The organism is Micropruina sp. (genome assembly GCF_047606665.1).
GTDB lineage: Bacteria > Actinomycetota > Actinomycetes > Propionibacteriales > Propionibacteriaceae > Micropruina.
This window is the reverse complement of record NZ_JASGEF010000049.1, coordinates 1-57,671: the sequence shown is the minus strand read 5'-3', so window position 1 is coordinate 57,671 and position 57,671 is coordinate 1. Positions and strand designations below refer to the sequence as shown.

Sequence of the window (57,671 nt, the reverse complement as noted above, 5' to 3'; positions counted from 1 at the left end):
CTCCGGCGGCGAACAGCAGATGCTGGCGATCGGCCGGGCGATGATGAGCCGCCCGCGGCTGCTGATGCTGGACGAGCCGTCGATGGGCCTCTCCCCGCTGATGATGCAGCGGATCATGTCGACGATCCGGGCATTGCAGTCCGAGGGCGTGACGATCCTGTTGGTGGAGCAGAACGCCGCCGCGGCGTTGAAGCTCTCCGACCGCGCCTACGTCCTGGAGGTCGGCCAGATCACCCTGGAGGGCACCGGCGAACAGCTGCTCGGCGACGACCGGGTGAAGCGCGCATACCTCGGCGAAGACTGACCTCGAGCGACCGAGAGAACCCGTCACCCGAGGGTGTGGCCGCCGTTGACGGTGATCCGTTGCGCGGTGACGAAGCCGGCGGCGTCCGAGGCCAGATAGGCGACCAGGCCGGCGATGTCGTCCGGGGTGCCCATCCGGCCGATCGGCACGTCGCGCAGGTAGCCGGAGGTGTCCGCGCCGACATGCCGTTCGACCGGCGTCCAGCCGGGAGCGACGAGGTTGACGGTGATCCGGTGCGGTCCCAGTTCCCGCGCCCAGATCTTCACCAGTTCGCCCTCGGCGGCCTTGGCCGCGGCGTAGGCGGACGAGCCGGGCTTGGCCCGGTCGACCATGTCGGAGCCGATCAGGATCACCCGGCCGAACCGGTGCTGCTTCATCGCGGGCAGCGCCGCCTGGGCCAGCAGAGTGGGGCTCTTGACGAAGAACCGGAGCTGGTCGAGGCAGGCGTCCCAGGTCAGCTCCTCCAGGGACGCGTTCGGCTGCGGCCCAGTCGCGTTGGCGACCACGGCGAGCACCGGGCCCAGATCGGACGTCACCCGCGCCACCAACGCGGTGACCGCGTCCTCGTCGGTGGCATCGGCCGGGTAGGCCGCCGCGACCCCGCCGGCGTCCCGGATCGCGGCGACCACCCGCTGGGCGTTCTCGGCTCCTGAGCGGTAGTTGACCGCCACCGCCCAGCCGTCGGCGGCCAGCCGGCGCGCGATGACCGCGCCGATGCCGCGGGAGGCTCCGGTGACCAGGGCGACATGAGAGGTGGACACGGCAGCACGGTACCGGGCATGGCTTTGGTGACGACGGCGTCCGCCCGGAAGAATGGGCGCCATGGTGGTATGGACTTGGCCGCAGACCCCGGTGGCGATCCTGGTCGCGTTGACCCTGGGCATGCTGGTCCGCTGGCTGTTGGTACGAGCGATCCAGCGTGCCGCCGACCTGGCGGTCCATCGCGCGAAGCAGCGCTCCGGACGGAACGCCGAGGATTTCGCAGCCAGGCATGCCGCCCGCGCCGCCACCATGGGCTCGCTGCTGCGCAGCGTGACCAACATCGTGCTGACCGTGCTGACCGTGCTCACCACGCTGGCGATCCTGGGCATTCCGCTGACGCCGGTGCTGGCCTCCGCCGGCGTGGGCGGTGTGGCCCTGGGCATCGGCGCGCAGAGCCTGGTGCGCGACTACCTCGCCGGCATCTTCATGATCATCGAGGACCAGTACGGCGTCGGCGACCTGGTCGACCTCGGCGAGGCCGTCGGCACCGTGGAGGACGTCGGGCTGCGGGTGACCCGGCTGCGGGACGCCGACGGACAGGCCTGGTACATCCGCAACGGTGAGATCGTCCGGGTCGGGAATCAGACCCAGGGCTGGTCGACCGCCACCGTCGATCTCCCGGTCGACACCACCGAGAGCTCGACCCGGGTCATCGACCTGCTCAACACGGTGGTAGCCGAGATCTACGCCGATCCCGAGTGGGCCGAGGTGCTGCTCGAAGAGCCGCAGGTCGCCGGCGTCCAGGCGGTGGAGGCCGGCCGGATGACCATCCGGATCACCGCGAAGACGCAGCCGAACAAGCAGGGCGGCGTCCAGCGGGCCATCCTCGATCGCGGCCTGCAGGCGTTCAAGGACGCCGGGGTCAAGGGGCCGCGGGTGCTGCCCGCACCGCCGACGACGGTGTAGCCCGCCTACCACCCCGGTTCGTGTACTGCGCCGGCATCACCGCTTGTCCGGGACGGCCACTCAGACCACTACAACCGGACGCGCACCAGGTACTATTCCCGGCTCGCAGCCGCCTCGGCACAGGGCGATGTGCATGGTTTCGTCCGGTATGCCGTCGACGGATTCGTCGACATGCTCCGCGAGCAGATCGCGACGGTGCAGAATATGCAGAGGCGTGCCGCCTGGATCAATTTCGTGCATGAAATCTTCACTGGCGAAACGCATGGTGAAGCGTCCCGGCGACGTCGTGAACTCCTTCTTTCCATGCCTGAGGGAACCTTCACTCCGCGCAGCGCTCTGCGCCATGTCAGCCCGATCTTGGCCGAACTCTATGCTGGCCGCGGCGACAAGACGCTCTCCCACGATCTCAACCGTCTCCGCAGCCTCGGCTTGGTACACGGCGAGCAAGAAAAGGCTATCGACCGGCGATCGAGCAGATGGACGCCTTCCTTCCGGCACACAATCACTCCTGATCACGGTCCCGTGGTCCCGTGGCACTCGACCGACAATCACACCGTCAGTCGCGCACCGTCGGCTCGGACGGCGCACGGGACCGGGTGGCGCCCACGCTGGCGGCGATCACGCACGCCATCGCGACGCACTCGACGACGTTCAGGCGTTCACCCAGCAGCACCAGGGCGAACAGCGCCGCGGCCGCCGGTTCGAGACTCATCAGAATGCCGAACAGTCCGGGTCTCATCCGGCGCAACGCGACCATCTCCAGTCCGTACGGGATCACCGACGACAACAGCCCGACCGCGAGCGCGACGCCGAGCACGTGCGGGGTGAAGACCGGACTGCCGAACGCCAGCGCCGGACCAGCCAGCAGCACCGCACCGACCAGGCTGGCGACGGTCACTCCGGAGACGCCCTCGAAATGGCGTCCGGTGGGTCCGGCGAGCAGGATGTAGCCGGCCCACAGCGCGCCGGCCAGCAGCGCCAGCCCGAGCCCGACCCAGTCGGCCTCGACGGGTTGCAGGCCGAGCAGGGCGACGCCGAGACCGGCCAGACCCACCCAGAGCAGGTCCCGCGGACGCCGCGAGCCCGCCACGGCCACCGCTAACGGTCCGAGGAACTCCACGGTGACCGCGACCCCGATCGGAATCCGTGCGAAGGAGGCATAGATCGCCCAGTTCATCCCGGCCAGCGCCAGGCCGTAGCCGAGCACGATCGTCCATTCCCGCGGACGGCGTCCGCGCAGCCGAGGCCGGGCGAAGATGAGGAAGATCAGGCTGGCGAAACAGAGCCGCAACCAGGCGGTCGCGGTCGGCGTGCTGAGTGCGAACAGATCCTTGGCGAACGACGCACCCAGCTGCACCGACGCGATGCCGACCAGCACCAGCCAGACCGGGTCGATTCGGGCCAGGGCGGTGCGCACACCCCGGACTATCGCATACCGGTCAGTCGGCCGTGCTGCCGACGCCCGCCAGCCACACCCGGCCCGGTCCGACGACGCTCACGTCGCGCTCGGACGCTGGAATGAACACCGCGTCGCCGCGCATCAGGGTGACCGAGCCGTCCGCCCCGGCCAGCGTGACCGGACCCCGTTCGACCAGCAGGATCGCCGGTCCGCCGCCGAGGTGTTCGGTCGGTGCGGCCAGGTCGATCACGGTCAGCGTGAACCCGGCTGGCGGCGCGTACACGGCCACGTTGTCGGCCGGACGCCGCGGCTCCAGCACCGCCGGCGGACCCTGGTCGAAGGACAGCACCCGGAGCAGTTCGTCGGTGTCGATGTGCTTGGGGGTCAGGCCGCCGCGCAGCACGTTGTCGCTGGCGGTCATCAGCTCGATGCCGACCCCGTGCAGGTAGGCGTGCAGGACGCCGGCGTCCGCGAACAGGCACTCTCCCGGCTGCAAGGTGACCCGGTTGGCCAGCGCCGCGATCACCACGCCGGGATCGCCCGGATAGTGGCCGGCGAGTTCGCGGACGGTGCCGAAGGTCGCGGCGCTCGGCGTCCGACCGGCGGCGTCCGACCCGGCCAGTTCGATCACCTCGGCGACGCAGGCGACGGCGTCCGGTTCGCCCGAGAGCAGCCAGTCGACGATCGGCTCGACATCCGTCGGGGTGGCCAGCAGATCGAGCAGCCGGGCCAGCGCCGGGCTGGGCGGCTGCGGGGCGAGCGCGGCGAGATCGGCGGCGAAGGCCGCCACCTCAGCGACCGGACGGAACCCGCCCAGAGCCTCGAACTCGGTGACCGCCACGATGATCTCGGGCTTCGGGAAGGGATCCTTGTAGGAGCGGCTGAACGCGTCGACCGCGATGCCGCGGGCCACCTCGTCGGCGTAGCCCTGCTCGGCCTGCTCGGGGCTCGGGTGCACCTGCAGTGACAGCGGCGTGCGGGCGGCCAGCACCTTCAGCAGGATCGGCAGCTCGGTGGCGTCCGGCGAACCGAGCAACGCCTCCGGCTCGGCAGCGACCCAGTCGCGCAGGGTCTCATGGCCAGGGTTGGTCGACGGAAAGGTGCGCGGGGTCAGGCTGGGCGAGCCGGGATGGGTGCCGAACCACAACTCGGCCTCGGGCTCGCCGCTCGCCGGGTGTCCGGTGAACGCCGCGATCCCGTCGTAGGAGCCCCAGGCGTAGTGACGGGGGGTGTTGGTGAGCTCGATGAACAACGGAAACTTCCTACTCTCCTCAATCGATTTAGGATAGCGTGTCGCCATGACGACGGCATTGGCTATCGATCTGGGCGGCACCAAGGTCGAAGCGGCACTCATCGGTACCGACGGCACCATTATCGACGGCACCCGCGGTCGCGCCGCGATGGGCGCCACCGGCGCCTCGACCCCGGACGCCGCCGCGGCCAGCATCGCCGCCGCCTTGCGGCCGGCACTCGACTCACCGCACTGGGCGGACGTCACGGCGGCCGGCATCGGCTCGGCCGGCCCGCTGAACCTTCCGCTGGGCGCCATCTCCCCGATCAACCTCACCGGCCTGCGCGACTTCCCGGTGGTGGACGTCGTGCGCCAGGCGACCGGGCTGTCCGACGTCCGGCTGCGACTGGACGGCACCTGCATCGCGCTGGCCGAGCTCTGGCTGGGGGCCGCGCGCGGCGTCCGCAACGCCATGGTCTTCGTGGTCTCCACCGGGGTGGGGGGCGGCATCATCTCCGACGGCCGGGTGATCGCCGGGGCCACCGGGAACGCCGGGCATCTCGGGCAGGTCATCGTCGACCGGGTCGAGGGCGCGGCCGCCGCGGCCACGGTGGAAGAACTGTCGTCCGGGCCGCACACCGTGACCTGGGCCCGCTCCCAGGGCTGGACGGGTTCGGACGGCGAAGAGCTGGCCGCCGCCTACGCCGCCGGCGACCCGATCGCGGTGGCCGCCGTGGTGCGGTCGGCCACCTTCGTCGGCACCGGCGTGGTGAACGCCGCGACCCTGCTCGACCTGGAGTTGGCCGTGGTCGGCGGCGGGTTCTCGCTGGTCGCCGACGACTACGTCGACCACATCCGAGCGGCGGTCGAGGCGCGCGCGGTGAACGCGTTCGCCCGCGCCGTCCGGGTCGAGCGGGCCGCTCTGGCCGGGGACGCCCCGCTGATCGGCGCCGCCGCCCTGGTGCACCGTTCCGATCTGTTGGTCTAGACGCCACCCGATCCGACGTCGCCTGCGCAAACGCACATCGCCTGCGTAGCAACACAGGCAATGTGTCGTTGGGCAGGCGATCTGCCTACTCGGTGACCAGGACGACGCCGATCCGATCACCGCCGACACCGCCCGTTGCGCGGTGAGCGAAGCCGCTTCCACGAGTTGCCGAGCAAGCTCCGGCGCCTCCGAGTCGATCTGCTGTTACACATCGCTCCATTCGAAGAGCTCGAGCTGACCCAGTCGCACCGGGGCGAGAGCCCGGACGCGCCAGAACCGGGCGGTCACAGGGGCGACCAGCTGGAACGGGGTGGTCCGGTTCGCCGGCAGGGGTTCCCGATGAGTGGTGGGGGCTTCCTCCCAGACCACGCCGTCGTCGCTGCGTTCGACCAGGAACCACGTCCCTATGGCGGCGTCCGATACCGTCAGGGTGAGGTCGCTGACCCGCTGCAGGCCGCCGAAGTCCTGACCGACCCAGTCACCGGACGCCAACTCGCAGCAGCTGTCGGCGTCCGCGCCGTCGTCGAAGGCCACCCGGCCGTCGATTCCCGCGCTTGCGATCGCGAACTCCGGACGGCACCGGTCCGGACGCCATGCGACAACTGCGGCACTCGTCGCCTGCCAGATCGGGGCGTCCACCGGCGGATCGTCGGCCAGGGTGAGTTCCAGGACACCGGCCTCGGCCAGCTCGGACGCGGTCAGCACCGGGGCCGACAGCACCCGGCCGTTCCAGGACGCCGCCGCCAGGTAGGACGCCTCGGCTGATTCCCTATTCACCCGGACCTGCAGCGCACCGACGTCCCGGTGCAGCATCACGTCGTCGACCAGCGGCGTCCCGATCACGAACTCGGCCGAGCCGGGGTCGAGCGGGTAGAGGCCGAGCAGCGCCCACAGCCACCAGCCGCCCATCTCGCCGTTGTCCTCGTCGCCGGGGAAGCCCTGACCCAGATGGCCTCCGGTGAACAGCCGTTTGGCTAGCGCTTTCACTACCGGTCCGGCCCGCCAGGGCTGATCTGTGTGCAGGTACATGAACGGAATCTGGTGCGCCGGCTGGTTCGACAACGCGCACATTCCGGCGCGCAGCGCCCGCGCCTCGACCTGCTCATGGACGACCAGCCCCGGATGGTACGGCGCGACGATCGTCTCCGGCTCGGCGAACAGCCGGTCCAGATGCTCCCGCAGCGCGCCGGGTCCGCCGAACAGCGCGGCCAGGCCGGCGCCGTCGTGCACCGCCGAGACCGACATGCCCCAGGCGTTGGTCTCGACGTAGTCGCCGCCCCAGACACGCGGATCGAAGTCCTCGGCGACATCGGGATCTCGACACGCTCGCCCACCGAAAGAGCGGCCGCGGAAGAAGCCGGTGCCGGCGTCGAACAGCTGCCGGTAGTTCAACGACCGGTTGGCGAAGTAGCGGGCGTGCGCGCGGTACCGGGCCGAATCGGACGCCGTCGCCGCCGGATCTGCGGCCAACAGGTCGGCGAACCGGCCCAGGGCCGCGTCGCTGATCGCGGCCTCGATCGTCCAGGACAGCCCGGCGTGGATTTCACGTGGAACGTACCCGCTGAACCGGGCGGTCGCCGTCCCCGCCCGGCCGGTGCGGGCGTCCGGACTCGGTTCGCAGGCGTTGCGCCAACCCGATTCGTAGGCCAGTCCCCGCTCGAAACCAGGCACGCCGAGCCGGGACGCCTGCGCATAGATCTGGTCGCTGGAGGTGCCGACCATGCAATCCAGGTAGCCAGGGCCGCTCCAGCGCGCCGTCCAGCCGCCGCGGCGGACCTGCTCCAACTGCCCATCGAGCAGTTCGCCGGTGCCGGCGGCGTCCAGCACAGCCAGCAGCGGCCAGGTGGTGCGGTAGGTGTCCCAGTAGCCGTTGTTCACCACCAGCCGGCCGGATGCGATCGGGGCGCCGGTCACCTCGTCGCCATGCGGCGCCGCAGCGGCGAAGACGTCGGCGAAGCGCCAGTCCGGCGCGTCGGCCGTCCCGGCGTTCTCGGACGCGGCGTTCGGGTAGAGCCGCAGCCGGTACAGCGCGTGCGCGACCTTGGCCCGCAGTTCCCGATCGGCCAGGGCGTACCGGTCGTCGGCGGACGCCGGCAGCTCGATCGCGCCGCACACCGCGTCCCAGCGGGCCCGGCTCGCCGCCACCAGCTCGTCGAAACCGGACGCCCATGGCGCCTCCAGTTCGAAGGTGCGGCGGGCCTGCTCGATGGACAGGAAGGACGTCGCGACCCGCAGTTCCACCTCGCCGGGTGCCGTGATCCCCAGTCCGTACCGCTCGCCGGACGCCTCCGCCGCCACCGGTTCCGCGGTCTCGCCGTAGACGTACATCCGAGGCGCGTTGCCCCAGGCGGCGTCCGGACGTTCGCCGATCCAGCCCCGGACCATGGCCCGGCCGTCCGGGAGCGACTCCACCGCCAGCGACCCGAGATCGCCTTCCGACTGACCGATCAGCAACCCCGCCCAGGCGGCACGCACCCGCACCGCCACCACAGCCGAGGTCGTGGTGCCCTCGATCTCGATGCCCTCGACCAACGTCGCGGCATACCGATGCGGCCGGGCGATCTCGCTGCCCGGCACGATGTGACCACCGTGACCGGACGGCCCGCCCGGCGTCGGCAGGTAGGGCAAGAACTGCAGCACACCGTGGTCACCGATCCACGGACTGGGCTGATGCGAGGTCTGCAGGGCCGCGAATCGGCGTCCGGCCGGCTCGTCGTGGGCGCCCCAGCGGTACGGCCAGCGGGTGTCGGCGGCGTCCGTGGCCGGGGTCAGGAAGACGAAGCCGTGCGGCACCGCGACCGCGGGAAGGGTGTTGCCGCGGGAGAACCGGAATCCGGAGTGGCTGCCGCGCCGGGTGTCCACCCGCTCGGCCGGCGACGTCGGCAGTGCCTCGGCGCGCCGCAGCACGATCTCCACCCACCCGCCGGCCAGTCCATCGCCGGCGTCCGCAACAACCGAGTCGTCGCCGAGCACCACCTCGATGGCCGCGATCCGGCGTCCCGCCCACGGCGCCAGCGACACGGTGTCGGCGTTCCACTGCTGCGGCAGGCTCCAGGCGGCGCCGAACTGGGCGGACGGAGTGACCGCGAACCCGTACCGATCGATCGCCGTTCCACGGCCGACGATGCCCTCGGACAGTCTCGAACCGTCGTCGAAGACCACGTCCGGGCAGACCGCCAGGGACGCCCACGGCGCCTGCAGCGCCGCCTCGTCGTCGGCGTAGAACGCCCAGTGCAGTTCGGTGTCGACGGTGACGAGGGGCTGTTCGTCCGCGGGATGGGTCTCGACAAGCTCGACCAACGACCGGGTCTCGACAAGCTCGACCGGCGAGATACCGGCGACCGGCGAGATACCGGCGTCCGCCGGGATGACGAAAACTGCCGGGATGGCGGTGACGCCGTCCCCGGGCCGGAAGGAGAAGGAGAACACCTCGCCCCCGAGCACTCCTGCTCGGGGGCGAGACGATGGTGGATCCAGCGGGCCCGGATCGGGCGCGATGGTCGCGTTCATCGGATGATTGTCACCCCTTGACCGCGCCTTCCTCGACACCGGCGAAGAAGTGCTTCTGCATCACCGAGAACAGGATCACGATCGGAACCAGTGCGATCATCGTGCCGGCCGCTACCAGCCGCGGATCGGCAAAGTTCCCGCTCAGGTAGGCCATGCCGACCGTCAGGGTGTACTTGGCGGGATCGGTGAGCACGATCAGCGGCCAGAGGAAGTCGTCCCAGGCGCCAATGAACGAGAAGATCGCCACCACGCTGACCATGCCCTTGATGTTCGGCCAGACCATGTGCTGAATCCGCTGCCACGTGGTCGCCCCGTCGATGGTGGCCGCGGCCAGCATGTCCCTGGGAATCGCCCGGCAGGCCGTGGTGATCAGCAGTACGTTCATCGCCCCGACCGCGCCCGGCAGGAAGACACCCCACAGGGAGTCGGCCAGACCGAATGCCTTGACAGTGAGGAACTGGCTGGTGATCGTGACCTCACCGGGCAGCAGCATGGTCGAGAGCAGAATGCCCATCACGATCTTCTTGCCCTTGAACTCCATGCAGCCCAGCGCGTAGCCGCCGAACGTGGAGAAGGCCGCGTTGGTGATCACCGTCCCAATGGCGACCAGCAGCGAATGCCAGGCGTACAGGTAGACCGGAATGAAGTCCTGCACCCGCACGTAGTTCTGGAGAGTCGGATCGGTCGGAATCAGGCTGGGCGGGAAGTTGTAAATGTCGTCGAGCGGGCCCTTGAACGAGGTGGCCAGCTGGAACACCAAGGGACCGATCACGATCACCGTCATGATCGCAAGCAGCACGTAGCGGACGATCAGGCCACCGAGCGTGGGCTTGAGGAAATCGCTCGATCCTTTGCGGCGATACGGCAGTTCCTTGGCCTTCTTGGGCTTGACGGCGCGCATCGCGACCTCGGTCGACTCCGGGCTCTCTTCAACCCTCGTGCTCATCTCAGGCCTTCGCTTCCTTCTCGCGGTTCATCCAGGCGATCGCCAGCAGCGGCAGCGCGGTGATCAGGAACAACACGACGCTCAGCGCCGAGGCGTAGCCGACATTGCCGGTGAGCCCCGAGCCGATCGTCTTGATCAGCATCACGATCGACATCGACTGGCCGCCCGGTCCGCCGGTGCCGTTGGAGAGCACCTGCAACTCGGTGAAGACGCGCAGTGCGGAGACCGCCACCAGCGCCATGATCAGCACCATGGCGCCGCGGACGGCCGGCACGGTCACGGTCAGGAAGCGCTGGAACGTGCCGGCGCCGTCCAGCGCGGCCGCCTCGTGCAACTCCTTGTTGGAGTTACCGAGGGCGGCAAGGTAGACCACCATGTAGTAGCCGAGGCCCTTCCACACCGTCAGCAGAATGGCACACATCAGCAACCACCAGCGATCGACCAGGAAGGGAATGGGATTGTCTGCAACACCCATCGCCTCCAGCGCGCCGTTGATCAGGCCCTTGGTGTCGAACATCCAGGTCCAGATCAGAGCGACGACGACCACCGACGCGATGACCGGGAAGTAGAAGGTGGTACGGAAGAAGGTAATCCACGGGATAGTCTTCTCCACCAGCAACGCGAGCAGCAGCGGCAGGATCGTCAACAGCGGAATGCAGACGATCATGTAGATCAAGCTCGTGGTCAACGCGTATCCGAACTGTTCGTCGGAGCCGATTCGAGCGTAGTTCGCCAAACCCACGAACTTTCCGGCTCGCAGCGGACGCGCATCGGTGAAGCTCAGCACAATGGTGTTGAAGAACGGCCACAAACCGAACACCAGCACCCAGATCACCCCTGGGGCCACCAGCAGCCACGGAGTGAACCACTTGTGTGACTTCATTCCTCCTCCTTCTTCTCGTGATCGCAAAGGGAAGCGCCGATCAATGCCCGCCCCGTCGGCCGAGCCGACGAAACCCTCATCAGCGAGATGTGGACGGGTCTCGACAAGCTCGACCAGCGAACCGGCGCTTCCCCAGCTAGGCCTCCAAGGTCAGCTGACCTTGTTCTGGTTGGCGTACTGGACGATCTTGTCGAGTGCCTCCTGGGAACCGATGTTTCCCTTGATGGCGAGCGCGAGCTGCTGGTCCATGTAGGTCTTCATAGCACCGGTCCACTGCACCGGGGTGAGCATCTTCGCGGTCTTCATCGACTCGACCACGATGCCGATGGCCTTCAGCTGCAACTCGTCTTTGATACCGTCGCTGAGCGACTTGGTGTCGGCCGCGCCCTCGACGGTGCCGGGCATGAAGCCCACCGCGATCTTGCAGAACGCCACCTGGTTGGCGGTGTTGGTGAGGTACTTCGCGAAGGCGATCGCGGCGTCCTTGTTCTTCGTGTTGGCTGCCACCGAGACGCCCTGGACGAACAGCGGCGCGAGGCCGATGCGCGGCGTGGCGATGACGCCCTTGCGAAGGGTGGGCGCGTTCTTCTCCAGGTCGCCGGCGAAAGTCGAGGTGGCGGTGGTGTAGGCGACCTTGCCCGCCTTGAAGCCATCGGCGTTTCCGCCGAAGTCGCCGGTCAGCGCCTCTTCGGGCACCCCGCCGGCCTGGTAGGCGTCGCGGAACTGGTCGACGACCGCCGCGGCCTGCGGCGTGTTGAAGACGAAGTCACCCGCGTCGTTCATGATCGGCACACCGCTGGACGAGAACAGGTCGATGGTCGGCATCGACGACAGCACCGGCAACTTTCCCTTGGATGCCGCGCCGACCGTCTTGGCAAGTTCGATCAGCTGCTCGTTGGTGGTCGGCAGGTTGGCGGTATCGACGCCGTACTTCTTCAGTTCGGTGCCGTTCCACCAACTGAGGTCGGTTCCCAGATACCACGGCACGCCGAAGGTGCCGGTGATGCCCGGGTAGGAGTAGGCCGCCCAGGCGCCAGGCACGTAGGTGCTGGCCAGCGACGGATCGGCAGCGTTGAGATCGAGCAGTTTGTTGGCCTGCACCAGCGGGAAGGCGATGTCGGGGGGCAGGTTGACCACGTCGGGCAGGGTGTCGGAGCCCGCCTGGCTGAGCACCTTCTCCTGGTAACCGTCGCCGGGCTGGTCGAGCCACTCGACCTTGACGCCGGTCTCCTTCTCGAAATCGGCGATGAGCTTCTCGAAATACGGGCTGAAGGTCTCGTTCTTCAGCGACCAGCTCTGGAATTTCACGGTGCCGGAAAGCGCGCCGCCGCTGTTGCTCGCGCTGGGCGCCGGGGCCGCGGCCCCACCACCCGTGCACGCAGTCAGGGCGAGTGCGGCCGATGCCACCAGGGTGACGAGTCCGGTGAAGCGTCTCATCATGCCTCCTCAATTTGTGCAGGCCGCCCAAGCGACGGCGCATGGTTGCGAGGAAGCTACTACATCGATTGAGTGACTGCAAGGGATCGGAGCTGACATTCGCGGGGAACCGAGCGAGGGTCAGGACGCCGGCGGTGCCGTCGACTCGCGCGGCACCACGGTCGCGACCACGGCGGGCTCGGCGACCGGTTCCCGGTCGAGCAGCCGAAGCATGCCTGCGGCAGCCTCACGGCCCAGCGCGCCGGCGTCCCGGTTGAGCGCGGTGAGAGTGGGATGCAGCACCTGGCAGGTCGCCGAATCCTCCCAGGAAATCACCGACACGTCGCCGGGCACCGCCACTCCCATTTCGGTCAGCGTCGCCATTCCGGCGATCGCCATCACCTCGCTGTCGAAGATCAGCGCGGTCGGGCCGCTGGGCGAGGTCATCAGCTTGCGAGTGGCGGTCTTGGCCTGTTGCGGAACGAAATCGCCGGCCAAGGTGATACCCCAGATTCCCGATTCCAACGCGTAGTCGGTGAATGCGTCGATCCGGCGCCGGATATGGGCGAAGCTCTGGTCGCCGGTGACGTAGCCGATGCGTCGATGACCCAGTTCGGTCAGATGGTCGAAGATCACCCGCATCAGCCGTCCGTCGTCGGTGCGGACGCTGGCCAGCGCCGCGCCGTCCACATCGCCACCGACGATCACGGCCGGCAATCCCAGTTCCAGCAGGGCTGTCACCCGTGGGTCGTCCAGCCGCGGGTCGAGCACCAGAATGCCGTCGACCCGGCCGTCGGCGATCCAGTCGGCGTGGATCGCAGTCTCGGACGCCAGGTCGGTCGCCATCTGCAGTTGCAGCGAAAAGCCGCGCTGGCTGAGCACCGACTGGACGCCGGCCAGGAACTTGGTGAAGAACACTTCTTCGCCGACCACCTCTTCGGGTCGGGTCAGCACCAATCCGATCGAATGCGGGCTCTGGCCGCGCAACGTCTTCGCCGCGTGATTCGGACGCCAGCGCATCTCGTCGGCGATCCGCAGAATGCGCGCACGGGTGATATCGGAGACCCCAGGCTTTCCGTTGATCGCCAGTGAAACGGCGCCGCTGGTCACCCCGGCCCGGCGGGCAATGTCCGAAATGGTGACGCGCCCAGGCCGCGGTATTCCCGCTTCTCCGGCCATCGTTCCGCCTCCTGGTCGCACAGGTGTCCGGGGCAACCATAACGCAGCCTCGAAAGCCTTCGCCCGGGTGCTCTGCGCGCCCCGTGACGGGCCCGCCCCGGACGGGCTCGCGGCGGCTCCGTGACGGGCGTCCGCGGCCCTCGACGAGCACCCGTTGACAGTCCATACTCAATCGGTAAAGTAGCGCCGATGACGGCCCCCGCATGCACTCGCACGGTCAGGTTCGGGGTGAATTACACCCCTCGCGTCGGCTGGTTCCACCACTGGCTCGACTTCTCCGCAGACGATGTCGCCCGCGACCTCGACACGATCGCCGAACTGGGCGTCGACCACCTCAGGGTGTTCCCGCTGTGGCCGCTGTTGCAGCCCAACCGGACGCTGATCCGCCCCCGCGGCCTGGCCGACGTCGAGCGAGTGCTCGAACTCGCCGCCGACCGGGGGCTTGACGTCTGCGTCGACGGCCTGCAGGGGCATCTGTCGAGCTTCGACTTCGTGCCCGCCTGGCTGACCAGCTGGCATCGCCGCGGCATGTTCACCGACACCGAGGCGGTCGCCTCCACCGCGACCTACCTGACCGCCCTGGCCAAGGCCTGCGCCGGTCACCCGAACCTGCTCGGCCTGACCGTGGGCAACGAGGTGAGTCAGTTCACCGGCACCGCGCACCCGGAGGCCTATCCGGCGTCCGAGACCGACGTCACCGACTGGCTGCAGACGATGATCGGCGCCCTGCGCGCCGGCGCCCCCGGCACACCGGTGCTGCATGCCTGCTACGACACGACCTGGTACGACGACACCCAGCCGTTCACCCTCGGGCACGTCGCCACCCTCGGCGACGCCACCGTCGTGCATTCCTGGGTGTTCAACGGCACCGCACAGACCTTCGGCCCGGACGCCTTCGAGACCCGCGCCCACGCCCGCTATCTGATCGAGGTGGCGCGGGCGTTCCAGACCGACCCCGACCGTCCGGTGTGGCTGCAAGAGGTGGGGGCGCCGCGCAACGTGCTGCCGGCGTCCTCGGTGCTGCCGTTCATCGAGGCGACCCTCGATCAACTCGTCGACACCCCCGAGCTGTTCGGCATCACCTGGTGGTGCTCGCACGACGTCAGCCGTTCGCTGGCGGATTTCCCCGAGCTCGAATACGACCTCGGCCTGATCGACGAGCACGGCACGATCAAGAAGGAGGGTCTGGTCGTCGCCGCGGCGATGAACGAACTGCGGCGGCGCCGTGCCGCCGGTGCCACGGACGCCGAACGGTCCACCCTGCTGCTCGATCCCACCGAGCTCACCCGTCGCGACCTCGCGCCGGGCGGTGCGTTCTGGGAGCACTACATGACCATTGCCCGTGACGGCCGGCACCCGCGGGTGACCTTGGCCGCGACCGTGGAGGCTTGATGCACGACAACCAGGACCTGACGTTGGCCCGGGTGGCCCGCGTCCTCGACGAGCGGCTGCGTCCGGCCACTCATTCGCACCCGCGGCCGCTGACGCTGGCGGCGCACCGGGTGGGCGGCGAGCCGATCCCGGTCGCCGACGGGCTGGCCGCCGAATACCTGCCGGCGCACACCGGCGACGTCTGGGGCCGCGCCTGGGACACCACCTGGTTCCGGGTGACCGGCACGGTGCCGCCGGCGTTCGCCGGACGCCGGGTCGAGGTGCTGCTCGATCTGGGTTTCGACACCAATATGACCGGCTTCCAGATCGAAGGCCTGGTCTATCGCCCGGACGGTTCGCCGGTGCGCTCGCTGCATCCGCGGGCGCAATGGATCCCGGTTGTGAAGGAGGCGGCCGGCGGCGAGCCGATCGAGTTCTACGTCGAGGCGGCGTCCAACCCGGTGCTGCTCGACTACGTCCCGTTCCAGCCGACCGAGTCCGGCGAGTGGGCCACCGCCGGCGAAGAGTTCCTGTATCGGCTGCGCCGCGCCGACGTGACGATCTTCGAGACCGAGGTGTTCGAGCTCGTCCATGACGTCGAGGTGCTGCTGCAGCTCGCCCAGCAGCTGGACGCCGGTTCGGCCCGACGGGCGAAGATCCTGTTCGCCCTCGATCGGGCCTTGGACGCCGTCGACCTGCAGGACGTCGCCGGCACCGCCGCCGCGGGCCGTGCCCAGCTGACCGAGGTGCTGGCCAGTCCGGCCGCGCCGTCGTCCCATCTGATCACCGCCGTCGGTCACGCCCACATCGACTCGGCCTGGCTGTGGCCGCTGCGCGAGACCGTCCGCAAGGTCGCGCGCACCACCAGCTCGATGGTCACCCTGCTCGACGAGTACGACGACTTCATCTACGCGATGTCGAGCGCCCAGCAGTACGCCTGGATCAAGGAGCATCGCCCCGAGGTGTACGCGCGGGTGAAGCAGGCCGTCGCCGACGGACGTTTCGTGCCGGTCGGCGGCATGTGGGTCGAGGCGGACGCCGTGCTGCCCGGCGGCGAGGCGATGATCCGGCAGTTCCTGTACGGGCAGCGGTTCTTCCGCGACGAGTTCGGCATCGAATGCCGTGGGGCCTGGCTGCCGGACAGCTTCGGCTACTCGGGCGCGCTGCCCCAGTTGCTGGTCGGAGCCGGTTTCGAGTGGTTCCTGACCCAGAAGATCTCCTGGAACGAGCGCAACGTTTTCCCGCACAGCTCGTTCGAATGGGAAGGCATCGACGGCTCCCGGATCTTCACCCATTTCCCGTCGATGGACACCTACAACTCGCAGCTGTCCGGCGACGAGGTGGCCCGCGCCGACCGCAATTTCAAGGAGAAGTCGGTCGGCTCGTCGTCGCTGGCGCCGACCGGCTGGGGCGACGGCGGCGGTGGAACCACTCGCGAGATGATCGCCCGGGCCAAGCGGCTGGCCGATCTGGAAGGCAGCGCGAAGGTGGTCTGGGAGCATCCGGACGCCTTCTTCGAGCGCGCCAAGGCCGAGCTTCCCGAGCCGGCGGTGTGGCGCGGCGAGCTGTACCTGGAGCGGCATCGGGCCACCTACACCACCCAGCACAAGATGAAGCAGGGCAACCGGCGCAACGAGCAGCTGCTCGGCGAGGCCGAGCTGTGGGCGAGCGTGGCGGCCGTCCGGGCCGGGCGCGAATATCCGTACGAGGTGCTGGACGCGGCCTGGCGCGAGGTGCTGCTGCTGCAGTTCCACGACATCCTGCCCGGCACGTCGATCGCCTGGGTGCACCGGGAGGCCGCCGAGCGGCACGCTCGGGTGAGCGCGATCCTGGAAGGCGTGATCGCCGACTCGCTGAGCGCGTTGGGCGTCGAGCTGGTTGCGCCGGCATCGCCGGTTGAGCCTGTCGAAACCGCCAAGCTCGACCGGCCCATCGTGCTGGTCAATGCCGCACCGGTCGCCCAGTCCGAGGTCGGTGCGGCGGCGATTGGCCGTCCGGCTTCGGCAGATAAGGGGTCGGCCGCGGCCTCCGGTGCCGGCTTCGTGCTGGGCAGCGACACTCTTCGGGTCGAAGTGGACGCCGCCGGCCATGTGGTCAGCGCCGTCGACCTGGCGTCCGGACGGGACGCGATCGTGGCCGGCGAGCGCGGCAACCTGTTGCAGCTGCACCAGGACTTCCCGAACCTGTGGGACGCCTGGGACGTCGACAACAGCTACCGGAAGATGCGGCGCGACCTGGACGCCGCCGACGAGGTGCGGTTGGACGGCGACGCTGTCGTGGTCCGCCGTTCGTTCGGAAAGTCGTCCATCGAGCAGCGGCTGTCGCTGTCGGCAGACGGCCGGGCGCTGCTGATCGACAACACGGTCGACTGGCAGGAGACCGAGAAGTTCCTCAAGCTCGCCTTCCCGATCGACGTGTTCGCCGACACCGCGGTCGCCGAGACCCAGTTCGGCTTCCACTCCCGCACCACGCACGACAACACCTCGTGGGAGAACGCACGCTTCGAGACCCACGTCCAGCGCTGGTTCCTGGTGCGCGAGCCGGGCTTCGGGGTGGCGTTCGCCAACGACTCCAGCTACGGCTTCGACGTGGTCCGGTCGCGGCGCGGCGGCACGGTGGTCTCCGACGTCCGGTTTTCGATGCTGCGGGCGCCCCGGTTCCCCGACCCGCGGGCCGACCTCGGCGTCCAGCGGATGCGGTTCGCGCTCGCCTTCGGCGCCGACGAGGCCCGCGCCACGGAACTGGGCTGGGCGATCAACACCCCGGCCCGTCCGGCCCGCGGGAGCGAGGTCGCCCCGTTGGCGACCTCCAGCGACCCGCGGGTGCTGATCAGCGCGGTCAAGCTGGCCGACGACCGCTCGGGCGATCTGATCGTCCGGCTCTACGAGTCCTCCGGCGGACGCGCGACGACCCAGGTGAGTGTCGATCTGCCGGTTTCCGCGGTGCGCGCGGCGGATCTGTTGGAGCGTCCCGGTGAACTGGTCGAGTACGTGAGCACGACGGAAGGTCTGGTCTGTGTCGACCTGTCCCTACGCCCCTTCCAGGTGCAAACCCTCCGGATCACGCGGTAACGGAGGCGGGTCGGATCACGGTTGCCAGGTTCCGAGTCGAGCGGAGAACTTACGAATGTTCTGCACTATCTGCTTGGCCTTCGGCAGGTCCTCGTCCAGGTCGTCCTCCACGACACGACTGGAGCTGTCGTACTGGACCTCGTGACGCTTTCGCCGCATGCGGTTGAAGGGATCGATGAGTCGCGCGGCACTCGGCCCAACCTGGGCGCGAACGGCCTGGTAGACGACGTAGTGGCTGCCGTCCCCTCCTTCGGATCGGACGACTTCAAGACTTCCGCGCTGGCCAAATGGAGTTCCGCATCGTTGAACATCGCCTCAATGTCCGCCGCGGAAACAACCACCCCCATGTCCAGCCTCCCATCGGCTACCAGGCTCGCGATCACTTCAGCCCCCACGGGCCACGAGCCCGGCACGGCCGACTCAGGTTCCATCAACTCCACCCACTTGGACCATCGGGCGTGACTTCACGGTCTGAATGAAACCAGAATCGTGATCGGCGGCCCAATCTTCGGGCCACGCAGCTGGATGCTGACCTCCCGTCCGATCCGGCGTGTAGCACGCTCCGCGGCCGCCCACAGTTCGTCTTCGTTGGCTGTGCCCACCACCAAGACATCGACGTCGCCGGGGCTGCGTCCGGGCACCCCGCTGTAGCGCTCGGCCCATGAGCCGTAGATCCAGGCAGACTCAATGCCGGCGATCCCGTCGAGTTCTTCACGAACCACGGGAATCGGGCCGTAGGTTACGGCCAGCAATTCGCCGAGCGGGCGAGTCGCCGGATTGGCGGAATTTGGACGGATCAGGCGCGCCCGACCTCGGCGAACCTCACCGATCAGGTCTGCTGCAGCGAGCCGATCGACCTCGCGCAGGACAGTTGGCTCACTCGTCCCGACCGCGCGGGCGATCTCAGCGATGCTGTATGACTCGTCCGGGTGCAGGAAGATCCACGCCAGGACGTCGCCCTGTGTGCGCGTGCGTAGCAACGGCAACAAAACTGGCACCGATTGCTTCATGAAACGAATGACGTCATCGATTTAACGAAGTATCTGCGACCACGGTGGCTCCTTCGCAGGGTCGGTGGGTGCCCCGTCCGTCCTCCTGAAGAACGACGGGCAAATCGTTCCTGGTGACGACGCGGCGAACCAGCCAAGCCGGGCACTCTCATAGCACTCGACGCCGGACATCCCGTCCGACCACGAACCAAGGGAGAATCCGATGACTCGTCTGACCAAGCGCGGCGCCGCACTCCTCGCCGCGGGTGCAGTGCTCGGCGGTGCCGTTTCCTACGCCGTCGTCGCTCCGTCCGCCGAAGCGATCCCGGCCGCGCAGGAGACCTGCAAATTCGACATCAAGAGCATCAGTGCCAGCGATGGCTGGCAGCCGCTCGGCCTGAGCGTGACCGTCAACAACGGGTCGGTGAGCCGCAAGGTGGTCACCCAGCTGTCGGCCGACATGGGCGTGGACTCGCAGGCCGAGATCCGGGTCGGCTACAAGGTGGACGACGGGCCGATCCGCGAGAAGTACTACGGGCCCGGCAACCTCGCCAACCACACCGACTTCTGGCAGACCCGCAACGCCATGGCGGTGATGTCGCTGAAGTCCGGCAAGCACACCATCACCCCGTACTGGCGGATCAGCGGCAGCGCGACCAGCAAGGGCTGGCTCGAGAACGGGTGCTTCATCGCCGAGGGCCGCACGAGCTAGTCGCTCAGCGAATCCCCGCCCGTGGTGGCAGCGGATCGTCGGCGGCCAGCAGCTGCCGGCGATACGCCGCCACCACGGCCTGTGCCCGGTCGCGCAGTCCGAGCTTTCCCAGGATCCGGCCGACATGGGTCTTCACCGTGGTCTCGGCGACCATCAGGTGCGCGGCGATCTCACCGTTGGACAGGCCGTGCGCGATCAGCCGCAGCACCTCCCGCTCCCGGCAGGTCAGCTCCGGGGCACCCGCACCATCCGGCGGGGCCACCGCGTTCTGTGCCCGAAACAGCTCCGGCAACACGTCGCCCGCCATGGTGGGGTCGAGCCAGATGCCGCCGGCAGCCACCGCCCGGACGGCCAGGGTCAGTTCGGCGGGTGCGGCGTCCTTCAACAGATAGCCGCGGACGCCGGCCAGCAACGCCGGCCACATTTCCTGCCGGTCATGGCGTCCGGCAAGCACGAGAACCTGGGACCCGGCGTCGGCGATCAGACGGACGGCCGCGATCCGATCCGGGTCGGCGAGCAGCAGGGCGTCCATCAGCACCACCTCGGGTCGCTCGTCCCGCGCACGACGGACGGTCTCGGCGAAACTGTCGGTGACACCGATGACCCGCAGACCCGGCTGCGCGTCGACGAGCATCGCCAGCCCGGTGCGCACCAGACGGTCCGGTTCGGCCAGCAGCACGCCGATCGTGCCCGTGTCGTCGGATCTGGGCGTGTGCGCCTCCTCCGGAGACGGTCGAAGGTCTAGCACGGCCGTGGACATCGTCTCCCCTCCAGTCCGGCCGCCGGCGCCTACCTGGGGGTCGATCGCGTTCCGTCAGCCAACGTCAAAGAGCACGCAGACCGGCGTCCTGATGCAGGAGGCTCACGCACTCCAGTCGGAACCCCAGACGGTCACGGTGCCGGTCACCGGCAGCAGGTCGCTGCCTGGGCGGACGCCGCGGACCGTGACGGTGTGCACTCCGGGGTCCATCGTCGGGAAGACGGCGCTGCCGGTGCCGTCCTTCGCGATGGTCGGACGCCGCTCCACCGCCGACGGACCGGACCCCAGCACGACCGCGACCGCCTCCCGCGTCACCGGGGGAAGGGTCACCTCGACCACCAGTTCGTCACCCTGCCGCAGCAGGTCGGGCAGACCCACGCCGACACCGACGCCCTCGCCCCGCAGCACGATCGGCGGGGCGTTCTTCAAGAGGCGGATGATCTCGGTGCGCACCGCCAGGTTGGCCTGCAGGCTGCCGTGTTGTTCGGGGAAGCCGTGCAGGCTGGTGGCGTCCAATGCGGTGCCCTTGGGGACGGCGCCGGCGTGCGGCACCGTTCCGTCCCCGCTCAGCTCCCATTCGCCGTAGCCATTGAGGAATTCGGGTTCGCCGTTGCGGAGCCGGAGGCTGCTCAGGGTGTCCTGCTGCCAGCCGATCAGCGGGTGCACCCGGTCACGGAAGCCGGGGTCGGCGCTCTCAGCGGCGGCGAGTTCGTCGAGGAAGGCGATGCCGGCCGCGGCCATTCCGGCGTCCAGGTCGTTGACCGGATGGTCGGCGTCCAGGAAGGCGAAATTCTCGTAGTTGCCGTCGGCGTCGATGCACGGGTACGACGGCAGCAGTTGGTGCAGTCCGGGCAGGCTGCCGGCGAAGCGACGGGTGGCATCCCGCAACCAACCCCAGTTCGGGCCGAGCCCCTGGGTGAGGACTTTGAGGGCGGTGATCGAGCCGCGGGACGGGGTGCCCAAGGTGATGATCTTGCGGACCTCGTCGCGATGGGTGGTTGCATAGCTGCGCGACACCAGGCCGCCCATCGAGTGGGCGATGAACACGATTCTGGCGTCGGCGTTGGCCGGGCTGCTGGCCCGCCAACGCTCCAGGGCACGATCGATCAGCGGTGTCTGGGCGGCGACAATGCTGCGAACGGAGGTGCGCCAGTCGTACGGCAGCGGCAGCAGGTTTGCACTTCTCTTCGGTGAAATCCTGGTCGCGGAGATCGCGCAACAACTCGGTGTAGCCGCGGATCGGCGTCCAGATGCCGGGGATGACATGGACGTCCTCGACCAGGTGCGGCGCGTAGACGCCGTCGTCCGGGGTGTTGTCGCCAATTCCGGACGGCAAGGTGAGGCCGGTGATCGACCCGCCCCAGGTCTTCAACGCATTGACGATGCCGCCGAGACTTGGATCCCACAGCGGTTTGTTGTCCCGATGCAACGCCGAACCACCTATGCCGGGTACGACGACGACCAGATCATTCATCCGCGTTCTCCTTCGGTGCGGGTTCCGCGAGAATACCGGCGATCACTGCCACCCGAGCGTCGACAGCAGCAAGAGTGGCGGCTTCGAGAATCCAGGCTTGGACGCGGCCCGGCGCGTGCTGCCGGGCGCCCACCATCGGCGGGGGGCACCTGGCAGAGGACACGGCTGCCTGGCCGCCTCGCGTCAGCCAGCCAAGACGCCGGCCCGGAAAGTGTCTGAGCCGGTGTCTAGCGTGTCGTTCATGAGTAGCAGGACGTCGTTGACCAGCCGGGTTGGCCTGTTCCGGTGCGTGTCCGTGGCTGCGTGTAGCGACAGCGTCTTCGCCGAAAATAGGGCATCGACTAGCTGTTTTGTTGGTCGTAGGGCTGTTGCGGCTTTTGTCGGTGGCGGCGTTTAGGGTTCTGGGTATGAGCAGTCGAGCGGGTGTGAGCACGGTGGATTTCGCTGCCGCGGTCTCTGGTTTGCTCGATGCTGTCGCCACCGATGTGACGCTGCTGACTGACCGGAAGCAGCTCGACCTGGTCGCTGAGTTGCTCACGGTGCAGTCCCGGTTGTCGGGTGTGGTGCATGCGGTGCTCAGCGCGGTGGATCGGGCCGGGGCGGCGATGTCGGCGCATGGGGTTCCGACCGTGTCGTGGTTGGCTTCCGAGTTGCGCTATACCCGGACGCAGGCCTCCGCGATGGTGCATCAGGCGAACGATCTGTACCGGTTCGCTCAGATCGGGGACGCCCTGCGGGAGGGTCGGATCAATGACCGGCAAGCCACCGCCGTCACCCACGTGTTACGGAAACTCCCTGCTGATCTCGGAACGCAAGCTGAGAGTGAAGCACAAGCCACGATGGTGGGGTTCTGTGACACCTTCGACAGCCACCACCTGGCCGGGTTGTCCCGGCATCTGCTGGAAGTGACCGCCCCCGAGGTCGCCGAAGAAGCCGAAGCGGAACGGATCGCGCGCGACCTGCGTGACGCCCAGCGGGATCGGCACCTAACCTTCGCTGACAACGGTCACGGCTCCACCCTGATCAAAGGCTCCCTGCCGGCGGCAGACGCTGCCTTGTTGAAGGCACAGATTGATGCGTTGGCGCACCAAATGCACCGCACCACCCTGGAACTCCACGATTCGGGAGTCGAACAGCCGTCCTGGCCGCAGCGCCGGGCGGACGCCCTGGTCGAGCTGGCCCGCCGCATCGCGATCCACCAAGTCGCCCCCAAACACGGCGGCGACCGCCCCCACGTCGTGGTCACCATCACCTACAACGACCTGCTGGGTAACTGCCACGGTGCAGGTCTCGCCGACAGCACCGGGTTGACCCCAGGACAGCTACGGCAGTTCGCGTGTGATGCCGACATCCTCCCCATCGTGCTGGGCGGCCCCTCCGAAGTCCTCGACGTGGGCCGCACACAACGCCTGGTCACCCCCGAGATCCGCCACGCGTTGCATGTCCGCGATCACGGATGCGTCTTCCCGGGCTGCAACCGTCCCGCTACGGACTGCGACGCCCACCACATTGTGCCGTGGCGCCACAAAGGCCCCACTTCGCTGGCGAACCTGTGTCTGTTGTGCAAGCACCACCACAACCTGCTCGAACCCAACCCCACACGAGCGCCCGAACTGCAATGGCAGATCCGGATCGCCACTGACGGCGTACCGGAAATCATCCCACCCTGCTACGTCGACAAACACCGACGACCCCGACGCCACCAACGCTTCCGAGAACCCTCCGGATAACACCGGGGTTTCCGGAATGCTCGTGGCCGTCACCGACAGTGCATGGAAGAGGGCTGCCCGCAACCATGCGGACCGGTTGATCAGCGCGTTGGCCGCTGATTGAGCCTGTCGAAGGCCCTTGTCAGCAACGCGTGGTTTCCGAGGTCCCGACACACTCGACCAACGAAAGTCGGCCCCTCCCCACGGGAGGTACTGATCGACACGTCCACCGCTGGTTGAGCCTGTCGAAACCTCCGTGCCGCCAGCACGTGGTCCAAGCCGGCAACGATTCGGGATAGAACACCGTTGCCGCGCCCACCGGAAGGGTGAAGGTCTGCACCCGGTCGGGATGCTTGTGCAGCAGATGACCCAGCGCCGGGGCGTCCGGGCCGGTCATCGTCAGGGTCAGCGGCACTCCGCCATTGTGTCAGCGGCGCCCGGACGACCCGCCGCCACCCCAAGCCCGCTTCGACATTGCCTGTCTTCGCGCACATCGCCTGTGGTCAAACGCAGGCAATGTGCCTTACCGCAGGCGATCACGCGATCCGGAGTGATGCATCGCGTCGCCTGACAAGGCTGACGAGCACCGTTATAGTCAGGCAGACCAATGAACTGCTGATGAAGCACCGGCAACACGAAGGCGACCAATGACGAACGTCGGATCCCTGGTCTCGGTGGACGTCATCACGCTGCGGTACAACGCGGACCTGCGGCGGGTCGAATTGGCCACCAAGCCGCGCACCACCAAGCCCTATCGCGGCGTCCCGGCGCTGCCCGGCGTCCTGCTGCGCGAGGGCGAACGGCTGGCCGCCGCCGCCCACCGGGCCGTCATCTCCAAGGTCGGTTTCGACGTCTCCGCGCTCGGCCAGCTCACCGTCTTCGACCAGCCGAACCGCGATCCGCGTGGCTATTCGCTGTCGGTGGCGATGTGGGCGGTGGGCGACGGCGAGGCCGACTGGTACGGCTTCGACGACGTCCCCAACCTGGCCTTCGACCACAACGTGATGCTGTTCGAGTGCCGTCCGTTGCTGGTCGACATGCTGTGGCGCGATCTGGAGTTCACCCAGGCGCTCACCGGCCCCGAGTTCCCGGTGTCGGCGGCCGTCGGCATCACCCACACGCTCAGCGGCATCGCCCCCGATCGCGGCAACCTGAACCGCCGGTTGGCTTCGCTGCGCGGGCTCGCTGTCAGCAATAAGCGCATGGTGCTGGGCCGGGGACGTCCCGGCACCGTCTGGGAATGGAAGCAGTCGGCCGCCTGAGGATCGGCCGGGGTCCCGGATCAAGTCCGGGATGACGGGATCCGGGATGACGAGACGGGATGACGGCGTCAGGACGCGTCCGCGCCCGGCTCCCGGCCCTCCGGACGCCGCAGCGGCAGCCGTCCGGTGTGGTGCTCGGCCTCGATCTCGGACAGGCTGAGCCGCACCGTGTGCGGAATGTCGTGCCAGGTGGAGTCGCGGTAGAACAGGGCGACCAGCATCAGCACCCACCAGATGCCGAGATGAATCGGGAACAGCACGATCGTCTTCCACATGCCCGGCCATCGGGCGTCCTCGAGAATGACGGTGATCCAGCCGAAGATCAGGGTGAAGAGGTAGGCGAACAGCCCGAACGCGGCGGCGGCCATGACCATCGTCGCCCAGTTGCCGGTCCGGAACGCTGTCATCACACTGAACACCATGCTCGACCAGCCGGCGATCGCGGAGACCAGCAGCCCGACGCTGTAGATCAGGCCGTCGATGGCCCGGCGGTCGCCGGAGCGCACCCGGCACCACAGTCGTGGGGTACAGATCGGCACGATCTGGACGCCGCCCAGCGCCCACCGGTAGCGCTGCACGATCGACGTCCACAAGCCCTGCGGTTGCTCGTCGAAGAACACCGCACGGGGCTCCAAGACGGCCCGATGTCCTTCGGCGATCCCGTTCAGGGTGAACTCGATGTCTTCGCATTGGGTGCGGGTCTGCCAGCCCTTGCCGTCGAGCACCGATAGCAGGAAGCCGAAGCCGGTGCCGCTCACCGAGAACAGCGACCAGCCGAACCGGTTCCGCGGCAGGTGGAAGAACCGGGTCTGCAGCAGCCAATACAGCGTGCTGCAGCCGGCCACCCACGAGGACGACGGATTCTTGCCGGTGCGGTAGCCGACCACGATGGTCTCGCCGGCGTCGAACCGGGTGTTGAGCGCTTCCAGGAAGCCAACCTCGACCACATTGTCGGCGTCGAAGACCACGCAGGCGTCGTAGCGGCCGGCATGGTCGACCAGGAACCGCTCGAAGAACCAAGACATCGCGAAGCCCTTGCCCTTGCGTTGCAGGTCGGTGCGCTCGTAGACGAACGCCCCGGCCTTCCGGCAGATGTCGGCGGTGTCGTCGGTGCAATTGTCCGCGACCACGAAGACGTCGTACAGCTCGCGCGGATAGTCCTGGTTCTCCAGGGTGAGCAGCAGCTGGTCGATCACGGCGGACTCGTTCTTGGCACACACCAGGATCGCGAACCGGTGCCGCTTCTCGCCCGGCTTCGGTTGCGGCAGCTTCAACTCGCCGAACGCGTTGAGGCCGACCAGGACGTGATAGAGACCGTAGATGGCGCCGATCACCATGATCGCCTGGAGAATCCAGCCGATCACATCGAGCACGGGCACCGTCGCGGCTCCTGTCATGGGAATCACCGGTGGGCCCGGCGTTGAAGGGCCAGTCTAGGGGTCTGCTTCCTCACCCGCTCGAACCCGCACCGGTGCGCGTCCGCCAGCGGCCGTCAGTGCCACGTGAAAGACTGAAGACACCACGCGGCGCACCCATCGCCGGGTGGTTCGCCCCTGAAAAGGACTCATCATGATCGACCTGATGAAACGGTCATCGACCTACCTGTTCGTCTCCGGAACCGTGGCGCTGCTGTTCGGCCTGGTCGCCGCGCTCTTCCCGATCGCCACCGCGATCACCCTGGTCGTGCTGTGGGGCTGCTACGCGCTGCTGGACGGCGTCATCGCGGCCGTCATGGCCTTCCGTCCACGTCCCGATCAATCCCGCGGCTTCCTGATCTTCACTGCCGTCCTCGGCATAGTGGCCGGCCTGATCGCGGCCTTTTCGCCGCTGACCGTCGGCTTCGCGCTGGCCTGGGTGCTCGGTGTCTGGCTGATGGTGCGCGGCGTTATCGAGATCGTGTCGGCGTTCAGCCAGCCGCAGTCCATGCCGCGTTGGCTGCTGGTGCTGGGCGGCGTGTTCTGGCTTGTCGCCGGCTGGATGATCATCGGATCGCCCGAGGTTGCCGCCCTGGCGATCGCGCTCTGGCTGGGTGTGCTGGCCATCGTCTGGGGCATCGTGCTGCTCGCCGCCGGCGTCCTGGTGCGACGTCATCTCAAGCGGGTCGAACCGATCCGCGGCGAGGTCGTCGACTGAGCCAATCCAGTGAGCCAGCAGCGTTCGCTCACTGGGAAATCTGACTGGGAAAGGGACGACGTGCTGCGTTTCGGGATCATCGGCACCAACTTCATCAGCGAATGGTTCACCGCGGCCTGCCGGGCCACCAGTGGCCGGGCCGAGGCGTCCGCGGTCTACTCCCGCGATCTCGGACGCGGCCGAGCCTTCGCGGACGCCCAGGGCATCGGGTCGGCGTTCGACGATCTGGACGCCCTGATCGACGCGGTGGACGCGGTCTACATCGCCAGCCCGAACGCCGCCCACCATCCGCAGGCGATGCGGGCGATCGCCGCCGGCCGGCATGTGCTGGTCGAGAAGGTGATCGGCACCTCCAGCGCACAGGTGGAAGAGATCTTCGCCACCGCCCGGGCCCACCGGGTGATCGCGATGGAAGCCGTTCGCAACGTGCACACGCCGGCGCACGAACTGGTCCGCGACACCCTGCCCCGGCTCGGGACGCCGCGACATGCCCGGTTCGAGAAGCTGCAGTACTCGTCGCGCTACGACCGGTTCCGGGCCGGCGAACAGTTGAACGCCTTCGACCCGTCGCTGGGCAACTCGGCGCTGGCCGACATCGGAGTGTACGGGTTGCAGCCGGCGCTGGACCTGTTCGGCCTACCGCAAGGGACGTCCGGGGCGTCGGTTTGGCTGGCGAACGGCTTCGAGGGCGGCGGCAGTCTGCAGCTCGACTACGGCACGCTGGTGGTCGACGTGGTCTATTCCAAGATCGCCGCCGGGCTCGGCCCGAGCGTCATCTACGGCGAGGACGCCGCACTGACCATGGACGATCCCGGCGAACTCTCCCGTGTGGTGGTGCACGAGCGCGGCGGCGCCACCACCGTGCTGCTGGACGGCCCGCCGGTCGTCCCGGCCGGCACCATGAGATACGAACTGCTCGACTTCGTCGACCAGACCGAGACCGGCGCAATCGATCCGCGCTGGGCTGAACTCAGCCTGGCCAGCCGCCGGATCATGGACCAGCAGCTGGCCAGGCTCTCGTAGCTCAGCGTTCGACGAAGACCGCCACCGTTCGTCCGAGGCGACTGCCAGGCAGCCCAGGGCAGGGGACGGGACGCCGTCGCCAGCCGGCGCCAACCAGTCGGTCAGCACGAATTCCCCGACCCGGTCGGCCGGTCCGGACGCCCTCGATCCGTCCACGTAGCGCAGTACGTCGAGGCGTCCCGGATCGTCACCGATCCCGGCCTTGACCAGTGCCTCCTTGCGCACCCACAACCGGGTGAACGCCGGCAGCGGCTCCGGTTGGCCGTCGAGCCAGTCACGTTCGCGTGCCGTGACCGCGGTGGCCGGGATCGAGGTGGCGACGGTCTGGACGTCGATGCCGCACCGCACCGTGGCCGCGACGGCCGCCACATAGCCGCGGGTATGACTCAGGCTGACCCGCACCGCGGGTTCCCCGGCGATCGACGGACGCCCGTGCCCGGCCTGCCCGCAGCGCGGACAGTGCTGCTCGATCTGGACGCGGCCAGCGGCGATGCCGAGCAGCGCGCCGGCGCACTCCCGGAGGAGCAGATGGGCGGCCCGGTAGGCGGTGCGGTCCGCCTCGAACCGCAGCCGTTCCCAGCGAGCCCACTCGGTTTCGCTCAGCTCCGCCTCGACCCGGACGTCGCCGACCGCGGCGAACCGGGCGACGATCACGCCGCCTCGATCGCCTCGGTGAGCAGCGCGGCGACCCGGCTGCTCATCGGCCGGCGGACCAGCTCGGCATGGGTGGCGGGCAGTTCGACGATGCGCAGGCGTCCATCGGTGTGCGTGCGCCAGCCGGTGGCGTCCAGGTGGGTCTCGGGACGCGGCGCCCCGGCGACCACGACGGTGAGATCGCCGTCCAGGGCCGCAGGCGGAGGCGTCCGGACCAGCCGGGCCGCCTCGATCACGCTGGCGATGCAGCCATCGACCAGCACCCACGGCAACGCGGCCAGCGCACTGCCCGACTCGCACAGCAGCCCGGCCACCCGCTCTCGGGTCAGCGGTTCGTCGTCCGGGGCGTCCAGGCCGGCCAGCCGGAGAATGCCGACCAGCGCCTCGGCCTCGGTCGGCTCCGGCAGGTGATGCCATTGCTCGGCCGGGTAGGCGTCCAGCAAGGTGACGCTGCCGACCTGTTGCCCCTCGGCCACCGCCAGAGCGGCCACCGCATGCGCCGCCATGCCGCCCAGCGACCATCCGGCCAGGTGGAACGGGCCGTCGCCGACCACGGTGCGGATCGCGGTCAGCTGGCGCCGGGCCAGCGCGGTCAGATCGGCGACCGGCTCGGGGGTGCCGCGTCCGGTGCCGGGAGCCTGAATGGTGTGCACGCCCAGGTCGGACGGCAGATCGGCCAGCAGACTGGTGTAGCACCAGCCCAGCCCGCCTGCCGGCGGCAGCAGGAACAGCGGCGGCCGGTCGCCGCCGGGCCGCAAGGTGAGCACCTCGGCGAAGTCGTCAGAACGGTCTCCGTTGCCGGCGATCAGTTCGGCCAGAGCGGCGGCGGTGGGATGAGCGAAGGCGTCGGCCAGACCCAACTCGACGCCCAGGTCGTCGGCCAGCCGGGCCAGCAGCCGCAGCACCGACAGCGAGTCGCCGCCCAGGTCGAAGAAGTCGGCATCGACGCCGACCGCGTCCAGCGCGAGCACCTCGGCCATCACCCCGGCCACCCGCTGCTCCCGCAGGTCGCGCGGCACCTCGCCGATCGGTCCGGACGCCGCCCGCACCGGTTGCTGGGCGGCCAGTTGGGCCAGCGTGCGCCGGTCGGTCTTGCCGCTGGGGGTCAGCGGGATCGCGTCGACGGCGATCCAGCGAGTGGGAACGAAGGCGAGCGGGAGGGCCTGGACCGCTGCCGCGCGGAGGGACTCGCGCACCTCGTTTGCCGTGTCGGGGGAGGCGACGAACCAAACGGCCAGGGCGGCTTCCGGGGATCCCGGCGTGCGCCGGGATGACGAGGTGGCGGCGGACGAAGAGGTAGCGGCGGACGAAGAGGTAGCGGACTCGATGACACCGACGGCGACCTCGACGCCCTGTCTGGCGAGTGCCGCCTCGATCTCGCCGAGCTCGATCCGCTGGCCGCGGATCTTCACCTGATCGTCGGTGCGGCCCAGGTAGCGCAGAGCGCCATCGGGACGCCACGCGGCCAGGTCGCCGGTGCGATACAGCCGTCCCCACGCGCTGTCGACGAAGCGCTCGGCGGTCAGGTCGGGGCGTCCCCGGTAGCCGTACGCCAGTTGGACGCCGCCCAGCCACAGTTCGCCGGTGACGCCGACCCCGGCCGGCTGCAGGGCGGCGTCCAGCACGAAACAGGTGGTGTTCCAGATCGGACGGCCGATCGGCACGCTGTGCCCATCGGCGGAATCCGCGGCAGTGCAGTCCCAGACGGTGACGTCGACGGCGGCCTCGGTCGGGCCGTACAGGTTGGTGGGCCCCACCCCGAACCAGGTCAGGCTGCCGGCGACCAGGTCGGGGGTGAGCGCCTCGCCGCTGGCCACCAGATGCCGGACGCTCGCCTTGGCGACGCGCTCCCGGGCCGGTCGGTCGCCAAGGAAGGCGCGCAGCATCGACGGCACGAAGTGCAGCACCGCCACCCGTTCGGCGACGATCAACTCGGCCAGGGCGCGCGGGTCGCGGTGCACGCCGGGTGGCGCGATCACCACGCAACCGCCGGCCTGCAGCGGCCAGTACAGCTCCCAGATCGACACGTCGAACGAGATCGGGGTCTTGTGCAGCACCCGCTCGCCGGACGCGAGCCGCAGATGGTGCTGCATCCAGGCCAGCCGGTTGTCGATGGCCCGGTGGCCGATCACCACGCCCTTGGGGCGTCCGGTGGAACCCGAGGTGAACAGCAGATACGCAGGCGCGTCGACGTCACCCGGCACGTCGCCGGCATACGCCTCGCCGCCGGCCAAGGCGTCCGGATCGTCGACCACGCAGGCCACCCGGGCGTCGGTCAGCATCGCCTCGACCCGGGCGTCCGGCAGTTCGGCGTCGATCGGGCAGTAGACGGCGCCCAGCAGGGCGATCGCGTGGATGGTCTCGTACAGCCCGAAGCCTCGCGGCAGCCGGACGCCGACCACGTCACCGGCCCGGACGCCGGCGCGGACCAGTCCGCCGGCGATCAGCCGGGCTCGTCTCAGCAGGTCGGCGTAGCTGCGGGTCTCACCCTCGAACACGAGCGCGGGCGCCTCGGGGGTGCGGGACGCCTGGTCGACGAAACGCTGCCCCAGGGTGGCCGGCTCCCACTCCCGATCGGTGGCGTTGAATCCCGCGGTGACCAGGGCATATTCGTCCTCCGGCAGCAGCGGCAGCCGGGCCACGTCGGCGTCCGGTTCGGCGTTCGACCAGACCGCCAGCCAGTGCAACAACCGGGCCAGATGCCGATCCAGCTCGGCCTCGTCGTACAGCCCGGGGTGGGCGTCCAGTTCCAGCCGCACCCGCCGGGTCTGGCCCGGGCGTCCGCGGCCGGGCGTGCCGCGCAAGGTCAGGGTGAGGTCTTCCACCGGTCCGGCGGTGAGGTTGCGGACGGTGCCGGCCACCCCGCCCATGGTCAGCTCCAGTTCGAGCGGCAGCACGTTGAGCTGCATGCCGAACAGCTCCGGTCCGCCGCGGCGGGCCAGCCGCCGGCTCAGCCATTCCTGGCGTTCGAACGGATGCCGGCGCAACGCCACCTGCTCGTCGCGGGTGGCTTCCAGCGCGGTGGCGACGGTGCCGGTGGCGGGAATCGCCGCGGGCAGCACGTTCATCGCGGTGCAGACGGTGCGGGCCGCGATCAGCTGCCCGACGCCGGGCAGCGAGCGGTTCATCAGCGGCAGCCCGATGCGTCCGGACGCCGTGCCGAGCAGCCTTCCGACATACGATCCGGCGGCCGTGGTGACCAGGTCGGCCCAGGTGACGCCGAGCCGGCGGGCCCCCTCGACCAGCGCGGTCTGGGTGGCGGCGTCCACCTCGACGGTGCGGCGGATAGCCCGCGGCGCTGGTTGCGCGACCCTTCCGATCAGGGACGCCGGGTCGGTCATGGTGGCCAGCCGGGCGTCCCAGAACGCCTCGGATTCCTCGGCCCGGTGATCCTCCGCGACCAGGTCAACCAACGGAACCGGTGCCGCGGACTCAGCGCCGTCGTACAGCGCGGCGATCCGGCGCAACAGTTGCTGGGCGCCGTAGCCGTCCAGGGCGACATGGTGGGCGGCGTGCCACCACCAGGTGCTGCCGTCGGCGAGCCGGATCAGTCCAGTGCGGGTCGGTTCGCCGGCCAGCAGGTCGAGCGGCCGGGCCAGCTCGGCGACGATCAGTGCCGTGGCCGCCGCGGCATCGGCGACGGTGGCCACCGGCAGTTCGACCGGTCGAGGGGCCTGCACCCGCTGGCGCGGCCCGTCCGAACGCACCGAGAACTCCACCCGCAGCTGTTCGAACTCGGCGTAGCCGGCGGCGATCGCCGACTCCAGGGCGGCGGCGTCCACGTCGCCGGCGAACTCGATCACCTCGGCGGTGGTGTAGGCGGGATTGTCCGGGTCGAGCTGGTGGGCGAAGAACAGGCCCTGCTGCGCCGCGGTCAGCGGCAGCCACTCGGTGTCGATGGTCTGAGGGTCTCGACAAGCTCGACCAACGGTCGATTCACTAGGCGGCAAGGGAATCAGCCTGCCGCCGCAGCCAGTTCAGGGTCGGGCTCTGGGTGAAGGCGCCGAAGTCGACGTCGAGGCCGTCGTCGGCGAGCGCGTCCAGGAAGTCGAAGGCGCGCAGCGAGTCGAGACCGAGCGCGAACAGGTCCGATTCCGGGTCGGCGAAGAAGGCGTCCAGCGCCTCCGGCCTGAGCAGCCCGGTCAGCGCGGCCTGGATCCGCCCGTCCCAGCCACCGGCACCGGACGTCGACGCCGCCTCCAACGTGGCGATCAGGTCGTCGGCGCGAACCACCACCCCGCAACAGGAGGCGATCAACTCCAGCGCCCCGCGGTGCCGGTCGGCGTCCAAGTCGGCGACGGCGTCTGCCACCACGAACGGCCGGATCTCGCGCTGGAAGGCGTCCAGCGCAGTCGCCGTGATGCCGATGTGGGCGTAGACACCGACCAGGATCAGCTGGTCGCGGCCGTCAGCGACCAGCCGGTCGGCCAGATCGGTGCGGGCGAACGCGCTGTAGCGATGCTTCGCCACCACCTCTTCGCCGTCGACCGGCGCCACCTCGGCGACGATCGCGGTGTGTTCCGGGACGCCGCGCATACCCGGTCCCCACAGTTCGCCCTGCAGGCCGCGCTCGGTAGCGTCCTGATCGCCCTGCTGCGCGGTGTAGAACACCCGGACGCCGGCGGCGCGAGCCGCCCGCAGCACCCGTTGGGTGGCGGCGATGGCGCCGGCCAGCGCCGGGCAGCCGTCGGCGTAGGCGGTGACGAAGTAGTTCTGCAGGTCGTGCACCAGCACGGCCGCGCGGGAGGCATCCGGCGTCCAGCCGGCCCGGCTCACCGGAAGATCGTTGACGAGGGCCTCGTAGTCGATGCCGGCGGGCAGGGTCATCGGTGCTCCTTGGGTTGGGCCGATCGGGGGTCCAGGGTGCTGGCGAGCAGCCGGCGCAGTTCCCGGCGGCTGTTCTTGCCGACGTGGGTGGCGGGCAGTTCGTCGAGGAAGACGACCTCGTCGGGCACCTTGTAGGTGGCCAGTCCGACGCCGCGCAGGTGGCCGATCAGGTCGGGCTGCGGGGTGCCGGGCTCGGTGCGGGCGACCAGCACCACCCGCTCGCCCAGGTAGGCGTCCGGGACGCCGATGGCGACCGCATCCAGCACCGCCGGATGGGTCAGCGCGAAGCCCTCCAGTTCTTCGGTGGAGACCTTCTCGCCGCCCCGGTTGATCAGGTCGGAGTCGCGTCCGGTGACGATCAGGTGCCCGCTGGGCAGTCGCCGGACCAGGTCGCCGGTGCGGTAGTACCCATCGGCGGTGAACGAGTCGATATCGGCCTGCGGCGAGCGGTAATAGCCGCGAATCGTGTACGGGCCGCGGACCAGCAGCCGGCCCTCGGTGCCCTCGGGGACGTCGTGGTCGTCGGCGTCCACGATCCGCAGCTCGTCGTCTGGGCTGATCGGGGTGCCCTGGGTGGTGTGTACCAGTTCGTCGGGGTCGTCGGCGCGGGTGTAGTTGACCAGCCCCTCGGCCATCCCGAAGACCTGCTGCAGCCGAGCACCCAACACCTCGCGGATCGCCGGCGCCACCGTGTCGGAGAGCCGGGCGCCGCCGACCTGGACGACCCGCAGCGTGGAGAGATCCGGACGCCGGCGGGTGGCCGCAGAGATCCAGGCCTGCGCCAGCGGGGGCACCAGCGCAGCGTCGGTGACGCCATGCTCGGCGATCAGCCGGAACGCGGTCCGCGGGCTCGGGTCGCGGGCCAGGACGACAGCGCCGCCGGTGTGCAGCACGCCGAGGATGCCCGGCGAGCTCATCGGGAAGTTGTGTGCCGCGGGCAGCACGATCAGCGCCCGCGTGCTGGCGTCCAGACCGCAGATCTCGGCGCTGGCCCGCACCGAATACAGATAGTCGGCGGCCGTCCGCGGGATCAGCTTGGCCACCCCGGTGGTCCCCCCGGAGAGCTGCAGGAAGGCGACCTGTTCGGCGTCCGGGCCCTTCTCGTCATCGCGTCGTCGGACGCCTGCATCGTCCCGGCCCGCCCCGTCATCGCGGCCCATTTCGTCATCCCGGCGAACGCCGGGATCTCCGTCGGCAGCATCGGACGCCCACGTCCCCACATCGATCAGCACCGGCGGGACGACGCCGCGGTCGGCGGCTTGTGCGGCGACGGTGTCGTAGAGCGCCCGGTGGTCGACCCGGTCGGCGCCGACGGCCATCACCAGCGCGGCCGCGTCGGCCAGCACACAGAACTGGGTGAGCTCCAGCTCGCGATGGGTGGGCAGCGCGAACACCGGGAGCGCGCCGAGCCGGAACAGGCCGAGCACCACTTCGAGGTACTCGGTGATGTTCGGCAGCGCCACCACCACCCGGTCGCCGGGTTCCACCCCGGACGCCGCCAGCCGCGCAGCCGCCGTCCGGGCCCGGTCGCCGAGCTCGGCATAGCTCCACTGCTGGGGGACGCCGGCGGCGTTCTGCCCGACCACCGCGAGATTGCCGGCGAACCGGGTCGTCCGGTCCTCGATGAACGCGGCGAAGGTCTCGTCCGTCCAGTAGCCCGCGGCCCGGTAACGGGCCCGGACGTCCGGCGGCCAGCTCCGGACGTCGGCCAGGGGTGATCGGCTCACAATCCCACCGCCTTCAGCATCGTGGTCAGTTTCGCACCGGTCTCGCGGAGTTCGGCCTCGGGGTCGGAGCCGGCGACGATCCCCGCCCCGGCATGCAGCCGCAACCGGTCGCCGTCCAGGACGCCGGCCCGGATGGCGACGGCGAACTCTCCGTCGCCGGTGCCGTCCACCCAGCCGACCACGCCGGTCAGCGGGCCGCGGTCCTCCTCCAGTTCGGCGATCGCCTGCAGCGCGGACGCCGTCGGCGCCCCGCCGATGGCTGGGGTCGGGTGCAGCAACTGGGCCAGGTGCAGAGCGCTCGGGGACACTTCGTTGGCGGTCAGAGTGCCGCCGATCCGGGTGCCCAGGTGATGCAGGGTGTCGGTGGAGACCACTCGCTGCTCGTCGGCGACCACCCCGTCGCAGACCTCGCCGAGGGCGGCCACGATGGCCTCGACCACGAAGGCGTGCTCGCGCCTGTCCTTGGCCGACTCCAGCAGGGCGTCGGCCCGGCTCCGGTCCTGGTCAGGATCGGACGACCGCGGTGCCGAACCGGCCAGCGGCAGGCTGCGGACGACACGGCCGCGCCGGCTGACCAGCAATTCGGGACTGGCACCGAGCAGCACCGGCCCGCCCGGCTCGGCGGACAGCGGCACCCGGAAGACGTAGCGTCCCGGACGCTGCGCCAGCAGCCGGGCGACCACCGCGTCGGCGTCCAGCGGCGGATCGCTGCGCACCTCGAGACTGCGTCCCAGCACCACCTTCTGCAGCCGTCCGGCCGCGATCCAGTCCAGTGCCGTCCGGACCCGGTCGGCGTACTGGGTGCGGCTCGGCAGCTCGCTGACCTGGTGGTCGGCAGCCCGCAATCGCGGCGCCACCAGCACCGATGCCGGCGTGGCGACGACCGCGACCCGGTGGCCGATGCCGTCGTCGTCCGGGCGGAACGGCAGCACGATCAGGGCCCGCTCGCCGGGACGCAGCGACGCCACCACCCGGTCGGCCCACTGCGGGCCATGGCCCTGCGATGTCTCCAAGACAGTGCCCGCGATGGTTGCGTCGGTGGCGAACAGCGGCGAAGCCGGTCGCACCGCGGGCATCGGCCCGCGTTCCACGAGTTCGGTCACAGCGATGCGCCGCCGTCCACGAAGATCTGTTGCAGGGTCACCTGGCGGGCGGCGTCCGAGAGCAGGAAGCACACCACGGCCGCGACGTCCTCGGGGGCCCCGATTCGCCCGAGCGGAATGCCGACCCGGTAGGCGCCTGGGTCGCCGTCCACGGTCCGGTCGACACCGGTCTCCGGGTCTGCCCACAGTTCGCGCAGCATGGCGGTGTCGGTCGAGCCGGGTTCGACCACGTTGCAGCGGACGCCACGGGCGGCCAGTTCGAGACCAGCGCAGCGGGTGAGCGCCGAGGCCGCCGCCTTGGACGCCGCGTAGGCCAGCATGCCCAGTCGCGGCACCCGTGCCGCATTGGAACTGATCACCACGATCGAGCCACCGTCGCGGATCAGCGGCGCGCTCTCCTGCAGCAGGTGGAAGACACCGGTGGTATTGACCGCGAAATGCCGTTGCCAGGACTCGTCCGAGGTGTCGGTCAGTCCGGCGGATTCGAGGACGCCGGCGGCGCTGACCAGGCCGTCCAGCGGGCGCCCAGCCGCCGCCCGCCGCACGGCGTCCGCAACCCCGATCCGGTCGCTGACGTCGACGACGGCTGTGAACGGGGCAGGTGCCCCGGCCGCGGTCACCGCGTCCGCGGTGGTCCGCAGGCCGTCCGCGTCCCGGTCGAACAGGCTGAGCAGAGCCCCTTGAGCCGCGAGTTGCACCGCGACCGCCCGACCGATGCCGCCGGCGGCCCCGGTGACGAGGAGGCTCGGTCCAGGGCTGGTCACGCGATGATAGTAAGGGAAGGCTTACCTACCCATGGTGATCGATCTGCCTGCCGGACGCCGCCACCACGGGCGACCAATTCTCCGGGACGAGATCCCGTGGCAAGCATGGGATGACGAACCGGCGAGCACGGGATGACGGGCTGGCGCCACAGGAACCCTCGTCACCCCGTTCGAGGACTCTCGTCGTCCCGGCTGTGAGTCGGACGCCGGGATCTGGGAACGGTGCCTACGCTTCGGGTTCCGCCTGCGCCGCCGCCACGATGATGTCGACGCAGGTGTCGTAGCCGAGCCGTCCGCTGTTCAGGCACAGGTCGTATTCGCGGTAGTCGCCGAATCGTGAGTTGGCGAAGAACTGCTGGTAGCGGCTGCGTGCCTTGTCCATCTTCGCGATGTACTTCTCGGCGTCCGCGCGCGCCACCCCGTCCAGTTCAACGGCACGGGCGATCTTGCGTTCCAGGTCGGTGCTGTAGACGAAGACGCTGCGGAACCGGAGTCGGGCGTCCCGCAGGATCTTGTCCGCGCATCGGCCGATGAACACCGCCGGACGCACCCGTGCGGCCTCGGTGACCACGTCGGCGATCGCCCCGTACATCCGGTACGGCAGCGAGTACAGCTCGGGGTCGACGTTGGCGATGATCGACAGGTCGAAGTACGGCCCGGTCACCACCCGTTCGTCGAAGTCGGCCAGCAGATCGGGAGCCAGTCCGCGCTTGCTGGCCGCCTCTTGCAGGACGCGGGTGTCGTACAGCTCCATGCCGGTGCGTTCGCTGAGCAGCCGGCCGATCTCCCGGCCTCCGCTGCCGAATTCGCGGTTGATCACGATCGAACGGTTCATCCCAGTTCCTCTCTCCGGCCGCCGGGCCGATCGGGCCCTCTCTTTGCACGTTACGCCCGATGCGCCGGCGCGGCAGGCGTTCCTCGGTCCCGCCTCAGTCGGCCATCGCCGGCCGCGGACCCTTGCCGGGCAGCGCTCCCGAACGCAGCAGCAGGCCGAGTCCGGCGGCGACCACGGTGAGCCAGGTGGTGATCTCGAACATATTGGTGAACGACGTGACGGTGACCTCCAACGTGGTGGTCTGGGCCAGTTGATACATGCCGGCAAGGCCAAGATGCGCCGTCTGGGGGTCGCCGGCCTGGATCAGCGCGAACCGGTCGGCGGACAGCTGGGCCTCCTGGCCGACCATCATCGCCGACAGTGCGGCCAGCCCCAGCCCGGACGCCACCCGCTGGACGACGTTGTTGATCGCCGCGCCGCTGTTGGTCAGGGTGTGGTCGAGCGCGGAGAGTCCGCTGGACTGCACCGACATCATCGCCAGGCCGACGCCGACCGCCCGCAGGCACGACCAGCCGATGATCTCGCTGGTCGAGGTGGTCATGGTCAGCCCGGTCATCAGGTGGGTGGCGTAGGCCGACACCAGCAGGCCGCTGACCACCAGCCAGCGCGGGCCGAATCGGTCGTAGAGGCGTCCTGACAAGGGCGCCATCACCGCCATCACCAGGGCTTGCGGCATCAGCACCAGGCCGGCCTGCAGCGCGGGCAGGCCGAGCACGACCTGCAGGAAGGTCGGAATGTAGAACAGCGTGGCGAACATGCCCACCATCAGCACGCTCATCACCAGCAGCGAGTTGGTGAACGGCCAACTGCGGAAGACGCCCAGGTTCAGCAGCGGATGCTCGACCTCCAGCTCGATCAGCACGAACAGTGCCAGGCTCAGCACGCTGACCACGATCAGGCTGAGCGTCGGGGTGCTCGTCCAGCCCCACGACGATCCTTCCGAGAAGGCGAGCAGCAGGCAGGTCATCCCGGTGGCGACCGCGACGAAGCCGAGAATGTCGAAGCGGTAGGTGGGTTGCTGGGCGAATTTGGGCAGCATCCACAGCGCCAGGACGACGCCGACGACGGCGACCGGGACGTTGATGTAGAAGATCAGCCGCCAGCCGACGTATTCGACCAGGTAGCCGCCCAGGGTCGGGCCGAGCGCGGGGGCCGCGATCACCCCGATGCCGTACAGGCCCATCGCCGACCCGATCCGGTCCTTGGGGACGATCCGGTACAGCATCGTCATGGTGATGGCGGGCAGGATGCCGCCGGGAATGGCCTGCAAGACGCGGAACGCGATCAGGCTGCCCAGGTTCCACGCCACCCCGCACAGCGCGGACGCCGCGGCAAAGCCGATCAGCGACCAGGTGTACAGCCGGCCCAGCCCGATCCGGTCGCCGAGCCACGCGGTGGCCGGCACGATGACGCCCAGGACGAGGCTGTAGGCGGTCGCGATCCAGGCGATGTCGGCGGTCGATCCGCCGAATTCGGTCTGGATGGTAGGGACGGCGACGTTGACGATGCTGGTGTCCAGCACCGTCATGAACATGCCGACGATCAGCACCAGCAGCGGCCCTACCCAGTGCGTCAGGCCGCCGTCGGAGGTGACCGTGGCGGCGCGGCGGGCGGCGGGCGCCTGCTGGGTGGTGGCGGTCATTTCTCGATCTTGGCCGTGACGTTCATGCCGGGCACCAGCGCCAGACCTTGCCGGTCGTCGATGGCGATCTTCACCGGGATCACCTGGGTGACCTTCTGGAAGTTGCCGGTGGTGTTCGACTGGCCGAACAGCGAGAAGACTCCGGCGGCGCCGGTCTTGATCTCGGTGACGTGTCCGGTCAGGGTCTTGCCCGAGAAGGCGTCCACCGAGATGTCGACCCGCTGACCGAGCTTCACCTCGCTGATCGAGGTCTCTTCGACGCGGGCGGTGACGAAGACCCCGGCCGGGTCGTAGGCGATGCCGAGACTGGTCCCGGCCGTGACGAACGCGCCGTTGACGCCGTTGTTGACCGCGATCACGCCGGCGGCGGGGGCCCGGACGACGACCTGCGGCTGCAGGTAGCCGGTCTGGACGGCGATCCGGCCCACCGCCTGGTCCTTGCTCACCAGGGTGCCCATGGTGGCCGTCCAGTCGGTGAGGGTGCCGCTGGTCGGGGCGGTGATCGGAATCTGGGTGCCGTCGATCTGCGCGTTGTCGGTGGTCACGTAGCGGCTGGCGTTGAGCGCCCAGTTGCCGATCAGCAGCGCCGCCGCCAGGACGGCGATCGCGCCGATCACGATCAGGCCGAGCCGGGTGCGGCGGCTGAGCTGCCGCTTGCGGGGGCCTTGGGGGGCCGCGACCTCTTCCGGCTGCTCGGCGGCGGTGAGGATCTCGGTGGGCGACTCGGACACTGGCTGTCCTCTCTCGGGTGGGTTGGCGGTCAGTGCACGGGGCCGGGGACGACGACCTGGTCGCCCTCGGACAGGCCGCTGACCACCTCGGTGCGCTCGGTTCCGACCAGGCCGGCGGTGAAGGCGACGGTTTGCTGCTTTCCGGTGCCGTCGACGACGGTGACGACCTGGTGGCCGTCCTCGTTGCGGACGGCGGCGTTCGGGACGCTGAGCACGTCGTCGTGTTCCTGTGTGGTGACGGCGGCATGGACGCTCATGCCCTCTTTGACCCGACCGTCGGGATGCCCCAAGGAGATGGTCACGTAGAAGCTCATCGAGCCGGCCAGCGCGGTGCCGGACGGCGCGATGGCGGTCACCTTGCCGGAGCCGGTGACGTCCGGCAGCGCGTCGAAGCTGAGGTCGGCGGCCTGGCCCTTCTCGACGTTCGCGGCGTCCAGTTCGGTCAACGGGACGACGGCGGTCATCGGTCCGTCGCCGGAGATCACCATGAACTGGGTGCCGCCGGCGCGGGTGACCGAGCTGGCGCCGGCCACCACGGTGGTGCCGGGGACGGCCGCCGCCGAGCCGGGAGCCTGCGCCGTGGTGCCCGAGCTGGCGCTCAGGTATTCCCCGACGACGCCGTTGATGGCCGTGATGGTGCCCGAGATCGGCGCCTCCAGGGTGGCCTCGGACAGGTTGTGCTCGGCGACCTCGACCAGCGACTGCGCGGTGGTCACCGCCGCCTCCTGCTGGGCGATGCCGTAGGGGCGGTCGGACGCCGTCGAGTTGGCCGAGTTCTGGGCGGCGACGACGCCCTGCTTGGCGCCGGCGACCGACACGGTGCCGGCGGCGGCGTCCACCTTCTTCCGCTGCTCGGCGGTGGCCAGCGCGGTCTGCGCCGAGACCACGGACGCCTGCGCGGTCGCCACCGCGGATTGCAGACCGGTGCAGTCCGCGGCGCACGCGGCCAGGGCTGCCTGGGCGGCGTCCAAGGCGTCTTGAGCGGCGCTGACCGCGGCACGGGAGCGTTTGATCGACACCTCGTCGGCGCGCTTGGTGGCCGCGACCTGGCTGCGGGTGGCGTCGGCGATGGTGCGGGCCTGCGTGAGCGTGCTGCGCGAGCCGGTCAGCGACGGGTTGTTCCGCAGCCGGGCCAAAGCGGCCTGCTGCGAGGACAGGTTGGCTTTCTGCTGGACGACGATCTGCTTGAGTTGGAAGGTGTCCAGTCTGGCCAGCACCTGGCCGGCGGTGACCTTGTCGCCCACCCGCACCTTGACGCTGGCCAGCCGTCCGCCGGCGGCGAAGCCGAGGTTGCGCGACGACGAGGCAGCGACGGTGCCCGCCCCGGAGACGCCGGTGCTGATCGTGGCGCGCTCCACCGGGACGGTCGAGGCGACCGGGGTCTGCCCGGACGATCCGCAGCCGGCGAACAGCCCGGCGGCCACGGACACGGCAACCGTGCCGACGAGCAGCCGGGCGGCATGAGCGCGCCGGGCAGGCGAGTGGGCACCCAGCATGGGAACCTCCAAGTCAGTGGGATGTCATCGGGCCGAGCCGGTGAAGTCACGAGATACGGCCCGTATCTGTCGGATAGGCTAGCGATCCCAGCGCGCCCACGCAACGTGACGGAAGGGTGATCGGAGTGCGGAAGAAGCCGCGAACCGCAACCGAGGTCGAGGCGGACATTCGGACGGCCGTGCTCGCCGAACTCGCCGAGGGCGGCTACGCGGCGGTGACCTTCGAGGGCATCGCGCGCCGAGTGGGCACCAGCAAACCGGTCTTGTACCGGCGTTTTCCCGATCGGGCGTCGATGATCTTCGACGCGATCCGCTCCCGCCCCTCGACCGGCCGGCTGGAGACGTCCACCGGCAGCCTCCGTGGCGACCTGCTGGTGATGATGCGAAGGGCGCAGGACAAGACCACCAGGTACGGCGCCGAGGCCTACCGCGCGCTGATCGGCGACGCCCGCAGCGACACCCTCGCGCAGGCCGCCGCGATGGCCGTCGACGCCCTCCCGCGGATCGAGCGGATCGTGCTGACCCCCGCGCGGGAACGCGGCGAGCTGGGTCCGCTCCCGCTCAGCCCGGACGTCGTCCTCACCCCGATGCGGCTGGGGCGCGATCGGATCATCTTCGGCAGATTCTCCGACGACGAGGTGGTCGCCATCGTGGACGATGTAGCCATTCCGCTGTACCGGGCGGTCTCCGGGCTTCCCCCGCAGGTCATGCCCACGGCGTAGCGGGTCCCCGAATGGGGTCGGTTCAGAACCGCACCGCACGCACCGTCACAGTGGTGCCCAACAAGGTCACCTCATAGGGTTTCCCGCCAAGCGTCAGACGATCACCGGCATCTCCTTGACCTGACCTTCGCCTCGCTGCCGCGACCAGGAGGGTCCGCGGCCACGCTGTTCGAGACGATTGATAGCGGCTTCGATTCCCTGCTCATCCCTGATGTCTCGGGAAATGGCCTTTGCTTGGGAAATGATCGTGTCGATGGCAGTGGTGACCGCACAGCTGCCGCTACTCGCGGGAACTTCGGTGGCCCCCCTGCCTGCGAAAATGCCGCATGGAGACGCTCTACTTCATCCTGGTCGGGGCCCACATCGTCAGTTCTGCGGTCGTCCTGGTCAGCGCTGCAGTCATCTTGCCGGCGGCATACCGCGGCGAGGCGAAAATAACCGGACCTCGACCAGTCCCCCATGCACTCGTCTCTTTACCGGGTGCGGTCGTCGCCATGGCGCTTACCGCCATGCTGCTTCTTTTTCTGCCGTTCCCTCCCGAGATGCGGGCTGACACTGCGGAAATTGGAACGAGGATCAGCCTGCTAGTCCTTGTGGAGCGGTTCACTCCGAACGAACCCTACGAGAGCGATCCCCCCTGGCGGTTCTACCTGGTGATGGCCTTCGCACTACTGAGCGGCGTGCTCTGCGTGTACCGGGGCTGGTGGGCCTAACTGGACTTGAACCAGTGACCTCCGCCTTATCAGGGCGGCGCTCTAACCGTCTGAGCTATAGGCCCGCGTGGGCGGGAACACCGAGAGACAACACTACCGACTCCGGTGCCGCCCGCTCAAATCGACCGGTGAGCCGTCCCGTGCCCGTTCAGGCTGCTTCACGTGGAACGCCGCCGAGCATGGAGTCGGGGCCGGACGGCGTCCGGATCAGTCTTCGGCGAGGGTGAGTTCGAGGCCGCCGAGGATGTTGGCCGCCAGGTTGTACAGGAACGCCGCCAGGGTGCCGATCGCGGTCAGCAGCACCACGTTGATCACCGCGATCAGGGCTGCCACGCCGAGCACCTTGTTGGTGTTGACGAAGTCTTCGATGCGGACCTGGGTCTGGTCGTTCGGGCTGGACAGCACGCTCTGCAGAATCTCGTTGACCGAGTCGAACAGCCCGGACGCCCCGATCACCGACCACACCACGTAGGTCGCGAACCAGAACATGATCCCGAAGGCGATGGAGAACAGGAACGACGTCTTCATCACCGACCACGGATCGATCCGCGACAGCCGCAGCCGAGCCTTGCGGGTGCGCCGGGACACCGACCGGGGTCCGGCGCTCACCACCGCCGGGCGCACCGGCTGGCCGGCCACACCTTGGTCGGTGGCCGCCGGCAGCTCCTTGGTGGCGTCCGAACGGTACAGCTCCTCGTCCCGCTCGGTCGCGGGGCTCGCGCTCCACACGTCTCCGGCCACGGACGTGCCGGCGTTGCGTTGCTGGTCGCTCATAGTCCTCCTCGACCTTGTCAGTCGGCGGGTTGCTGCGGGTCGCCGTCATCAGACCCGACGGCATCGGGCCCAACGGTATCCGACCCAGACCCGGAATCCGACACCGCCATCAGGGTCGATTCTTCCCCATCGGCGCCATTTTCCGGATAGAGCGCAATCACCGAGACCGAGTCGTCGCCCTGAACATGCACGAACTTCACGCCCATCGTGTCACGTCCCTTGGGCGGCACCTCACTCACCGACGAGCGGATGATCTGTCCGGACGTCTTGATCGCCATGATCTCGTCGTTCTCCTGGACGACCAGGCCGCCGACCAGCGAACCCCGATCGTCGTTCAGCTTCATCGCCTTGATGCCGAGACCGCCGCGACCCTGCTGCCGGTACTCCGAGACCGCCGTCCGCTTGGCGAAGCCGCCGTCAGTGACGGTGAACACGAACCGGTCGTCCTCGGGCATATCGGCGTCGATCACCGCCATCGACAGAAGCGAATCGCCGTCGCGGAACTTCATTCCGGTCACCCCGGATGTCGCCCGGCCCATCGGACGCAGCTGCTCGTCGCTGGCCGCGAACCGGATCGCCTGACCTTTGCGGGAGATAAGCAGCACGTCGTCGGCCCACGAGCACAGCTCGGCACCGATCAGCTCGTCGTCCTCATCGCGGAAGTTGACCGCGATCACCCCGGCCTGTCGTGGCGAATCGTAGGCCAGCAGCGCCGTCTTCTTGACCAGCCCGCGCCGGGTGGCCAACAGCAGGTACGGCGCGTCGGTATAGCCGCGCAGGGTCAGCACCTGGGCGATCCGCTCCTCGGGAAGGAACGACAGCAGCCCCGCCACATGCCCGCCCTTGGCGTCCCGGCCGGCCTCCGGCAGCTGCCACACCTTGGCCCGGTAGACCCGTCCTAGGTTGGTGAAGAACAGGATCCAGTGGTGGTTGGTGGTGGCGAACAGGTGCTCCACCTCGTCGTCGGCCCGCAGCGTGGCGCCGCGAACCCCCTTGCCACCGCGCTTCTGGGCGCGGTACTGGTCGGTGCGGGTGCGCTTGGCGTAGCCGCCGTGGGTGATCGTGACGATCATGTCCTCGTCGGGGATCAGATCCTCGTTGGACAGGTCGCCGTCGGCGGAGATGATCCGGGTGCGCCGCTCGGTGCCGTACTTCTCGACGATCTCGGCGAGTTCCTCGCCGATGATCTTCCGCTGCCGGTCCGGCGAGTCGAGGATGTCCTGCAGGTCGGCGATCAGCCTCTCCAACTCGGCCAGCCGGTCGACGATCTTCTGCCGCTCCAGGGCGGCCAGCCGGCGCAGCTGCATCTCCAGGATGGCGTTGGCCTGCGCCTCGTCGATGTCCAGCAACTGCATCAGGCCGGTGCGCGCGGTGTCGGCGTCCGAACTGGCCCGGATCAGCGCTATCACCTCGTCCAAGGCGTCCAGCGCCTTCACCAGGCCGCGGTAGATGTGCGCCATCTTCTCGGCCTCGGCCAGCCGGAACGCGGTCCGCCGCTGAATCACCTGCATCTGGTGCTTGATCCAGTGCGACAGGAACTGGTCGAGCCGTAGCGTCCGTGGGACATCGTCGACCAGGGCCAGCATGTTGCAGCCAAAGGTGTCCTGCAGCTGGGTGTGCTTGTACAGGTTGTTCATCACCACCCGCGGCTGGGCGTCGCGCTTTAACACGATCACCAGCCGCTGACCAGTGCGGGCAGAGGAATCGTCACGAATGTCGGCGATGCCGCTCAGCTTGCCCGCGTTGACCAACTCGGCGATCTTGGTGGCCAGATTGTCCGGGTTGCACATATAGGGCAGTTCGGTGATGACCAGCAGGGTGCGGCCCGATTTGTCCTCTTCGATGTCGATCACGGCCCGCATCACCACCGAGCCACGGCCGGTGCGGTACGCGTCCTCAATGCCCTTGCGGCCGACGATCAGCGCGCCGAGCGGGAAATCGGGGCCCTTGATCCGTTCGATCGCCGCCTCGAGCAACTCTTCCTTGGTGGCGTCCGGGTGCTCCAGCGACCAGTGGACGGCGTCCGCCACCTCGCGCAGATTGTGCGGCGGAATGTTGGTCGCCATGCCGACCGCGATACCCGAGGAGCCGTTGACCAGCAGGTTCGGGAAGCGGGCCGGCAACACCACCGGTTCGGTGTCGCGGTTGTCGTAATTGGGCTTGAAGTCGACGGTGTCCTCGGTGATGTCGCGAACCATCTCCATCGCCAGCGGCGCCATCTTGCACTCGGTGTACCGCATCGCGGCCGCCGGGTCGTTGCCGGGCGAGCCGAAATTGCCCTGCCCAGCCACCAACGGCGCCCGCATCACCCACGGCTGCGCCAGCCGCACCAAGGTGTCGTAGATCGCCGAGTCGCCGTGCGGGTGGTACAGACCCATCACCTCGCCGACCACACGGGAGCACTTGTTCCAGCCCCGGTCAGGCCGGTAGCCGCCGTCGTACATCGCGTACAGCACCCGCCGGTGCACCGGCTTCAGCCCGTCGCGGACGTCGGGCAGCGCCCGTCCGACGATCACACTCATCGCGTAGTCGAGGTAGGAGCGCTGGATCTCGACATTCAGGTCGATCTCGTCGGTGCGCGCCTGGGTGGGCTCGGTGCCGGCGTCGTCGTTGCCCTCGACCGGCTCGTCGGGGACATCGCCGGTGGGATCGTTGTCGATGGGACCGTCAGTCATCGGTCAGTCTCCATTCGTTGTCTTTCTGCATGCGGAGATCCCGGATCAAGTCCGGGACGACGCGGGTCACTGTCATCCCCGACCCTCCATCCCGTCATCCCGGCGAACGCCGGGATCTCCTCTGACGTCACATGGGCGGTCATCAGATGTCGAGGAAGCGCACGTCTTTGGCGTTGCGCTGAATGAAGTGCCGGCGGGGTTCGACCTCTTCGCCCATCAGGATCGAGAACATGTTGTCGGCGGTCGCGGCGTCGTCCAGGGTGACCTGCAGCAACGACCGCTTGTCCGGGTCCATCGTGGTGTCCCACAGATCGTCGGCGTTCATCTCTCCCAGACCCTTGTAGCGCTGGATCGGGTTGTTGTTCGGCGCCGGCAGCTTCTTGCCGGCCGCGAAGCCGGCGTCGCGCAGGGCGTCGCGTTCGGCGTCCGAATAGGCCAACTCGTGCGGCGCGTTGTTCCACCGCAGCCGGTACAGCGGCGGTTGCGCCAGATACACATAGCCGTGGTCGATCAGCGGCTTCATGAACCGGAACAGCAGGGTGAGCAGCAGGGTGCGGATGTGTGCGCCGTCGACGTCGGCGTCGGCCATCAGCACGATCTTGTGATAGCGCAGCTTGTTGACGTCGAAATCGTCCTGGACGCCGGTGCCGAGCACATTGATGATCGCCTCGACCTCTTTGTTCTGCAGGATCTTGTCGATCCGGGCCTTCTCGACGTTCAGGATCTTGCCGCGGATCGGCAGGATCGCCTGGATCCGCGGGTCGCGTCCGCCCTTGGCCGAACCACCCGCAGAGTCGCCCTCGACGATGAACACCTCGCATTCGGCGGGCTCGGTCGACTGGCAGTCGGACAGTTTGCCGTACTGCCCGGTCTTCAGAAGTCCCTTGCGACTACGGGCGATGTCGCGGGCCTTGCGGGCCGCGATCCGGGCGGACGCCGCGGCCTGGGCCTTGCGGACGATGTCGCGTCCCTCGGCCGGGTTCTTCTCGAACCAGTCGCCGAGCAGATCGTTGACCACCCGCTGCACGAACGAGCGGGCCTCGGTGTTGCCCAGCTTGGTCTTGGTCTGCCCCTCGAACTGCGGCTCGCCGAGCTTGATGCTGATGATCGCGGTCAGGCCCTCGCGGATGTCGTCGCCGGAGACCCGGTCTTCGCGCTTCTTGATCAGCCCCCACTGCTCGCCCCATTTGTTGACCGTGTTGGTCAGCGCGGCCCGGAAGCCCTCTTCATGGGTGCCGCCCTCGTGGGTGTTGATGGTGTTGGCGAAGGTGTGCACACTCTCGTTGAACGAGGTGTTCCACTGCATCGCCACTTCGAGGCTGAGCTGAGAAGCGTCGTTGGTGGCATCGATCGCGATCACCGACGGATGAATGGTCTCTTTGCTGCCGGTGAGGAATTTCACGAAGTCGATCAGGCCGTCTTCGTACCGGAAGGTGTCGGTGGGCGGCTCTTCGTCCTCTTCGCTGCGCCGATCGGCTCGCTCGTCGATCAGCTGAATGCTCAGCCCTTTGTTCAGGAACGCCATCTCGCGGAATCGAGTGGCCAGCGTCTCGTAGGAATACGTGGTGGTCTCGAAGATCTCCGAACTGGCGTAGAAGGTGACCGTCGTGCCGGTCTCGTCGGACGGCTCCAGCCGCTCCAGCGGACCGTTCGGGTCGCCCAGGGTGAAGGACTGCCGCCAGTGGTAGCCGTCGCGGCGGACGTCGACCGTCAGCGAACTGGACAGCGCATTCACCACCGAGGCGCCCACGCCGTGCAGGCCGCCAGACACCTTGTAGCCGCCGGCGCCGAATTTGCCGCCGGCATGCAGCATGGTGAGCGCCACCGTCACCGCCGGGATCTTCTCCTTGGGGTGCAGGTCGACCGGAAAGCCGCGTCCGTTGTCGATGACCTGGACGCCTCCGTTGTCGAGCAGCCGGACGATGATGGTGTCGCAGTAGCCGGCCAACGCCTCGTCGACGGAGTTGTCGACGATCTCTTGCACCAGGTGGTGCAGACCGCGTTCACCGGTCGACCCGATGTACATGCCGGGGCGCTTGCGAACCGCCTCCAGCCCCTCCAGGACGGTGATCGCGCTCGCGTCGTAGTTGCCGGCCTCGACGGCATGCGCCGCCGTACCTACCGTGTGGCCACCGGTCGTCGGTTCACTCACTCGGGTACCCCTCGCTGTTCGGGTCTCAGTCAGACGAACGCCGCCCCGCAACCCTGATCGCGGACCCCATGGTCCGGCGGGGTGGGTGGCGGCGTCGGAACTCGGTTAGCTTACCGTGCGGGACCTCCTCACCCCAGTCTTCATGTCCGATTCCGGACCGATCTGTGGATAGGAGGGCCCAGAACGGCCCTCTGAGCCGATTTCCCCCCGGTCACGGCCCCCCATACTCTCCCCATGCTCGCGGGATTCTGAGCAGCTGGACGTCATCCATGTCGAGGGATGGGACTCAGCCGTAGGTGTCGCGCGGTCCGCGGCCGTCCCGGACACTGCGCCGACCGTGCTTCCAGCTGGGGGCGTCCGGACCCTTCACCTGAATGCGTGCCACCGTGCCGTCGCCCAGCTGCTCGTTGAGCCGCGCCACGATCGCCGGCGCCAGCAGCCGCAGGTTCGTCGCCCACGCGGTGGAATCGGTCCGGACCACCAGCACCTTCTTCTCGAAATCCTCCGGCCGGGAGTGTTCGGCGTTGGCCGGGCCGACCAGGTCGGGCCAGCGGCCGAGCAGATTGTGCAGGTTGACCTCCTGCGACCAGCCGCGACTGGCGATCAGCTCGTCCAGCGCCTCGCCCAGCGGCTGCGGATCGCCGGCGCTCCGGGACGTCGCGCCCGGCTTCGGCTTCTTCGGCTTCTTCCGGGACAACGGCGCGGCCGGCATGCCTTGGGCGTTGCGGGCGATCAGTCGGGCCAGATCGATGCCCGCGGGATCATGCTCCGGCATCGTCCACCTCGCTTACCTCACCGCCGCCGACGCGGAACCGTCGCCCGCCAAGCACCGCCGGCACATCATCGGCCACCGCAGCGGTGATCAGCACCTGTTCGGCGCCGGCGATCATCACGGCCAGCCGTTCCCGGCGCGATTCGTCGAGTTCGGCGAACACGTCGTCCAGGATCAGCACCGGCTGTACCCCGTCGGAGCGCAGCAGGTCGAAGGAGGCCAGCTTCAGCGCCAGCGCAAACGACCACGATTCGCCGTGCGAGGCGTAGCCCTTGGCCGGCAGCTCACCCAGGCCCAGCACGATGTCGTCGCGGTGCGGCCCGACCAGGCACACTCCACGCGCGATCTCCTCCGAACGGCGTTCCGATATGGCCAGAATCAGCCGAGCCTGCAGTTCGTCGACCGTGGTGTCTGGCTCCGGCGCGATCGTGCTGCGGTAGTAGAGCCGCGCATCGTTGTTGGCCGGCGCGATCGCCGCGTAGGCCTGCTGCACGTGCCGGGCCAGGTCGGCCAGGGTGCGGACCCGGGCCTGCACCAGTTCGGCACCGAACCCGGCCAGTGACTCGTCCCACACCTCCAGCGTGGCCGCGGCTCCATCCGGAATCGACCGACCTCGCCCTGACAAGGACTTCAGCAGGGTCGAGCGCTGCCGCAGCACCCGGTCGTAGTCGGCCCGGACCCCGGCCAGCCGCGGCCACCGGGTGGTGATCAGCTCGTCGATGAAGCGGCGCCGCTCGCTCGGGTCGCCCTTGACCAGCGCCAGGTCTTCGGGGGAGAACACCACCGTGCGCAGTGCGCCGAGCAGTTCCCGCGGACGCCGCAACGGCGCCCGGTTCAGGCTGGCCCGGTTCTGTCGTCCGGGCACCAGCTCGATCTCCAGCAGCAGCTGCCGGACGTCGTCCAACCCGGCCTGCACCCGAGCCCGAACGATCGCCCGCTCAGCGGTGTGCCGGATCAGCGGCACCTCGGACGCCACCCGGTGCGAGCCGAGCGTGGCCAGATAGTCGACCGCCTCGATCAGGTTCGTCTTGCCCTGCCCGTTGGCGCCGGTGAAGGTCGTCACGCCCGGCTCCAGGGCCAGCTCGACCCGCGGGTACGACCGGAAATCGGCGAGCGACAGGTGGGTGACGAACACGCCGTCACCTTACGGCAGGACGCCGATCCCGCTCAGTGTCCGTGGTCGGCCTTGACCGCATGCCCGCCGAACTGGTTGCGCATCGCGGCGACCATCTTCATCGAGGGCGAATCGTCCTGCTGAGAGGTGAATCGGGCGAACAGCGCGGCCGCCATCGTCGGCACCGGGACGCCCAACTCGACCGCCGCATTCACCGTCCAGCGGCCCTCGCCGGAATCGGCGGCATAGCCCTCGATCCGGTCCAGGTGCGGGTCGTCGTCCAGCGCCCGGACCATCAGGTCGAGCAGCCAGGACCGGATCACCGTGCCTTCCCGCCACGAGTCGAACACGGCCGGCACGTTGGTCACCTGACCGGCCGCTTCGAGCAGCTCCCAGCCCTCGGCGTAGGCCTGCATCAGCCCGTACTCGATGCCGTTGTGCACCATCTTCGCGAAATGCCCGGCGCCGATCTCGCCGGCGTGCACGAAACCGTAGTCGCCGGCAGGTTTCAGGGCGTCGAAGACGGGCTGAGCCATCGCCACATCGGCTTCGGCGCCGCCCACCATCAACGCGTAGCCGTTCTGCAGCCCCCACACGCCGCCGGAGACACCGCAGTCGAGGAAGTGAATGCCCTTCTCAGCAAGGGATTGCGCATGCCTGCTGTCGGCGGTCCACTTGGTATTGCCGCCGTCGATCACCAGGTCGCCCTCGCCAAGCAGGCCGGCGAGCTCGTCGATCACCTGATCGACGACCTGAATCGGCAGCATCACCCAGACCACCCGCGGCGCAGCCAGCGCGGCCACCATCTCGGCCAGTGAGGCGACATCGGTCAACTCCGGATTGCGGTCGTATCCGACCACCGTGAGCCCGGCGCGGCGCAACCGCTCGCGCATGTTGTTGCCCATCTTGCCCAAGCCGACGAGTCCGAGTTCCATCGCTGTCTCCGCTCTACGCTGCGATCCGCTGCCACAGCGACGCTACCTCGCGCCGGCTCAGGCCGGGAGACGCATCAGCATGATCACGTGCCGGTAGTCGGTCTGCGGCTCGCCGTCGATTTCGGCCAGCGCAGTGAGCAGACAGGGCTTGCCGGGCGCGGTGAACGAGAAATGCACGTACGGCGCATCCAACGCCGACAAGGCATCCGCCAGGTAGTGCGGGTTGAAGCCGGCCGCGGTCATCGACAGGCCGTTGCCGGTCTCGTCGGTGACCACCGCTTCGAGTGCCTCGACCGCCTGCGCCTGGTCGCCGGTCGCTGCCTCGAACGTGATCGCCTGGTCGCCGATCAGCATCCGCAGCGAGGTGTTCCGCTCGGCGACCAGCGCCACGCGTTTCACCGCGGCGATCACCTCGGCCGTGTTGGCCCGCACGGTGACCGCGGCCTGCACGTTCATCAGGTGCCGCACCTTAGGGAACTCGCCGTCCAGCAGCCGGGTGGTGATCTCCCGGACGCCGGCAGTGCCGTCGCCCTTGAAACCGATCAGGCCGTCGCCGACACTGGCCCCGGCCAGACTCAGAGTGATCACCTCGCCGGAGGTCATGGACTTGGCGGTCTCGCCGAGCACTCGTGCCGGCACCAGGGCGGCGCCGTCACTGCGCGAACCGCTCGGGTTCCACGGCAACTCCTTCAGCGCCATCCGGTAGCGGTCGGTGGCCAACAGCGACAGGGTGTCGCCCTCGATCTCCATCCGGACGCCGGTAAAGACCGGCAGCAGCTCGTCGCGTCCGGCCGCCACCACGACCTGGGCGACGGCACGGGAGAATTCCTCGCTGGTCACGGTGCCGGTGGCCTCGGGCATGGTCGGCAGCGCCGGATAGTCGTCCACCGGCAAGGTCTGCAAGGTGAACCGGGCACTGCCGCAGACCAACTCCATCCGGGTGGCGTCCGCGGTGATGTCGACCGGCTTGTTCGGCAGCGAGCGTGCGATGTCCGCCAGCAACCGGCCGGAGACCAGGGCCACGCCCTCGTCGGTCACCTCGGCCCGGACGCTGATCTTGGCCGACGTCTCGTAGTCGAAGCTGGACATCAGCACCTGGCCGCCGGAGGCCTGGACCAACAAGCCCGCCAAGATCGGGACGCTGGGCCTGGTGGGCAGGCTGCGCGCGGTCCAGGCGACGGCTTCGGCGAGAACATCACGATCGAGGCGGATCTTCACGGGGCTCCCTTGCTCAGTACTCCGGACGACGATCATATCCGGGTGTTCGGGACCCGCTTCCACACGATGGGGACCGGGCTACTTTTAGTGTCATTCGACGCATATCAGTCAGTCATAGTCATCACTGCTGTGGATACTGTGGATAACCGTTATATCACCTTGTCAAACTCGATTTGATGACCGTAGGTGGCTGTGTACAACTCAAAATCACACGGGTAGTAGTTGCGGACGGGCGCCGGCCGCCTCCGGGCCGTCCACAGCCCCGATGGTTGTTCACAGGACTTCTCCACGACGCGAACGACAAGAAGTTGGCGTGCCGACACCGGTGCGCAGGCTCCAGGAAACGTTCGGACGCCGGCCGCGGCGTCCGCAACAGGTGTCAGCGTTGGATGGCGCGCTGCTTGATCCGGTTGGTCAACTCGGTGACCTGGTTGAAGACCTTCCGGTCCTCGCCCATCAGATGCCGGATCTTCTTGTTGGCGTGCATCACCGTGGTGTGGTCGCGGCCGCCGAACGACTGGCCGATCTTGGGCAGCGACAGGTCAGTGAGCTCGCGGCACAGGTACATCGCGATCTGCCGGGCGATCACCACCCCCTGGATGCGGCTGGCGCCGCACAGGTCGTCGGTGCTGATCGAGAAATAGCCGGCGGTCTCGGACTGGATCAGGTTCGCCGTGATCGGGGTGTCGTCGCCGTGCGGGATCAGGTCGCGCAGCACCACCCCGGCCAGTGGAAGATCGACCTCTTGGCGGTTCAGGCTGGCGAAGGCCGTCACCCGGATCAGCGCGCCCTCGAGCTCGCGGATGTTGGTCGGGATCTTGCTGGCGATGAACTCCAGGACGTCCGGGCCGGCGGTCAGCCGCTCGGCGGCGGCCTTCTTGCGCAGGATGGCGATCCGGGTCTCGAGGTCGGGCGGCTGGATGTCGGTCATCAGCCCCCATTCGAACCGGCTGCGCAACCGAGGCTCCAACGCCTCCAGCGATTTGGGCGGACGGTCGGAGGTGATCACGATCTGCTTCTGCGCGGTGTGCAGCGTGTTGAAGGTGTGGAAGAACTCCTCCTGCGTCTGGATCTTCGACTCCAGGAACTGGATGTCGTCGATCAGCAGCACGTCCACATCGCGGTAGGTCCGCCGGAAGTCGGCCGTCCGATTGTCGCTGATGGCGTTGATGAAGTCGTTGGTCAGCTCTTCGGTGGAGACGTATTTGACCCGCCGGTTGGAGTGGTAGCTGCGCACGTAGTGACCCAGGGCGTGCAGCAGGTGGGTCTTGCCGAGCCCGGACTCGCCGTAGATCATCAGCGGGTTGTACGCCTTGCCTGGCGCTTCGGCGACAGCGACCGCGGCGGCGTGCGCGAACCGGTTGGAGCTGCCGATCACGAACGATTCGAAGGTGTACTTGGGGTTCAGCCGGCCCGCCATCCGGTCGTCGACCTGCACCCGTTCGGTGGGTTCGGCGGCGCTGGGCTCGTCGCCGGAGGCCGCGAGGTCGTGATCCTCAGCCTCGCCGGGACCGGGGAGGATCACCGTGGCGATTCCGATGGGACGTCCGAAATACGTTGTCAGCTGGTCTTCGACCCAGGTCCGCAGGCGAGATTCGACGCGTCCGCGGGTGAACTCGTTGGGCACGCTGATGATGAACGTGCTGTCGTGCATGGTCGCGGCACGGGTGCTGCGCAGCCAGGCGCGGGACGGCGGATCGGCCTCGGACCAGACGAAGCGCCAGGCGTCCTCGAGATCGACCGAGTCCGTGGGAGTCGTGGCCTGACGGTCGGGCAACCTACGCTCCCTTCCCTGGAGATCCTGCTGGGTCGACCACGCTGTCCACACAAGTTTTCCACAGGGTGTGAACAAGAGGACGGCCCGAGGGAACGACGCCGAAGCAACAGGTCAACGGAGCGAAACGCTAGTCCGCCAGAGGACCATCCGCAAACCGGTTCTCAGAAATTTGCGACCTGCTCGGCGTGTCGGCTCGACGGCGTCCGGAGGGTGCCGGTTTGCCCCAGGTAGTCGCCGACGCGTAATCTTGCCCGGTCGCCATCAGCGACCCATCGCGTGCGCCCGGCGTGGGTGCATCGGTTCCAGCAGGACAATCAGACCAGCACGACAGCGAAACTGAACGGGGAGCACTTCCGTGAGCAAGCGCACTTTCCAGCCGAGCAACCGGCGTCGCAGCCGCACCCATGGCTTCCGCCTCCGCATGCGCACCCGCGCCGGGCGCGCCATCATCTCGGCCCGTCGCAGCCGGGGCCGCGCCCGCCTCGCCGGCTGAACAACGCCACCGAGCCGTCAGGTGCTGGCCAGGGCCGCGCGGCTTCGCACCGCCGAAGACTTCCGTTCCACCATTCGCCGGGGCGTCCGTTGTGGGCGTCCCGGTCTTGTGCTGCACATGGTGCGAACCGACAACCCGCCGTCGAGGGCGGGTTTTGTCGTGTCCAAGGCGGTCGGCAACGCTGTCGCCCGCAACCGGGTCAAGCGACAGTTGCGGCACCTGGTGGCCGACCGGCTGGTCCGCGCACCGTTCGATCTGGACGTCGTGGTGCGGGCCCTGCCGGGGCGGACCCGCCTGGCCGACGACCTGGACGCCGCCTGGACGACGGCCGTGAATCGCCTGGGCGTGTCGTGAAGCTCATTCTGATCGGCCTGTTGCAGGCCTACCGTGCGGTGATCAGCCCACTGTACGGGTCGGTCTGCAAGTACTACCCGTCCTGTTCCGCCTACGCGCTGGACGCGGTCAGGGTGCACGGTGCCTGGCGTGGGGGCTGGCTCGGGCTGCGTCGCCTGGCGCACTGTCATCCCTGGTCGCTGGGCGGCTACGACCCGGTTCCCGGCACCGAGGCCGCGCGGGCCTGGGCTGCCGAACAAACTCAGAACTCTCCATCTCAACTCCGAGGAGCAATGTGATCCCACCGATTCCGCAGATCGTGCCGATGGACCTGTGGGGTGATTTCCTCGGTGCGCTGAACACCATGATGCAGCCGCTGTACCTGGCGGTGTCATGGATCATGTCCAGCTTCCACGCACTGTTCGCGTCCTTCCTGGGCAATGACAGCGGCTGGGCCTGGGCACTGGCGATCATCTCGCTGACCGTGGTCATCCGGACCCTTCTGATTCCGCTGTTCGTCCGGCAGATCCGGTCGTCGCGCAACATGCAGCAGCTCGGTCCGCAGCAGAAGGCGCTGCAAGAGAAGTACGGCCACGACCGCGAACGTCTCGGCCAAGAGACGATGAAGCTGTACAAGGAAGAGGGCGTCAACCCGATGGCGTCCTGCCTGCCGCTGCTGCTGCAGATGCCGATCTTCATCGCGCTCTATCAGGTGCTGTGGAACGCCTCGCAGGGCCACTCGATCGGTGTGCTCACCGTGGAACAGTCCGAGTCGCTGCGCAACGCCACCATCTTCGGTGCCAAGCTTTCCGGTATCTTCTGGCCGCTGACCGATGGCTTCGGACCGACACAGGTGCTCTGCGCGATTCTGGTGATCAGCATGACGGCGGTGCTGTTCGTCACGCAGTTGCAGCTGATGCGCAAGAACATGCCGCCCGAGGCATTGACCGGGCAATTCGCCCAGCAGCAGAAGATCATGCTCTACATCTTTCCGTTCATGTACCTCTTCATGGGTGTGAACATTCCGGTCGGCGTGCTGCTCTACTGGCTGATCTCGAATACCTGGACGATGGCGCAGCAATACATACTGATCCACAACAATCCGGCGCCGAATACCCCGGCCTATATCGATTGGGAAGAGCGGATGCGGGCCAAGGGCAAGGATCCCGATGAACTCGCCCGTAAGCGCTCCGGCAAGAAGCGCCGGCCGACGCCGTCCGCTGCCCCGACCGACACCACCAAGGTGGCTCGGCAGAAGGGCGGCTCTCCGACCGACAGCTCCGGATCCGATACCCCGTCTACCGGGTCGTCGGCGAAGGTGCAGCGCCAGCAGGTGCGGAGGCAGCAGCCGCAGAAATCCAGCCGTTCGGCACGCAAGCAGGGGCCCAAGCCCAAGACCAACCCCGGCCAGGCCTGAGACCGGGCCGACAGGAGATACCGAGAACGATGAGTGACGTGGAAACCGAAGTCGACGCGCCCGAAACTGAAGAACCGGTCCGTTCGAAGCGCGAGCAGGCGCTGGTCAACGAAGGTGAAATCGCGGCTGACTACCTGGAAGAGCTGCTGGACATCGCCGACCTGGATGGTGACATCGACACCTTCAACGAAGGCGGTCGAGCGCATGTATCGATCGTCACCGATGCCGACATCCTGGTCGGACGCAACGGCGAGGTGCTCGAAGCCCTGCAGGAACTGGCTCGGCTCGCGGTGATGACCGAGACCGGACACCGCTCCCGGCTGATGCTCGATGTCGCCGGCCATCGCGACAAGCGCCGCAAAGAGCTCGAAGTGCTGGCCAAGGACGCGATCGCGGAGGTCGTCGAAACCGGGGAGGCAGTGCGGCTCGCGCCGATGAACCCGTTCGAGCGCAAGATCGTCCACGACGTGGTAGCTGCTGCCGGCCTGATCAGCGAGTCCGAAGGCGAAGAACCCCGCCGCCGGGTTGTGGTATTGCCCAAGAGCTGAACAACCGCGAATGACAAACTCAGAACGGCCGGGGGAAACCACTCCCCCGGCCGTTCTAGCTTTCCGGTCGTTCATGGCCGAATAGGCCGGCAGAGTCGCACGCCGGGGACGGTTCTTCCGCGTTCGAATTTCGCCTGACTGGGGACGGTTCTTTCGGTTACCGGAGACGGTTCTCTTGGTCACTGGGGACGGTTCCCGGTGAATCTTGGGTTGATGTTGAG

General features: G+C 68.6%; 48 protein-coding genes, 1 tRNA gene and 1 pseudogene (1 of these 50 running past the window's edge). 17 read left to right on the top strand and 33 right to left on the bottom strand.

The window, feature by feature from the left end; translation table 11 throughout:
* On the top strand, positions 1 to 304 hold the final stretch of the coding sequence (locus QM619_RS11930) for an ABC transporter ATP-binding protein (protein WP_415108714.1). Its footprint begins 404 nt before the window's first position; 304 of the gene's 708 nt are visible here — the last part of the coding sequence; its start codon lies off the left edge, out of view; its stop codon occupies positions 302 to 304.
* A gap of 23 nt (positions 305 to 327) precedes the next feature.
* Here the strand turns inward: QM619_RS11930 and QM619_RS11925 are convergent, their stop codons facing one another.
* Positions 328 to 1,065, bottom strand: a complete 738-nt coding sequence (locus tag QM619_RS11925; protein ID WP_415108711.1) for an SDR family NAD(P)-dependent oxidoreductase — start codon at positions 1,063 to 1,065, stop codon at positions 328 to 330.
* Between the two features lie 61 nt (positions 1,066 to 1,126).
* Between QM619_RS11925 and QM619_RS11920 the strand changes: the two genes are divergently transcribed.
* Positions 1,127 to 1,972 (top strand): mechanosensitive ion channel family protein, encoded by an 846-nt coding sequence (locus tag QM619_RS11920; protein WP_415108708.1) that lies wholly within the window; start codon positions 1,127 to 1,129, stop codon positions 1,970 to 1,972.
* A 60-nt stretch (positions 1,973 to 2,032) separates the two neighbouring features.
* On the opposite strand, the gene QM619_RS11915 is transcribed toward QM619_RS11920, so the two are convergent.
* From QM619_RS11915 to manA, 3 genes are all read right to left on the bottom strand, one after another.
* Positions 2,033 to 2,419, bottom strand: a complete 387-nt coding sequence (locus tag QM619_RS11915) for a hypothetical protein (protein WP_415108705.1) — start codon at positions 2,417 to 2,419, stop codon at positions 2,033 to 2,035.
* Positions 2,420 to 2,528: 109 nt separating this feature from the next.
* The gene (locus QM619_RS11910; RefSeq protein ID WP_415108702.1) at positions 2,529 to 3,389 is read right to left on the bottom strand and encodes an EamA family transporter; all 861 of its coding nucleotides are present in this window, start codon (positions 3,387 to 3,389) and stop codon (positions 2,529 to 2,531) included.
* Between the two features lie 22 nt (positions 3,390 to 3,411).
* Positions 3,412 to 4,623 carry a mannose-6-phosphate isomerase, class I gene (manA, locus tag QM619_RS11905; protein ID WP_415108699.1) on the bottom strand — a complete coding sequence of 404 codons (1,212 nt, stop codon included), beginning with the start codon at positions 4,621 to 4,623 and terminating at the stop codon, positions 3,412 to 3,414.
* 46 nt (positions 4,624 to 4,669) lie between these two features.
* Here manA and QM619_RS11900 point away from each other — a divergent pair, with 46 nt between their 5' ends.
* Positions 4,670 to 5,590 (top strand): ROK family protein, encoded by a 921-nt coding sequence (locus QM619_RS11900; protein ID WP_415108696.1) that lies wholly within the window; start codon positions 4,670 to 4,672, stop codon positions 5,588 to 5,590.
* A gap of 204 nt (positions 5,591 to 5,794) precedes the next feature.
* On the opposite strand, the gene QM619_RS11895 is transcribed toward QM619_RS11900, so the two are convergent.
* From QM619_RS11895 to QM619_RS11875, 5 genes are all read right to left on the bottom strand, one after another.
* Positions 5,795 to 9,100: a glycoside hydrolase domain-containing protein gene (locus QM619_RS11895; RefSeq protein WP_415108693.1), complete on the bottom strand. Its 3,306-nt coding sequence runs from the start codon at positions 9,098 to 9,100 to the stop codon at positions 5,795 to 5,797.
* 10 nt (positions 9,101 to 9,110) lie between these two features.
* Complete coding sequence (locus QM619_RS11890; protein ID WP_415109009.1) at positions 9,111 to 10,001, bottom strand: carbohydrate ABC transporter permease; 891 nt, start codon at positions 9,999 to 10,001, stop codon at positions 9,111 to 9,113.
* A 46-nt stretch (positions 10,002 to 10,047) separates the two neighbouring features.
* On the bottom strand, positions 10,048 to 10,929 hold the full coding sequence (locus tag QM619_RS11885) for a carbohydrate ABC transporter permease (protein WP_415108690.1): 882 nt from the start codon (positions 10,927 to 10,929) through the stop codon (positions 10,048 to 10,050).
* A 150-nt stretch (positions 10,930 to 11,079) separates the two neighbouring features.
* Positions 11,080 to 12,366: an extracellular solute-binding protein gene (locus QM619_RS11880; RefSeq protein WP_415108687.1), complete on the bottom strand. Its 1,287-nt coding sequence runs from the start codon at positions 12,364 to 12,366 to the stop codon at positions 11,080 to 11,082.
* Positions 12,367 to 12,486: 120 nt separating this feature from the next.
* Complete coding sequence (locus QM619_RS11875; RefSeq protein WP_415108684.1) at positions 12,487 to 13,524, bottom strand: LacI family DNA-binding transcriptional regulator; 1,038 nt, start codon at positions 13,522 to 13,524, stop codon at positions 12,487 to 12,489.
* 189 nt (positions 13,525 to 13,713) lie between these two features.
* Between QM619_RS11875 and QM619_RS11870 the strand changes: the two genes are divergently transcribed.
* A complete protein-coding gene (locus tag QM619_RS11870) occupies positions 13,714 to 14,916 on the top strand; it encodes a glycoside hydrolase 5 family protein (protein WP_415108681.1) in 1,203 nt (400 codons plus the stop codon).
* Positions 14,916 to 17,966, top strand: a complete 3,051-nt coding sequence (locus tag QM619_RS11865) for an alpha-mannosidase (RefSeq protein ID WP_415108678.1) — start codon at positions 14,916 to 14,918, stop codon at positions 17,964 to 17,966. Before QM619_RS11870 ends, QM619_RS11865 begins: the two co-directional genes overlap by 1 nt.
* A gap of 464 nt (positions 17,967 to 18,430) precedes the next feature.
* On the opposite strand, the gene QM619_RS11860 is transcribed toward QM619_RS11865, so the two are convergent.
* Positions 18,431 to 18,976, bottom strand: coding sequence for an ArsR family transcriptional regulator (locus QM619_RS11860; protein ID WP_415108675.1), 546 nt, complete (start codon positions 18,974 to 18,976; stop codon positions 18,431 to 18,433).
* A 202-nt stretch (positions 18,977 to 19,178) separates the two neighbouring features.
* Here QM619_RS11860 and QM619_RS11855 point away from each other — a divergent pair, with 202 nt between their 5' ends.
* Entirely contained in the window at positions 19,179 to 19,667 is a 489-nt protein-coding gene (locus tag QM619_RS11855) for a hypothetical protein (protein ID WP_415108672.1), read from the top strand.
* 4 nt (positions 19,668 to 19,671) lie between these two features.
* Here the strand turns inward: QM619_RS11855 and QM619_RS11850 are convergent, their stop codons facing one another.
* Together QM619_RS11850 and QM619_RS11845 are read right to left on the bottom strand one after the other, a co-directional pair.
* The gene (locus tag QM619_RS11850; RefSeq protein ID WP_415108669.1) at positions 19,672 to 20,427 is read right to left on the bottom strand and encodes a LuxR C-terminal-related transcriptional regulator; all 756 of its coding nucleotides are present in this window, start codon (positions 20,425 to 20,427) and stop codon (positions 19,672 to 19,674) included.
* 102 nt (positions 20,428 to 20,529) lie between these two features.
* A complete protein-coding gene (locus QM619_RS11845; protein WP_415108666.1) occupies positions 20,530 to 21,693 on the bottom strand; it encodes a lipase family alpha/beta hydrolase in 1,164 nt (387 codons plus the stop codon).
* Positions 21,694 to 22,308: 615 nt separating this feature from the next.
* On the opposite strand from QM619_RS11845, the gene QM619_RS11840 reads away from it, so the two are divergent.
* Positions 22,309 to 23,631, top strand: a complete 1,323-nt coding sequence (locus tag QM619_RS11840) for a DUF222 domain-containing protein (RefSeq protein ID WP_415108663.1) — start codon at positions 22,309 to 22,311, stop codon at positions 23,629 to 23,631.
* A 121-nt stretch (positions 23,632 to 23,752) separates the two neighbouring features.
* On the opposite strand, the gene QM619_RS11835 is transcribed toward QM619_RS11840, so the two are convergent.
* Positions 23,753 to 24,007 carry a hypothetical protein gene (locus QM619_RS11835; protein ID WP_415109006.1) on the bottom strand — a complete coding sequence of 85 codons (255 nt, stop codon included), beginning with the start codon at positions 24,005 to 24,007 and terminating at the stop codon, positions 23,753 to 23,755.
* Between the two features lie 250 nt (positions 24,008 to 24,257).
* Between QM619_RS11835 and QM619_RS11830 the strand changes: the two genes are divergently transcribed.
* The gene (locus QM619_RS11830) at positions 24,258 to 24,872 is read left to right on the top strand and encodes an NUDIX hydrolase (RefSeq protein ID WP_415108660.1); all 615 of its coding nucleotides are present in this window, start codon (positions 24,258 to 24,260) and stop codon (positions 24,870 to 24,872) included.
* A gap of 68 nt (positions 24,873 to 24,940) precedes the next feature.
* Here the strand turns inward: QM619_RS11830 and QM619_RS11825 are convergent, their stop codons facing one another.
* Positions 24,941 to 26,251 (bottom strand): glycosyltransferase family 2 protein, encoded by a 1,311-nt coding sequence (locus QM619_RS11825; RefSeq protein WP_415108657.1) that lies wholly within the window; start codon positions 26,249 to 26,251, stop codon positions 24,941 to 24,943.
* 190 nt (positions 26,252 to 26,441) lie between these two features.
* Between QM619_RS11825 and QM619_RS11820 the strand changes: the two genes are divergently transcribed.
* Together QM619_RS11820 and QM619_RS11815 are read left to right on the top strand one after the other, a co-directional pair.
* Positions 26,442 to 27,005, top strand: a complete 564-nt coding sequence (locus QM619_RS11820) for an HdeD family acid-resistance protein (RefSeq protein ID WP_415108654.1) — start codon at positions 26,442 to 26,444, stop codon at positions 27,003 to 27,005.
* A 60-nt stretch (positions 27,006 to 27,065) separates the two neighbouring features.
* A complete protein-coding gene (locus tag QM619_RS11815) occupies positions 27,066 to 28,028 on the top strand; it encodes a Gfo/Idh/MocA family protein (RefSeq protein WP_415108651.1) in 963 nt (320 codons plus the stop codon).
* 258 nt (positions 28,029 to 28,286) lie between these two features.
* Here QM619_RS11815 and QM619_RS11810 read toward each other — a convergent pair.
* The 10 genes and pseudogenes from QM619_RS11810 to QM619_RS11765 form a co-directional block, all read right to left on the bottom strand.
* A pseudogene (locus tag QM619_RS11810) lies at positions 28,287 to 28,376 on the bottom strand (hypothetical protein); the annotation flags it as partial.
* Between the two features lie 302 nt (positions 28,377 to 28,678).
* The gene (locus tag QM619_RS11805; protein WP_415108648.1) at positions 28,679 to 32,632 is read right to left on the bottom strand and encodes an amino acid adenylation domain-containing protein; all 3,954 of its coding nucleotides are present in this window, start codon (positions 32,630 to 32,632) and stop codon (positions 28,679 to 28,681) included.
* On the bottom strand, positions 32,622 to 33,509 hold the full coding sequence (locus tag QM619_RS11800; RefSeq protein ID WP_415108645.1) for an isochorismatase family protein: 888 nt from the start codon (positions 33,507 to 33,509) through the stop codon (positions 32,622 to 32,624). Before QM619_RS11800 ends, QM619_RS11805 begins: the two co-directional genes overlap by 11 nt.
* Positions 33,506 to 35,236, bottom strand: a complete 1,731-nt coding sequence (locus QM619_RS11795; protein WP_415108642.1) for a (2,3-dihydroxybenzoyl)adenylate synthase — start codon at positions 35,234 to 35,236, stop codon at positions 33,506 to 33,508. Before QM619_RS11795 ends, QM619_RS11800 begins: the two co-directional genes overlap by 4 nt.
* Positions 35,233 to 36,312 (bottom strand): isochorismate synthase, encoded by a 1,080-nt coding sequence (locus QM619_RS11790; RefSeq protein WP_415108640.1) that lies wholly within the window; start codon positions 36,310 to 36,312, stop codon positions 35,233 to 35,235. The genes QM619_RS11795 and QM619_RS11790 overlap by 4 nt, the downstream gene beginning before the upstream one ends.
* 23 nt (positions 36,313 to 36,335) lie before the next feature.
* Positions 36,336 to 37,103 (bottom strand): SDR family oxidoreductase, encoded by a 768-nt coding sequence (locus QM619_RS11785; RefSeq protein WP_415108637.1) that lies wholly within the window; start codon positions 37,101 to 37,103, stop codon positions 36,336 to 36,338.
* 226 nt (positions 37,104 to 37,329) lie between these two features.
* Entirely contained in the window at positions 37,330 to 37,938 is a 609-nt protein-coding gene (locus tag QM619_RS11780; RefSeq protein ID WP_415108634.1) for an AAA family ATPase, read from the bottom strand.
* A 94-nt stretch (positions 37,939 to 38,032) separates the two neighbouring features.
* A complete protein-coding gene (locus QM619_RS11775; RefSeq protein WP_415108632.1) occupies positions 38,033 to 39,580 on the bottom strand; it encodes a DHA2 family efflux MFS transporter permease subunit in 1,548 nt (515 codons plus the stop codon).
* Positions 39,577 to 40,311, bottom strand: coding sequence for an HlyD family secretion protein (locus QM619_RS11770; RefSeq protein ID WP_415108629.1), 735 nt, complete (start codon positions 40,309 to 40,311; stop codon positions 39,577 to 39,579). Before QM619_RS11770 ends, QM619_RS11775 begins: the two co-directional genes overlap by 4 nt.
* A gap of 29 nt (positions 40,312 to 40,340) precedes the next feature.
* Positions 40,341 to 41,807: a biotin/lipoyl-binding protein gene (locus tag QM619_RS11765; RefSeq protein ID WP_415108626.1), complete on the bottom strand. Its 1,467-nt coding sequence runs from the start codon at positions 41,805 to 41,807 to the stop codon at positions 40,341 to 40,343.
* Between the two features lie 116 nt (positions 41,808 to 41,923).
* On the opposite strand from QM619_RS11765, the gene QM619_RS11760 reads away from it, so the two are divergent.
* On the top strand, positions 41,924 to 42,529 hold the full coding sequence (locus tag QM619_RS11760; RefSeq protein WP_415108623.1) for a TetR/AcrR family transcriptional regulator: 606 nt from the start codon (positions 41,924 to 41,926) through the stop codon (positions 42,527 to 42,529).
* A 326-nt stretch (positions 42,530 to 42,855) separates the two neighbouring features.
* Positions 42,856 to 43,242: a hypothetical protein gene (locus QM619_RS11755; protein WP_415108621.1), complete on the top strand. Its 387-nt coding sequence runs from the start codon at positions 42,856 to 42,858 to the stop codon at positions 43,240 to 43,242.
* On the opposite strand, the gene QM619_RS11750 is transcribed toward QM619_RS11755, so the two are convergent.
* The 9 genes from QM619_RS11750 to dnaA form a co-directional block, all read right to left on the bottom strand.
* Positions 43,231 to 43,307: transfer RNA gene (locus tag QM619_RS11750), tRNA-Ile, on the bottom strand. The genes QM619_RS11755 and QM619_RS11750 overlap by 12 nt on opposite strands.
* Before the next feature lie 142 nt (positions 43,308 to 43,449).
* The gene (locus QM619_RS11745) at positions 43,450 to 44,016 is read right to left on the bottom strand and encodes a DUF3566 domain-containing protein (protein WP_415108619.1); all 567 of its coding nucleotides are present in this window, start codon (positions 44,014 to 44,016) and stop codon (positions 43,450 to 43,452) included.
* Positions 44,017 to 44,033: 17 nt separating this feature from the next.
* Positions 44,034 to 46,691 (bottom strand): DNA gyrase subunit A, encoded by a 2,658-nt coding sequence (gene gyrA, locus QM619_RS11740; RefSeq protein ID WP_415108616.1) that lies wholly within the window; start codon positions 46,689 to 46,691, stop codon positions 44,034 to 44,036.
* A 142-nt stretch (positions 46,692 to 46,833) separates the two neighbouring features.
* Positions 46,834 to 48,843 (bottom strand): DNA topoisomerase (ATP-hydrolyzing) subunit B, encoded by a 2,010-nt coding sequence (gene gyrB, locus QM619_RS11735; protein ID WP_415108613.1) that lies wholly within the window; start codon positions 48,841 to 48,843, stop codon positions 46,834 to 46,836.
* Positions 48,844 to 49,129: 286 nt separating this feature from the next.
* Positions 49,130 to 49,618, bottom strand: coding sequence for a DUF721 domain-containing protein (locus tag QM619_RS11730; RefSeq protein WP_415108611.1), 489 nt, complete (start codon positions 49,616 to 49,618; stop codon positions 49,130 to 49,132).
* The gene (recF, locus tag QM619_RS11725; RefSeq protein WP_415108609.1) at positions 49,605 to 50,750 is read right to left on the bottom strand and encodes a DNA replication/repair protein RecF; all 1,146 of its coding nucleotides are present in this window, start codon (positions 50,748 to 50,750) and stop codon (positions 49,605 to 49,607) included. Before recF ends, QM619_RS11730 begins: the two co-directional genes overlap by 14 nt.
* 32 nt (positions 50,751 to 50,782) lie before the next feature.
* A complete protein-coding gene (gnd, locus tag QM619_RS11720; RefSeq protein WP_415108607.1) occupies positions 50,783 to 51,664 on the bottom strand; it encodes a phosphogluconate dehydrogenase (NAD(+)-dependent, decarboxylating) in 882 nt (293 codons plus the stop codon).
* Positions 51,665 to 51,721: 57 nt separating this feature from the next.
* Positions 51,722 to 52,882, bottom strand: coding sequence for a DNA polymerase III subunit beta (gene dnaN, locus QM619_RS11715; RefSeq protein WP_415108603.1), 1,161 nt, complete (start codon positions 52,880 to 52,882; stop codon positions 51,722 to 51,724).
* Positions 52,883 to 53,261: 379 nt separating this feature from the next.
* On the bottom strand, positions 53,262 to 54,659 hold the full coding sequence (dnaA, locus tag QM619_RS11710; protein WP_415108599.1) for a chromosomal replication initiator protein DnaA: 1,398 nt from the start codon (positions 54,657 to 54,659) through the stop codon (positions 53,262 to 53,264).
* Positions 54,660 to 55,014: 355 nt separating this feature from the next.
* On the opposite strand from dnaA, the gene rpmH reads away from it, so the two are divergent.
* From rpmH to QM619_RS11685, 5 genes are read left to right on the top strand one after another with little or no spacing between them, the layout of a single operon-like run.
* Positions 55,015 to 55,152 carry a 50S ribosomal protein L34 gene (rpmH, locus tag QM619_RS11705; RefSeq protein WP_105186735.1) on the top strand — a complete coding sequence of 46 codons (138 nt, stop codon included), beginning with the start codon at positions 55,015 to 55,017 and terminating at the stop codon, positions 55,150 to 55,152.
* Between the two features lie 21 nt (positions 55,153 to 55,173).
* Complete coding sequence (gene rnpA, locus QM619_RS11700) at positions 55,174 to 55,506, top strand: ribonuclease P protein component (RefSeq protein WP_415108596.1); 333 nt, start codon at positions 55,174 to 55,176, stop codon at positions 55,504 to 55,506.
* A complete protein-coding gene (gene yidD / locus QM619_RS11695; protein WP_415108593.1) occupies positions 55,503 to 55,784 on the top strand; it encodes a membrane protein insertion efficiency factor YidD in 282 nt (93 codons plus the stop codon). The genes rnpA and yidD overlap by 4 nt, the downstream gene beginning before the upstream one ends.
* A 26-nt stretch (positions 55,785 to 55,810) precedes the next feature.
* The gene (gene yidC / locus QM619_RS11690) at positions 55,811 to 56,902 is read left to right on the top strand and encodes a membrane protein insertase YidC (protein WP_415109003.1); all 1,092 of its coding nucleotides are present in this window, start codon (positions 55,811 to 55,813) and stop codon (positions 56,900 to 56,902) included.
* A gap of 29 nt (positions 56,903 to 56,931) precedes the next feature.
* Positions 56,932 to 57,450: a protein jag gene (locus tag QM619_RS11685; protein ID WP_415108591.1), complete on the top strand. Its 519-nt coding sequence runs from the start codon at positions 56,932 to 56,934 to the stop codon at positions 57,448 to 57,450.
* The last annotated feature ends 221 nt before the right edge of the window (positions 57,451 to 57,671 follow it).

Bases quoted from the DNA above. Each gene is read 5' to 3' on its own strand.
- QM619_RS11920 (WP_415108708.1), top strand. From the start codon at position 1,127: ATGGTGGTATGGACTTGGCCGCAGACCCCGGTGGCGATCCTGGTCGCG.
- QM619_RS11900 (WP_415108696.1), top strand. From the start codon at position 4,670: ATGACGACGGCATTGGCTATCGATCTGGGCGGCACCAAGGTCGAAGCG.
- QM619_RS11895 (WP_415108693.1), bottom strand. From the start codon at position 9,100: ATGAACGCGACCATCGCGCCCGATCCGGGCCCGCTGGATCCACCATCG.
- QM619_RS11890 (WP_415109009.1), bottom strand. From the start codon at position 10,001: ATGCGCGCCGTCAAGCCCAAGAAGGCCAAGGAACTGCCGTATCGCCGC.
- QM619_RS11885 (WP_415108690.1), bottom strand. From the start codon at position 10,929: ATGAAGTCACACAAGTGGTTCACTCCGTGGCTGCTGGTGGCCCCAGGG.
- QM619_RS11880 (WP_415108687.1), bottom strand. From the start codon at position 12,366: ATGAGACGCTTCACCGGACTCGTCACCCTGGTGGCATCGGCCGCACTC.
- QM619_RS11875 (WP_415108684.1), bottom strand. From the start codon at position 13,524: ATGGCCGGAGAAGCGGGAATACCGCGGCCTGGGCGCGTCACCATTTCG.
- QM619_RS11870 (WP_415108681.1), top strand. From the start codon at position 13,714: ATGACGGCCCCCGCATGCACTCGCACGGTCAGGTTCGGGGTGAATTAC.
- QM619_RS11865 (WP_415108678.1), top strand. From the start codon at position 14,916: ATGCACGACAACCAGGACCTGACGTTGGCCCGGGTGGCCCGCGTCCTC.
- QM619_RS11860 (WP_415108675.1), bottom strand. From the start codon at position 18,976: ATGAAGCAATCGGTGCCAGTTTTGTTGCCGTTGCTACGCACGCGCACA.
- QM619_RS11855 (WP_415108672.1), top strand. From the start codon at position 19,179: ATGACTCGTCTGACCAAGCGCGGCGCCGCACTCCTCGCCGCGGGTGCA.
- QM619_RS11850 (WP_415108669.1), bottom strand. From the start codon at position 20,427: ATGTCCACGGCCGTGCTAGACCTTCGACCGTCTCCGGAGGAGGCGCAC.
- QM619_RS11845 (WP_415108666.1), bottom strand. From the start codon at position 21,693: ATGTCATCCCCGGCATCTGGACGCCGATCCGCGGCTACACCGAGTTGT.
- QM619_RS11840 (WP_415108663.1), top strand. From the start codon at position 22,309: ATGAGCAGTCGAGCGGGTGTGAGCACGGTGGATTTCGCTGCCGCGGTC.
- QM619_RS11835 (WP_415109006.1), bottom strand. From the start codon at position 24,007: ATGACCGGCCCGGACGCCCCGGCGCTGGGTCATCTGCTGCACAAGCAT.
- QM619_RS11830 (WP_415108660.1), top strand. From the start codon at position 24,258: ATGACGAACGTCGGATCCCTGGTCTCGGTGGACGTCATCACGCTGCGG.
- QM619_RS11820 (WP_415108654.1), top strand. From the start codon at position 26,442: ATGATCGACCTGATGAAACGGTCATCGACCTACCTGTTCGTCTCCGGA.
- QM619_RS11800 (WP_415108645.1), bottom strand. From the start codon at position 33,509: ATGACCCTGCCCGCCGGCATCGACTACGAGGCCCTCGTCAACGATCTT.
- QM619_RS11790 (WP_415108640.1), bottom strand. From the start codon at position 36,312: ATGCCCGCGGTGCGACCGGCTTCGCCGCTGTTCGCCACCGACGCAACC.
- QM619_RS11780 (WP_415108634.1), bottom strand. From the start codon at position 37,938: ATGAACCGTTCGATCGTGATCAACCGCGAATTCGGCAGCGGAGGCCGG.
- QM619_RS11775 (WP_415108632.1), bottom strand. From the start codon at position 39,580: ATGACCGCCACCACCCAGCAGGCGCCCGCCGCCCGCCGCGCCGCCACG.
- QM619_RS11765 (WP_415108626.1), bottom strand. From the start codon at position 41,807: ATGCTGGGTGCCCACTCGCCTGCCCGGCGCGCTCATGCCGCCCGGCTG.
- QM619_RS11755 (WP_415108621.1), top strand. From the start codon at position 42,856: ATGGAGACGCTCTACTTCATCCTGGTCGGGGCCCACATCGTCAGTTCT.
- QM619_RS11745 (WP_415108619.1), bottom strand. From the start codon at position 44,016: ATGAGCGACCAGCAACGCAACGCCGGCACGTCCGTGGCCGGAGACGTG.
- gyrA (WP_415108616.1), bottom strand. From the start codon at position 46,691: ATGACTGACGGTCCCATCGACAACGATCCCACCGGCGATGTCCCCGAC.
- QM619_RS11730 (WP_415108611.1), bottom strand. From the start codon at position 49,618: ATGCCGGAGCATGATCCCGCGGGCATCGATCTGGCCCGACTGATCGCC.
- gnd (WP_415108607.1), bottom strand. From the start codon at position 51,664: ATGGAACTCGGACTCGTCGGCTTGGGCAAGATGGGCAACAACATGCGC.
- yidC (WP_415109003.1), top strand. From the start codon at position 55,811: ATGGACCTGTGGGGTGATTTCCTCGGTGCGCTGAACACCATGATGCAG.
- QM619_RS11685 (WP_415108591.1), top strand. From the start codon at position 56,932: ATGAGTGACGTGGAAACCGAAGTCGACGCGCCCGAAACTGAAGAACCG.